Below are 57,671 nucleotides of genomic sequence, written 5' to 3' on the forward strand. Positions count from 1 at the left end.
ACTTATACAAATTAAGTGTAATTCATTTAAGTAAGTGGGCTTAATTAAATATAAAACCCTAAAACCTGCGGCGCACGCTGCGCGTACGCCGCAGGTTTTAGATGTGGATTTTAATTATGCTGAGGTACTTAGCAATCCTCAATGACAATCCTCAATGACAATCCTTAATCATTTGAGAGCAGACTCCGCTCACTAGAACTGAATCCTATTGATACCACATCCGTTCTGCCTTAAGATGCGTAGGTATTGTAATGATGCGTATCAACTTTCTCCATGAAACTCTCTGAGCAAACTGATATGGAAATACTTCAAGCTTGGCGAGCGGGTAGCAGTCAGGCTTTTGGCATTTTTTACGATCGCTATGGTGAATTAGTTTACCGCCTATCATTAAGGATTTTGGGCAGTCAGCAGGAGGCTGAGGACTTAACCCAAGAAATTTTCATCTTGCTCAGCCGTAGTTCTTCTTACGATAGTAAGCGAGGATCGATCGCCGCTTTTTTGACCGTGTTAACCCGATCGCGTGCTATTGACCGCATTCGTAAAACGCGATCGCAACAGCAACATTTGCAAAAATGGGAACAAAATATTTCCTTAGAATATGACACCAGAAATTCATCACTTATGGAAACTTTGTCATTGGCAGAACGCTCGGAAAAGGTAAAAGTAGCTTTAGCAAATTTGCCCGATAAGCATCGCCAAGTCTTAGAAATGGCATATTTTGATGGACTTAGCCAAACGGAAATTGCCAATGCGCTGGATACACCTTTGGGAACTGTCAAGTCATGGGCGCGGAATGGGCTGATTCGGTTGAGAGAAAGCTTGAAGGGTACGCTAGAGTGAGACTGAATTGATATGACACAACAAAACTATCCCAAAAATCATGCCAACAATTATCCTCCCCAATGGGAAGAGTTATTAGCGGGTTATGTCTTAGGCGATTTGGAGCCTGAGGAGGTGACAGAGATGCATGATCTGATTGCTACATATCCCGAACTCATTGCCGAAATTGATGGCTTACAAGAAGCGCTAGCGCTTCTTCCTCTCGGTCTAAGTGAAAGTAAGCCAGCGGTTAGTCTGCGCGATCGCATTGCGGCGACTGCGGTTCCGCAAGTAGAGCAGGCTTTAGCCGAAAATTTAGCCGAATCTTTAAACGAACCTCGCATCGAAGATCTATTGAGAGAAGAGTCCATCATCGCTACGGGAATTACGCGATCGTCAAGTCAACGAAATTTGTGGAAATTAGCGGTGGTGGGTTTAGGGAGTATCAGTGCGATCGCCTTAGCTACTTTGGGCTTTGATAATTACCAAATGCGTCAGCAAATTGCTACCCACCAAATAGAATTACAAAAATACCGTCAGGCGATCGCCATGCTCCAAAGTGCCGACAATCGCATGATTTCTCTCAAAGGTATGGGCGCAATTCCTACGGCTTCGGGCAGTGTGACGATCGCGCCCAATGAAAAGGCGGCGATGATTAGCATTCAGAATCTCATGCCCATTTCTCAGGAAAATAGCTATCGACTTTGGGCGATCGTGGATGGTAAAAAAGTAGACTGCGCTCAATTTCGTCCTGACGATCAGGGCAAGGTTTTTGTAAAGGTTCCCCTAGCTAATGCTCTCAAACAATCCACGACGGTAATTATTACGATCGAACCCAACAAAGATATGCCCGAACCAACTGGGGCAATGGTAATGAAGGGAGAAGTATAGGAGCGGTTGTTCCATAGTTTTGCTTACGAAAAGATGAGTGGCGACGCTTCGCGTCGCCACTCATCTTTTGGCTTTTTAGCCAATTCACGAAAGTGTGACAACTCCATTAAGGTTTTGCAAAGCTGAAAATAGCGTAGCTATTTTTAGCTTTGGTATAGCTACAGTCATTTGAATTAGGACAGAATTGACTGGCGGCGCGAAGCGCCGCCAGTCAATTCTTGGGGTTTACATTTGGCGATAGCTATATTATTGCTTGCGATATTTCTTCATCCGATTTGCTCAGTCAATCGTATATCAAATAAGTGAACCCCGATGGGTTCCGCCATATTGATTTTTTGCAAAGAGAGATGAAAACAATGAACTATAGAATCCTTGGACTTATTGCTGGGCTGACTCTTACTGCTGGAGTTGTTTCCTGTACTGCGACATCTACCGAACAATCAACTCCCGCGCAATCCGCACCATCGGCAAAGCCTGCTGACGCGATGAAGAGCGATGCGATGAAGGATAAGACTGGCGATGCAATGAAGAGCGATGCCATGAAAGATAGCAAGCCTAATGATTCTATGAAGAGTGATGCCATGAAGAGCGATGCCATGAAAGATAAGACTGGCGATGCGATGAAGAGCGATGCCATGAAAGATGGCAAGCCTATTGATTCTACGAAGAGCGATGCGATGAAGAGTGATGCGATGAAGAGCGATGCGATGAAGAGTGATGCGATGAAGAGCGATGCCATGAAAGATAGTAAGCCTGCTAATGCAAAGCCTTAATCTCTCAAAACTTGGTTAAATATGCCAGTTAAATATGCCAGTTATTCCAATTCCCAAAATGGCAACGCCATTTTGGGAATCGCAAAACCTGACTGGGTTTGTTTTTTAATTCGCTGAAGTGAGCCAACACTTTAGTGACTTGGTATTAAATTGGAGGAAAGTTTACAATGAGTAAAAACTTACTGTATCGTCGTCGCTTTTTCACCTATATAGGATTGGGAACATTAGGAATTGGCAGTGCTGCCTGTGCTGCTCAATTTAGCTCTAGCAATTCTTCTCAAGCAATCAATTCTAAGGATTTGGCAAGCACTGCGCCTAAACCAGATGTCAGCCAATCAACCAATAATTCTGAAGTTACTACCGTGGCTGTAAATAATACTTCGGGTCAAAAATTACAAGAATTTCAAGGCATCTCTCAATGGCTAAATACTAATCCTTTGTCAATTCAAGACTTAAAGGGAAATATTGTCTTGATTCAGTTCTGGACTTTTAGCTGTATTAACTGCCAACGGACATTACCCTATGTCACGGGATGGCACGATCGCTATGCCGCTAAAGGATTAAAGGTTATTGGTATCCATACCCCAGAATTTGCCTTTGAGCGGGATGTCAATAATATCAAGGATGCCATGCAGAAACATGGCATTAACTATCCCGTTCCCATTGATAACGAGTTTAAAACTTGGAATGCCTACGGAAACGAGTACTGGCCGCATATTTATTTAGCTGATCGCCAAGGCAATATTGTCTACGATCGCATTGGCGAAGGTTCATACAACCTTACTGAGCAAACCATCAAACAACTATTAGGATAGGAGATCAGGGCATGACGCTCTCTCTTTCGCTGTTATCTATCGGATTAGCGCTCTTGGGTGGTTTGTTAACGGCTCTTTCCCCATGTATTTTGCCAATTTTGCCGATTATTGTGGGCAGATCGCTACAGACCCATCGCTATGCTCCCCTTACTTTAGTGGGCGGATTAATTAGTGGATTTGCGGTGGCGGGAAGTCTGCTAGGTATCGCCAGTAATTGGCTGACAGGATTCAGTAATTTTGCGAGAATTATCGCGATCGCTTTTTTGCTTGGGCTAGGACTGTTATCAATTTTTCCTCGGTGGAATTACCTTTTAGTCAGTAAGATATCCAGTAAATTTCCTGTTTTTAAGGTAAAAGAATCAACTGAAGTTAACTTATTTGCCGAATTTTGGTTGGGAACGCAATTGGGGCTGTTATGGACTCCTTGCGCTGGTTCTGTATTAGGAAGCATTCTGATTTTAGCGGCGGCGAAACACGAGATTCTAACTGCGCTAATTTTGCTGCTCGTTTATGGTTTGGGAACGGGCATACCAATATTATTACTTGCCTATGCCAGTCGGTATTTTAGCAATTCATTTCTAAAACTGCGATCGCACAGTCAATTTTTGCAAAAGCTTGGCGGTGTGTTGATATCTATTACCGCGATCGCCATTATTCTCGGATGGGATGTTAAATTACAAATTTGGTTAGCCCCATTCTTTCCAGTATGGCAACTATGAATTCGATTACAAGCCAGATTAAGCAGCTATGCATAATTTAAAAAAAAACAAAACCAGAGAGCGTACCGCCCGCTAAGCGGGCGGTACGCTCTTCTAGGTTTTAAGTTTACTTATGCCTAGCTACTTAATCAAGCCAGATTATTCCCTCACTCCCCTAAATCTATGAGTCCAAAATCTGCAAATCCAAAATCTGCAAATCCAAAATCTGCAAATCCAAAATCTGCAAATCCAAAATCTGCCCCTGCCCCCAAGCAGGCGATTTTTGTCAAAGCTTTTCATTCTATTAATATCTTGGCGCTAATCTTTATGACTGCGAGCGGACTGCAAATTTATAACGCCAATCCAGTATTTGGCGGACGCGCGGGATGGCGTTTCCCTAAGGAAATCCTCTTGGGTGGATGGCTGGGAGCAGGAAGGAACTGGCACTTTGCCTCAATGTGGGTATTTTCCATGAGTTTGCTCATTTATGGAATCTATATTTTTATTACTCGCCGCTGGAAACATAGATTTGCCTCGGACAAAGATATTCAGGCATTACAAGCCAAAAATCCTAAACGTAAGAACTATGCTTGGCATCGTTTTGCCTACACAGCGATCGTTCCCATTCTTATCCTCGCGATTCTCTCTGGTTTGTGCATGTATAAGCCTGTACAGTTTGCATGGGTTTCTGGCTTATTTGGAAGTTGGCAAAATCTTCGCATTGCCCATTTTTTGACGATTCCCATCGTTTTGATTTTTACTATCGCCCATATTTTTCTTTCCTTTAGGGTGGGTGGTTTGAAAATGATTCGCTCGATGTTTATTTAGTTATAGCGGTAACCAGTTATGTTAGGACAAACCCAAAACCCAAAATAGAGTTGCGGCGCTTCGCGCCGCAACTCTATTTTGGGTTTTAGGTCTTAACCACAATGGCTGTAGCTATAACGCTAAGCAATATAAAACATTAGGAAATTCCTTCAGGTTATCAAATATGCAATTCGATCGATATCCCCAACGCCGATTTTCGCGCCGTCAATTAATGCAGTATGCTGGTCTTTCGGGCATGGGATTGTTCTTAGGAAGTTGTGGTGCTTCTAATTCCACTTCTGTTTTTAAACCACTCCATCCGCAGACAGCAAATGTAAGGGCTTTATTCGAGCCGCTCAATCAAGGTATTGAAGAGTTGATTTTTCAAGCCAAAAATCCCGCACCAGAATATCCCGTCAGTGCGATCGAGCCTAATGCTTTGCTAATTAATTCCTTCGATACGACTCCCATGATCGATCTGAATTCTTTTAAATTAGTAATCGATGGAGCTGTGAATAATCCCCTACAATTGAACATGAATGATGTGCGATCGCTACCCTTAATTTCGATGGTAATTCGTCATGTTTGCGTGGAGGGCTGGGCGGCGATCGTGCAGTGGGGAGGGGTGCGCCTGTACGATCTCGCCAAGCTAGTACAGCCCAAGGCGGGGGCGCGTTATGTCTATTTTGAATCGGCGGATAGTTACTATGAAAGCTGGGATATTGCCTCAGCTTTGCACCCTCAAACGATCCTTGCCTATCAGAAAAATGGTAGCGATATTCCCGTTGAAAATGGTGCGCCTCTCCGTTTAGCTTCCCCGATCAAACTCGGTTATAAGCAATCAAAATGGGTAACGCGAGTTACTTTTACCAATGAACTTCGCCAACGTCGGGGTTATTGGGTAGATGAAGGTTATGAGTGGTTTGCAGGGCTATAAGTTTGAGAAGATATTACAATTGGGACGCATCCGATCGTAATTTATCAAATTCATCGCTTAGCGGCAGGTAAAATAAGACTATGCTAGAAATCTTTAATGTATCTAGACATCACACCAATAGCGCGATCGCCAAAGCTGTAAAATCTTTGAGTCAATACGGAATTAGTTCGGTAGTGCAGGAGCGCTTTATTGATTTTTTGCAAAATCAAGACGAGCGTTTTCTCTTTCATGTCAATCCGCACCTAATTGCCGATCGGTTGCAACTTTCAGAACGTGAAGCTTTAAATCTTTTAGTAGTCGCCTTAAAGGAGGGAATAGTTTCTCTTAATTGGGATATTCAATGTCCACAATGTCTGAGAGTTGATTTAGCCCTAGGGAAACTGGGTGATATTAGGACCACACATACCTGTCCCTGTCTCGACTGCCGCCATACCCATGAATCGGATGCAGATCGACAGGTGCGAGTTGCTTTTAGTATTGACAACCGATTGCGATCGCTTTCACCAGAAGCGAACGATCCCACATTTCGCGATCGAATCGATGCCCATTATGGAGTTGTCTCAGGACACCGTCTCTTAACCTTACAGATGTTTCGCGAACTATTTCCCCGCGAGACTATTCCCCCTAATGAGAGTTTATTGATTCGGCAGGTTACCATTCTATTTACCGATCTGGCTGGTTCTACTGCTCTCTATAATGAAAAGGGCGATCCCCAAGCCTATAGTCTCGTCCGTCAGCATTTTAACTTTCTCTTTACCATCGTTGACGAACATAATGGAGCGGTAATTAAAACTATTGGCGATGCCATTATGGCGACATTTACTTCCTCCGATGATGGACTTAAAGCGGCGATCGCCATGCAAGCCAAAATGAGGGATTTCAATCGCAGCTTTGAATCTGAAAATCAACAGTTAATTCTGAAAGTGGGCGTACATACGGGACCTTGTATCTGTGTTAACCTCAACGATCGCTCGGATTACTTTGGGACGACAGTAAACACTGCGGCAAGGGTTCAAGGGTTGAGCAAAGGAAATGATATTGTTTTGACCGTATCTTCGCGAAGTCAGTCTTTTGCGATCGAGGACATAGATGGTTATTTTTACGAAGAGAGTTCAGTTATTTTAAAAGGACTGAGCGAGCCGATATCAGTTTTGCGGATGAGTGCTAAGTAGCTAAAAGCCTGTGCTGCCCTCTATAAGGGCAGCACAGACCTTTTATACATTAACTTTCTGGTTCGCTATTAATTTCGATATCGAGGGTGTCTTCGTCAATTTCAATATACAAAATATTGGGCTGACAGCAAACTTGACAATCTTCGACATACGACTGTTGCATTCCTCCACTAAAATCAACAAATGTCGTATTAGTCTCTCCACAAAAAGCGCAGATGTATTCAGCAGTATCTTGCATAGTTCAAAATTTGATTCTATTGTAAGCGATTTACTGCATAGTTTACATATTTCTCAAAGTCCCCCAGAGCGATCGCCCCTAATCAAAATCAGCAAGCGATCGCCCATTCAGATCCCCCATAAAATAAGGCGATCTTCTTACTTATTAACTTGAGATAGCAAATCAAGATGGCTCAATAGGTGTTTCGTCCTCCTGTTCCTGCGGCTGGAATCAAGTCTTTTATCAGTTCCCACTGGTTATCGGTTAAGTCTGTGGGGTATGATTTCTTTGTTGCTTCCATAAGGCTGTCTTTGTTTTTGTATATTGACAGGCTATACCTTTGGGAGCTTTTTTTATTTCCAAAAACTTCTCAAACACGCTCTAATATGTCAGTGAACTATGCCCGAATTATTGCCAAAAAAGAGTTTTTTAAGGATTGGACTTCTGCTTCTCAGAACCCACGAGTTAAATATGTTCTGGAATTTCCTTATGATTATCTACTTGCAGATTATTATGACGAAGTGTTTGAGATTACACATAGTAGTGATGACGAAATCAGAAAATTGATTAAAATCGATACTTTAGTCAGAAAAAAGATAGAATCAAGCATATTAGACGAGAAAGAATTGCTTGCCCCCCTCTATTCTCATCCAAAAGCCAAATCTATATTAAGCTCAAATATTGCACTTTCTATATGGACAAAGATGAAAAGATATCATGTTTACGAACTAGGAAATCCAAACACAATAAATCTAAGTTGCTGGGATGTCAGTTGTAATACATCTAAAATACAAATGTCGGCAAAATTAAAAAAAGGAAATAGTGCAAACTATAATCTTGTTGAAAAAGTAATAGCAGATTGGTATGAATGGGCAGATGGACTTAATGTGATAAATTTTGCTAGCGAGACATCCTTTATACGAGAGATTGTAGAACTAGAAATCTATTTCAATGACAATAATTTTGCTGACTATCTTGCAGCGTTAGCTGTAATGCTTTACGACACTCACAAGAAGACTTCTCTAAAATCAGTTGTTTTTTCAGACTTGCAAACAAATATTTTATAGTTAAGACGATCTATGCCGATAACATAGCTACGATAACGACGACAAGTCTACTCTTCAAGGAAATCATTTTCCAGAACGATCGCACCAATAGCCGCATATATGCTGCTAATCACTGCGATCACTTTTTTAGGATGAGTATGCGATCAGTGCTTTTTGGATTTAGTTGTCATCGCTTTTTGGGTTTTGTCATTGTAAAGGCGATCGCAGACTTTGAGGTGATGTTTTAGGCGAATAGAACCATTTATTTCTTTAGATGAATTCAGTACCATACAGTTGCAATCGCATACTTATTACCCAAGGAATTCATATTTTATAGTGACTCTGTGACTGCGTTTGAAGTACCTGAATCCTTACGTATTTAGAGGGATTAGATACCGATCTAAGTAATTGCCTGATATGTGACCTGATAGATTACATCAGTGCTGATGCGATCGCAGATATCAGAATGATAGAAGTTTAACTATAAATGAAAAAATGAAGGTGAATTGCCCGTGAAATGGGGGAAATGCATTAAGAAATTCTAATTTATCTTTGATTATTAAAGTTTCATGGCTAAGGAAGCAGTCGCACTTTTATTCCTTAATCCTTTAATAATCATAGAAATATCTCTATGAATTTAATTGTCTTTGACTTACTATTAAGGTTTGAAAATTATTGATAAAACTGGAGTTTAGACTAAGTTGATTTGGGGAATAGGAAATAGACAAGAAAAAATAGACTGAGAAAATCCAAGTGAGCAAATCCAAGAGAATGAAATGGAAGACCCGCAACATAGTTAGCCTGTTGTTTTTAACATTCTTTACCTTAATTGCAGGGTTAGCAGCCAGTATTAGCTATCGAATTGTACGCGAGATTATTCTCTCTAATATCAAGCAAGCAACTCTGCTTTCCGTGGAGCATGGGGTGGATGATGTTGATCGTTGGCTTCTTACTTGTAAAACTGAGATTGCAACCCTTGCTAATACTCCTATCCTGAAAACGATGGACTGGTCAAACATCCAGCCCTATCTCCAGTCTGAAGCTAAGCGACTGCCAGATTTCTTTCTCTTTTTGGTAGCGGAACCCGATGGCTCTTACTACTCCACCCAATTGGGACGAACCAAATTTAATGTCAAGGATCGCGATTGGTTTACTCAGGCAATACAGGGGAAGGCGATCGTTGCTGACCCAGTAATTTCTCACTCTACAGGACTCCCCCAGATTAATGTTAGCGCCCCCATTATCCAAACTCAAAGCCCTATTCCAGTGGGAGCACTGAGTGGAAATATCAAGGTCGATAAAGTGGTGCAAGTAGTGAAAAGATTACAGATGGGGTCAGGCAGCTATGCCTTTATGTTGAACTCGAAAGGAGTTCCGATCGCTCATCCTAACTCAGCCTTGATTGGAACCCAAGAACGTCCTGCCCTGAGCTTTTTAGAATCAGCCAACCCTAATCTGGCTCAGATCGCGCAGCAGATGACGCATCGGGCTAAAGGGATTGCTTTAATCCAAATGGACGGAATGGAACAATATGTTGCCTATGTACCTTTACAAGAGACAAATTGGTCGATCGCCTTGGTCATTCCCCGCTCTAATATTGAATCCCAACTAGATGCTTTAAATCTGTTGGCGATGGTTTTGGGTAGTTTATTATTAATTGCCATTGCTGGGGCTTGGCGGCAGATGCAATTGATCGAGCAAGTTCGCGATCGGGCAGAACGGGAAACCCAGCAGGTCAAACTACTGAACGAGACGATGGAAGAATTACACCAAGCCCAATTACAAATGATCCAGAGTGAGAAAATGTCAGGGCTAGGGCAATTAGTAGCAGGGGTGGCTCATGAGATCAACAATCCGATTAATTTCATCCATGGCAATTTGCACCATGCTACAGTTTATATTCAAAATCTCTTGGCATTAATCAAACTCTATCAGACCCATTATCCCCATCCCGATGAAATTATCCAGACAGAACTCGTTGCACTAGATTTAGAGTTTATGCTTCAGGATTTACCGAAATTACTCACTTCGATGGCAATCGGTACCCAAAGAATTAAGGAGATTACCCGCTCCTTACGAGTATTTTCTCAATTGGATGAGGCTGAAGTCAAAGAAGTCTCTATTCACGATGGCATCGATAGTACTTTGATGATTCTGCAAAGTCGAACTCAGCCAACGCCTGAGCGACTAGGGATCGAAATCATTAAGAACTATGGCTCGATTCCACCAGTGGAATGCTACGCTGGGCAAGTCAACCAAGTGTTTATGAATATTCTCAGTAATGCGATCGATGCCCTTGAAAGTATGGGTAATGGAAAAAGTGTGGGGAGTACATCTGCGTTAATTCGAGATACCGTTATCACTGCTCCCAAGATTTGGATAGCGACGGAAGTCAAGTCGGAGATGGTGGTGATTCGCATCAAAGACAATGGGCTGGGGATTCCTACGGAGATTCAATCGCGGATCTTCGATCCGTTTTTTACTACCAAGCCAATTGGTAAGGGTACTGGGATGGGGCTAGCTATCAGCTACCAAATCGTCACAAAAACCCATCAGGGTAGATTGCAATGTCACTCTGCTCATGGACAGGGAACAGAGTTTGAGATTGAGATTCCGATTAATCCACCAAAACTTCCTAGGAGTTGAGTCTACGATCGCTATGACACCCATAGCGATCGCCGCTCCAATTATTCCAAAAGGTTAGCTAGTTCGGGAACTTGTTCGAGCGACCAGTATATTTGCATGATTTTTCTGACTTTGTTGAGGGGCGATCGCTTTTACAAAAAATGGGGTGATATTGCGATCGCCATGCCTCAATCTATCACTAAACTTCCTTTGGATATAGCTTCATCAAGGCTTGCACCTGCTCAGCATGATAGGAACTGCGCGTAAGCGGCGAAGAAACCACTTGCAAAAATCCCATTTCTTCACCAGCAATGCGCCATGTTTCAAACTGCTCAGGTGTGACAAACTCATGCAAAGTCAAATGCTTAGCGGAAGGTTGGAGATATTGACCGATGGTGATGATGTCGCAATCTACTACTCGCAAATCGCGCATTACTTCTCTTACTTCCTCATCGGTTTCGCCCATACCTACCATAATTCCTGACTTGGTATAGACCCAAGGCGCTATTTCACGGGCGCGGCGTAGGAGTTCCAAACTGCGCTGGTAGTCTCCCTGTGGACGAACACGGCGATAAAGTCTTGGCACAGTTTCCGTATTATGATTCAGCACATGGGGACGAGCGGAAAGAATCGTTTCTAATGCTTCCCAATTGGCACAGAGATCGGGGATGAGAAGCTCGATCGTGGTCTGTGGCATCAATTTGCGAATCTCTTCGATACAGCGTACAAATTGCGAAGCGCCACCATCGGGCAAATCATCACGATTAACGGAAGTTACCACGACATGCTTTAAATTCATCCGCCGTACTGCTTCTCCGAGGTTAATCGGTTCCATCGGATCGAGGGCTTGGGGCTTCTTTTCAAAATCAATATCGCAGTAGGGACAGGCTCGGGTGCAAGCGGGTCCCATAATTAAAAATGTGGCAGTACCTTGGTTAAAGCATTCGCCAATATTTGGGCAAGATGCTTCTTCGCACACAGTATTTAGCCCCAAGTCGCGCAGGACTTCTTTAACATTGCCAACGCGCTCCCACTGTGGGGCTTTTACTCGCAACCAATCTGGTTTGACCACCATAAATTTATCTAAATTTAACTTTTATTTATTGTTGATGCAATTTTTGTCACATTTTATATTCTAACATTACTAGATATAGCGTTGAGCAATTCGCACGCGAGGAGAATCGCATATGAAGCTAAGAATATTGACACTTTTCTTTATTTCAGCTTTTGCTACATTCTTTGCTGCGATCGCCCATGCCCAAAATATCGATTTACGTCTACCTACTAAACGATTACATTCTCTAGATGAGCTACCCAAAATATTTGAGAATAAGTATGAACTCACTAACTATCTAGAAGATTTAAGTGGTATAACCAAGTTTGATGACTTAGGAACAAATTTATCACTTGGTCTGACCAGTAAAGATATTGCTCGGATGATTGCGCCTCATGAAGATGCAGAACTTGCGATCGCTGTTAGTACTAAAGCATTTCCTCATCGATTAAACAGCTATATTGTTATTGCCTGTTTTGCTCGAACAAAAAGTGAATACAATCGTGTGAAAGCAGTTACACGCAGAACGTGTAGAAAAAAAGACTACGGACGAGATGATGTTGTATACCTAGGATTAATAGAATACGATCCCATAAAATCCAAATCAAATTTAATTGCTAAATCACTTGAAAATCAGATAAATTGGGATTTCACAACCTACAAACAATTTAGATCTCTCGACCGACTAAATATAGACCATCTGCCGCGTGGAGATTACGAACATTTCGATTTTGCTCCGTTTAAAATAAGCGATGCTCAGACTGCTTTTGGTTTGCGTGTAACTCACTCAGAAATCTATTCTGGTGGTCATGGTTATTTTGAAGATCTTGCGCTTTTCATAGTCGATAACAATCGGATAGTTAATATATTCTCTGAACCTATGTACTTTAATAAAAATATAGCAGGGGCATGGAACAAAAATGGAACTCGGCAGCATTCTCTTTATGAAGATGAGAACGTTCTGGTAGTTTTACCAAGTCAAACAGATGGCTACTACGATCTGCAAATAAAATCGCTACATAGCGATTGGCAGAGAGCTTTTTTCTGGAATGCTTCCCAAAAGCGTTACCTACCCTTTGAATGAAATAAATTTATCTATCTTTTACAAGTTGTTCAAGTTTCGTAGCATCTTATATTCTAACATTACTAGATATAGCGTTGAGCAATTCGCAACTGAGGAGAATCAACTATGAAGCTAAGAATATTGACGCTTTTCTTTATTTCAGTTTTTGCTACATTCTTTGCTGCGATCAGTTTTGCTGAAAATACTGAACAGAGCCCATCACCGAAACCTGCACAATCTCTCAATCAGGTATCAAGACTGTTTGAGAATAAGAATGGACTCACTAATTTTCATGAGGAGTTAGATGGCATTCCCGAAGTTGATAAATTGGGAATGAAACTACCCTCTGGTCTAAATGCTAAAGATCTTATTAGGCTACTTGCTCCTAATCAGAATCCTAACCTTGCGATCGTGGTTGGCGCTAAAGCTTTTCCCTATAGGTCAAATAGCTATGTTGTCATTACTTGTTTTGCCCGAACCCAAAATGAATACGAAGGTCGAATATCATCTTTCGATCGTAATTCATGTGAAAAGGAAAATCGCGATAGAGACGACGTTGTTTATGTGGGATTAATAGAATACGACCCAGTAGAGTCTAAGCCAAAGTTAATTGCTAAATCACTTGAAATTCGGGTTGGATGGCTTTTTATAATAACCGAACAATTCAGATCGGATAGCCTTGAGAAAAAATTTCTTCTGCCGAAAGGAAGATATAAAGAGTTTGACCTTGCTCCTTATCGGGTAAGCGATACTCAGACAGCCTTTGGTATAAGAATTGGGACAAATGATGGGTATGCTGGTGGCTTTGGCTATTTTGAAGTTCTGACACTTTTTATGATTGATAATAATCAAATTGTTAACATTCTATCTGAGCCAATATACTTTTATCAAAATATAGCGGGATCATGGAATAAAGATGGAACTCGTCAGCACTCGCTCTATGAAGGTGAGAATGTAATTGTAGTTCTCCCAAAAAAGACAGATGGGTATTACGATCTGCAAATAAAAGCACTGGATAACGACTGGCAAAAAACTTTTTCGTGGGATGCTTCCCTAAAGCGTTACTTGCCAAGCGATCGCACTGCAATACTGAATCGAGTGCTAGCCGAAACCTTAAATTTGAGAGTAGACTGAACTACTTTTAGAAGCAACATGAATCAATAAGTAGTTCAGCATAATTAAAACCGAGAAGAGTATATCGCCCACTAAGCGGGCGGTATACTCTTCTCGCTTAGCTACTTAACACTAAATAAATTTAGCCATTAACAGCAAAATCATGAAAGTTATAACTATTAGAAAGGTGATCATTCCGTTATTCACGGGCTTAAGTGCGATCGCTTCGCTAGTATAGTATCTCTAACTTCGCGCCCCTCTCCAGTTTATGTTTCCTGTGCTTCCACCAAAGATCTAAACTACTTTTTTAGTCTGTTTCCATTTCCAAATAATGCCCGATAGAGAATTAGTAAGCACATGGGCAACGATCGCTGATAAAAGGTTCCCTGTATACATGGTGACGGCTCCAAGCATCATCCCCACAGCGATCGCCCAAACGGTATAGGAGAGATGCTTCGCACTTGCCATATGCAAAGCTCCAAAGACAACACTGGTAATAATTAAAGCAATCCCATTCATCCCAAGCGCAGGCAAAGCCACGCCCCGAAAGAGCATTTCTTCACTCAGTCCTGGCAACAAGCCCAACCAAATCAGATCGATCGGTTCTAAGGGTTTAAGCACCATTTCTAAATATTCTTGAGCGGCAATGCGATAGTTTTCCCATATTTCATAAATTAGGCTGCTCAAGAGGGCTACTCCAATACCGATCCCTGCCCCGATCGCAGCATGTTCGGGTTGCCAACGCAGGGGCATCATCGGTATACCCGTTAAGTAAACCCAAACCTTAGAAATCCCCAAAAAAATAATCGCTGTCACTGCCATCGCAATTAAAACTTGCGATCGCGATAAAGCGCGATCTTTTTTATCAGGATTGGATTGAGGATCTATGGAAAATAGGGACATGGCGGCGGTCTTATAGATTAATAGCGAATTGAGGATTGAAAATTGTTATCCCTTTAAGGAAGAGATATTTAGATGTGGTTTAACCCATAGTTTCCAAAATGGCGATCAGATGCTCGATATCAGAAATAGAGGTAAGGTAATGCACTGAAGCTCTTAGACAATCAGGATCGGGGAGCGCACGGATGAAGACTTGATGATCTGATTCTAATTGTTTGGCGATTAGAGAATGGGGCTTTTGGGCGATCGCACCTTTGGCTAGCTCTCTATTCACTTTAAAGGAAATTAGTCCCGATTCTGGCGGCAATTGCCGCATACAATCAATGTAAGGCAGTGCATCTAGTCGCCTCCATAAAATTTCACTTAACTGACAGATCCGTTCGTAACGTTGTTGCTGCGTTCCCCAGCCATCAGCCTCAGCGAGGGCTATCCGCAGCGCTTCGTAAAGAGCGTAGGTTGAGCTCGCTACTTCAAACTTAGCACCATCCTGCCGCCACTGGGGAATCGGTGTTTTGCCAGTTAGTCCCCGCCATCCCACAAATACAGGTTCGATCGCGCCAAAAATCTCTGGACGTATGTATAGGGCTCCTAATCCCAGCGGCGCACACCACCATTTATGGGTTGTAAAGGCATAAAAATCTGCGGCAATATCGGCAAGATTGAGGGGCAATACACCTACAGACTGAGCCGCATCCACGGCAACCAGCACTTGGCGATCATGACAAGCCTGAGCGATCGCCTTCAATGGTAAAACCTGTCCCGTATTCCAACAAATATGACTCAGCATCACCATCCGCGTTTGGGGCTGCAAATGCTGCACCAGTAATTCCACTACCTCTATGCTGTCTTGCCCCTCCGCACTAGCATTACGGGTATTGGATAGGGGGAAATAATCAATCGCTATGCCAAAGCGCTTTTGGATTTGGACAGCACTAGCAACAATCCCAGGATGTTCGCAATCTGATAGTAATAGGCGATCCCCCTGCTGCCAATCCACAGCCCAGAGTGCAATATTGCAGCCAACCGTAGTGTTTTCCGTAAGCGTAATCGTCGTGGGGCTGACTTGAAATTCTCGTGCGATCGCCGCTTTGGTAGCATCGTATTCCCCCATCATCCATTCCCCTGCGGCATTAGAGAAACAGCCTAACGCCTCAATATGCTGAAAGTTTTTGGCGATTGACTCTAGGGATTTCCCACACATGACTCCCTGTCCGCCATAGTTAAAGTAAAAGCGGTTTGCCACCCCCAAAGCAGGAAAATGCGATCGATGAGCAAACAAATCCTTCTCGCGATCGCGCCCCAAATTGTCAGCATCTAAACTATCAGAACATACTGCTGAAGAAATCAAAATCTACTCCTGCAAAAAATTCAGTTACAGCCTATTCTATAGCGACTGACAACGATGTAAGCAGCTAAGTTGACATCTACCCCGCGCTGAAGCGACGGGGATTCCTAAGACTCACGACTTAGGTTTCTGCTTCATAGCACCAGCCTTCCGAGATTTACTCTCTTCAGGTCTTACAGTCGCTCCACAGACTGACACGGCAAGTCCTGCCGCCAAAATATTTTTTGCCGCATTCACATCTCTATCGTGATGTGTACCGCACTTAGGGCAATCCCACTCTCTGATATTTAAAGGCAACTTATCCACAACATAACCGCAATGTCCACACCTTTTAGAGCTAGGAAACCAACGATCAATTTTGACAAAAGTGCGTCCATACCAATCGCACTTATATTCTAGTTGCCTAACGATTTCACCCCAACTAGCATCACTAATCGAGAGCGCGAGTTTATGGTTTTTGACCATATTCTTTACGGACAAATCTTCGACTGCAATCACTTGGTTTTCACGAACCAGTCGAGTTGTCAATTTGTGAAGAAAATCATGACGAGCATCGCTAATTTCTGCATGAACTTTAGCGACTTTCAATCTTGCTTTGTGACGATTGTTAGAGCCTTTTTTCTTCCTGCTAAGAGCTTTCTGAGCTTTACGCAATTTACGACGTTTAGCCTTGAAGGTTTTAGGATTAGCAATCTTTTCGCCATTACTCAAAGCCATCAGGCTAGTAATGCCCAGATCCAAACCAATTGACTCTTGAGATTCAGGCAATGGTGCAATTACAACATCTACCAACATTGAGACTGTCCACCGTCCAGAGGGCGAGAGCTTCACCGTAATGGTTGATGGCTCTGCACTTTCAGGAAGTTGACGACTCCATCGAACATCCAAAGGTTGAGAGCATTTTGCTAAAAATACTTTGCTATCCTTCCATCTGAAAGCAGCCTTAGTAAACTCAGTGCTTCCGCCATGATGCTTTTTCTTGAAGTTAGGATATTTAGCCCTTCCTCCAAAGAAGTTCGTAAAAGCGGATTGTAAATGTCTTAGCCCTTGCTGTAATGGCACACTGCTAACCTCATTAAGAAACTGCAAATCTTCTTGCTTTTTCCAATTAGTTAGCATCGCGGAAGTTTCAACGTATCCAACTCGCTCTTGACGTTCATACCATGCTTCTGTCCTTGCGGCTAAAGCGCGGTTGTAAACTAATCGAGCGCAACCCATCGTTCTTCTAAGCAAGGTTTCTTGCTCAGGAGTTGGGTAGAATCGATACTTGAATGCTTTTTGCGCCATGCTCACATTATGTCAGATATTATGTAAGATGCCTGAATTAATATAAAGCCTTGCTAGAAGCACGGGGTTTTAAACCCAGTTTTCCGATAAGTCAACTTCAAACAGAGAAGGTACTGCCCATGTATTGGGCAGTACCTTCTCTGTTTGAAGACAAATCAAACATTGCTATAAATATTGCCAAGTAAATGAGCATAATTAAATATAAAACCCTAAACCTGTAGCGCACGCCCAACGTGCGCTACAGGTTTAAAGGTTGGGTTTTAATTGTGCCTAGATACTTAAATATAGACAGGTTATGCATTAACTTCTCAAACATGTTCTTAACGTTAGTTCTGGTTAAGCTGGCAAATTTAAAAAGCCCCAAAATAAAAGCCTTGCGTAGCAGGGCTTTTATTTTGGGGCTTTGAGAAAGGGGTTGCGTAGCAACCCCTTTCTCAAAGCTCGTTTCAAATTATCCCCAACTCACGTACTCTTAGCCATTTAGAACTACCCAACAACCACAACCAATGAAATTAGCCGTCAACCCTAAATCGTCAACCCTAAATTAAAGGTGAAATAATCTACGTTGATCTCTGTTGTTTGATTTAAATTTAATTTAAACAATTAAAAAAGAGTCACAAGCTACAGCAATCGCCATAATATGTAGAAGATTATCATTAGTAAATTTGCAATAGTAAATTTGCAATAAACTTGCATAAATCTGTGGAGATCGAAATAAATGTCTAAAGACCTCGGGCTTTTTAGCTCCAAGCAATTAGTCAAAAAACTGAGGTTTCTACCCTTTGCCCTTGTGGGGATCGCTGTATTTACGTTGAATGTCAATCCTGACACCAACCCCTACCTACAAATTTACATAACTCTACTTGAAGCCAAAGTTGGGGTAGTCTTAGTGTATTTTTTAACCAAAAAGCTGGGAAACATGGGTAAAGATAAGCAATCGATATAACCTTATCCGAATGCAATTACATTATCTAATCTGGTCATGATCTATATGTCTTTATGCTTAAGTGGTTGACATTCATTCGGTAATCAATAAACTTGTAACAAGTACAGTGCTTAGCTCTAAAGTGTAAGTATCGCGAAATTTCAAATCAAACAACACAAACTAGGGAAAAAGGCTATGAAGACGAAGAATACTACAGTTCTTTTATGTTTCTTTCTGGGAGCGTTTGGAGGACATAAATTTTATCTCGGACAATCGGGCTGGGGGGTGCTTTATTTGTTATTTTGCTGGACAGGTATCCCGTCAATTGCCGCCTTCGTTGAGTTCATCATGTTTTTGGTAATGTCTGAAGATGAATTCAATCGCAAGTACAATGGTGGTTCAAATCCAGCAACAGCATCAGTTAAGGACTCGACTTCAGCCCTCAGCGATCTCAAAAAACTCTATGACGATGGTGTGATCACTGTTGAAGAATACGAAGAAAAACGCAAAAAAATGCTTAAAAATATTTAAAAACTCCGACAAACATCTGAAAAATAGTTAAGATTATGTCACAGCCTTCATGGTTCGATCAAACACCAGCATGGGTTTGGTGGTCTTGTTTCCCCGCATTTGGTGGTGGTGCGATCGCCTATGCAGGCGTAAAATCTGGCTCAAATATTTGGATTGGTGTTGGTGCAGGATTTGTTGCCGCAGCAATTATCGTGCCTTCAATACCAATTGTTTCTAACCTTCAGGGCTTAGTTTGGGTAGCTCAAATTTCCACAGCTTTCATTCTTAAACGTGAATATCTAGTAAAGACCTATCCTAAAGATCTCCCGCTTCCTGAAGATCCTCAGTTATTTAAAGCAATAGCTGCTACCCGTCCTAAAATAGACATCAATAGCTGCTCTAAGAATGATTTAGTTAATGTTTTGGGTTTACCGATTATCTATGCCAATGATATCGATTCCTTAAAGTCAGAGGGCTATATCTTTACTGCTCTAGAAGAACTACATGACATTCTGGAAATTCCTAATGCTACGCTCAAAAAAATTGAGCCAATGTTAGTTTTTAGCTATGATTACCGCCATGAGGCTTCTTATTCGTGGAAACGGGTGAACTCCATGAGTTCCGATGACTTGATTATGCTTGGTATAGATCCTACAGTCGCCACAGCGATCGCTACTGAACGCCAACTTCGAGGTGAATTCAAATCAATCATGGATATCAAGAAACGCACAGGCGTTCCTTTTAGTGCTTATCGACAACTCGCCTAAAATGCCTTTAAAAAGGTGCAGACTAAAAATAGGAGTAGCGCAAAGCGCTACTCCTATTTTTGTATTAAAAACCAGCAATAGTGTTATACCAATTCACAAAAGTGTGACAACACTTTTGTGAATTAATACCAAGTTAAGAAATGGCGCAGCCATTTCTTAACTTGGTATAACGTGAGTTCGGGATAATTTGAAACGGTTTTTAAGAAAGGGTTTACGTCGCAAATCCTTTCTTAAAAAAACAAAGTAAAAGCCTTGCTTAGCAAGGCTTTTACTTTGGGCTTTGAAAATTTGTCAGCTTAAACCGAACTGACATTATTTAAAAATATTTTCAAATATTTAGAGATATTTAAAAATATTTAAAAATAATATTTATATATAATATTTCTATATCTTTCGAGAAAAGAGACTGAGCCTATGTCTATTTTTAGAGGATTTCTAAAGGATAATTTAGCCAAGCACCAATTATGGCTAGAGAGTCATGGAGCAAAGGGGCAAAGATTTAGCATGGCAGGGGCTAACCTGAAGAGAGCTGATCTCCATGGGGTAAACCTTCACAAAGCAAATCTCAGCGGTGCAAATCTGAGTGAAATCAATCTCAGCGGTGCAAATCTGAGTGAAGCAACCTTGTTTGGGGCAAAGCTAAGGGGAGCAAACCTCAACTCGGCAAATCTAAGCAACGCATCTCTAAGTGGTACGGAGCTTCAGGATGCTTCTCTCCAGAATGCCATTTTGATTGAGACGCTCCTCTGTGAAGCAGATCTGACGGGGGCAAACCTCTACAATGCTAATTTGCATAAGGCTAACCTCAGCCCAGCTATTCCAGAATTTGTCAAAGCAAAAAATATTCAGTCAATCCTCACTGATATTCACATTCCCTTTATTAACGTCAATCAAACCAATCTCAAAGCTGTAAATCTTAGTGGAGCCGATCTCAGTGAAGCTAATCTAGATTTTGCAAATCTTGTTGAAGCGAATCTCAGTGATGCAAATCTAAGTAAGGCAAAATTATTTAACGCTAACCTCTCTCACGCCAACCTCACGAGTGCCAATCTTAAGGGTGCGGATCTATTTCGATCGCAAGCTCTCGGCACCAATTTTAGCTCGGCAAATCTCACCAATGCCTGCATTGAGGGATGGACGATCGATCGCCATACTCTCTTTGATGGGGTAATTTGTGATGCAATCTATTTAAGGCATGTGCTTAGAAGTCTGCCAGATTTTATCCTTAGAAAATATTGCGATCGCCGCCCCTTTAATCCGAAAGCAGAATTTGCTCAAGGCGACTTTGTGAAACTGCTGGGTAAAGAAAATGTGACCCTAGAATTGGAGAATCACGGTTCAGAATTTCTTCAAGAGCAAATTCTAATGGAGGAGTTAGAACAAATTTTTGAGCAATTGTCCGACCAATATTCACTGCGCTATGCCGAGTCTTCAGTTAGCGATCTTCAGACCATTCTCAAACTAGAGATCCGCTATCATACTAAGGATAATTTTGCCTTTAGAGAACGCTTGGTAGATGCGCTTAAGTCTCGGAGTCAGGTCTTGCAGGAACGCCTCCAAAACAATCTCTTTGTAAACGTATCTCCTCAAGAAATGGAAAATTTCCTGTATAGCAATGCTTGATTTATACCAAGTTAAGAAATGGCGTAGCCATTTCTTAACTTGCAGCAATTGCTGATTAAATGAACCACAAGGGAATTTTTAAAAGCGTTGCAAAACAACGCTTTTAAAAATTCTCTTGGTTTGGGTTTTAGCGCAAAGCGCTGTAAAAAGATGATTGGTGGCGCGAAGCGCCACCAATCATCTTTTTTACCTATTCTACGCGATAGCCAAGATCGGATAGTTGAAATCGAGACGATCGCCATTTAGGTTGAACTTTGACAAAGATTTCTAAGTGAACTGAACCCATAATCAGTTTTTGCATTTGTTCTCTTGCCTTTGTGCCAATCTCCTTTAACATCTGTCCCTTCTTCCCAATTAAAATTCCTTTTTGGGAATCTCTTTCCACATGGACGGTTGCCATAACTCTTGTAATTTTGGGCTGTTCGTCCACTAGATCGATACTTACGGCAACAGAATGGGGAATTTCTTCGCGCGTGAGTAAGAGAATCTGTTCGCGAATTAACTCGCCCATAATAAAACGTTCGGGTTGGTCGGTGACGAGATCGGGAGGATAATAGTAAGGACCAAGGGGCAGGCGATCGCACATCATGGTTTGTAAAGCTTCTAAACCTTCGCCCGTAACCGATGAGAACTTCGCAACTTGCCAGCCATTTTCAGCAGCAAATCCTTCATAACTGCTAACTGTATCGATGCTTTCATCTAACCGATCGATTTTATTAATGCCGAGAATTGTAGGCACGCGACTCTGCAAGATGGTATCGGCAACAAAGCGATCGCCTGTTCCCATGCGATCGCTACCATCGACAACTAAAACAGTGGTATCAACGGAAGAGATTGCGCCGATCGCATTTTTGACGATGGTCTGACCGAGTAAATGATGGGGCTTATGGATTCCAGGAGTATCGACAAGAACGATCTGGGCTTCGGCTAAGGTTAAAATTCCGCGCAGGCGATTGCGAGTAGTTTGGGCTACGGGCGAAGTGATCGCAATTTTTTGACCAATGAGGGCATTGAGCAAGGTGGACTTGCCGACATTAGGTCGTCCCACTAAAGCCACAAAGCCCGACTTAAACCCTTCACCCGATTCTGGAATCATAATTATTTGCGATATTATTTGCGATCGCTGTATTGAGATAGGCAACAATTATACCCTGTCATCTCTAAGGGGGAGGGCGATGCTTTGCGCCGCCTCTCTCTGGGGTAAGGATGGGCGGTGTAAAGCGCCCCGTCCATCCTTACCTATTTAGCAGCACTACCATTTATACCAAATCACAAAATGGCGTAGCCATTTTGTGATTTGGTATAAAATGGCTAAGTTTCTGACATTTTGGGCTTGATATGCTAAAAACTCTCGGTATTATTCGCCAAACTGTAATTGTGACCCTTTGTTCGTTTACGTTAACTGCTGGCGAGCTAGTACAAGCTCAATCTGAATCAGACCCCATACTTAAAATAGGGATCGTACAGCGCTTTGGGGAAAGACCTCAGGATCACCTTACCATCAAAGCCCCATCGGGTAGCACCCTCACCCTCTCCTTCCCTTCAGCAGATGGCAAAAGTACGCAAACCATTAAGAGCGATCGCCTAGTTATTGAAGTCGCATCACAGCAATTAACTCAACCAATTCTCGATGAGAAGCTAGTTTTAAGTAACCACCGCAGCTTTGAGAATGCCACAGCAAGTGCTTTTCATTGGAATCAAAAGGGGATTCAAACCGAAATTGCTCAGCCGAGACGCTGGCAAGTTTGGGCAAAGCGCGACTTGTATGACTCGATGTTATTGCGCTATTTGGCTTTTTATACCCTGCGATCGCAGGGCAATTTCACGGTTCAGCTCGATCGACGCATTCGGCCGCAAAAAGAGATCGCTTCATTTATCGTGGGCGATTTTCGCTACAATCGCGATCGCATTGATATTAGTAGCAGTTCGGGACTGGTGGAAGTCAGCTACCAAAAGGAAAATAAAGCCGAAATTAGTAATCGCCCCTATGCTGGCACTTTAAGATTACAACCCAACGCGCACCAGAGCTTTACCCTCGTTAACAACGTTCCCTTAGAAACCTACGTGCGGGGAGTCGTGCCCCATGAAATTGGCTATAACGCTCCCTATGCAGCTGTCCAAGCCCAAGCAATTCTGGCGAGAACCTATGCATTAGCAAGTTTGCACCGCTTCAAAGCCGATGACTATCAACTTTGTGCCGATACTCAGTGCCAAGTTTATCGAGGCTTAGAAAACACGACTGAAGTTGCCGATCGAGCGGTGGCGGATACTAGAAGTCTGGTATTAACCTATAACAATCGTGTGATCGATGCCCTTTACTCTTCTACGACGGGAGGTCTTACTGCCAACTATAACGATCTGTGGGATGGAACGGCTCGCCCCTACCTACAATCAGTGCTAGATCTTCCTAATCGTCCTGAAAATCAGCGATCGGCAGATATTTCTGATGACAAAAACTTAAAAGCTTTCCTCGATCGGCAAGAAGGTTTTAATGAGGTGGGTTGGCGCACGCTACGATGGAGTAAAAGTGGCTCTCTCGAAGAATTACAAATATCCTTGAAAAAATTTCTACGTTTTTCGGGAGACAACATCACGACCTTTAATGCTATTAAACAATTGCGCGTATCAAAGCGATCGCCTTCTGGACGTGTTCTGGAAATGGAAGTCACTACGGATAATGGCAAAATCACGGTCAAAAAAGATGAGATCATTGACGCTTTCGATCCCCCTGACAGTACATTCTTTCGCCTAGAACCCATTTATCAAAATAAAGTATTGACTGGCTATAGATTTATCGGTGGGGGCTTAGGACATGGCGTAGGCATGAGCCAAACAGGTTCCTACAATCTGGCGCGGTTGGGATGGTCGAGCGATCGCATTTTGAACTTCTATTACACTAATACGCAATTACAAAAATTACGCCCAGAACATTATCAGTAAGAAGGAAAGGATGGGCGAGCCCATCCTTTCCTTTTTACTGATTTTTTAATTTTGAATTAACGAGTTGCGAGGAAATATATAGAGGCACTTTCAACGGGATTCAGATCGTAGTCGAGAAAGATCACGCTACTAAAGCCGATTCTAGTCAATAAAATCCTCAATTCTTCGGGTGTATAATATCGGATTCGCATCATCGTTAAATCGGCATAGGAACGCTCTGCCTGAACTTTCCAAGTGCCATCCATCCAAGCGTCAAGCTCGGCAGGACGAGTTAGATCGGGAAATTGGATGAAGGCTTTACCACCTGGTTTCAAAATGCGATAGAACTCATGAAAAAAAGTAACAGCATGAACTTTCTCAATATGTTGGATACATTCAATGGAATAAACAAAGGTGAGCGAGTTATCAGCGATCGGTTTCAGATCTAGTCCCGAAACTTGAACGTAGGTAACATTTTTAACATTACGGTTTAGTTCCTCCGCAACCCTAACGATCGCTTTGCTGACATCAACGCCGATCGCTCGTTTACAAAAGCCCGCCACTGCACCGACAATCAATCCATGTCCGCAACCAAACTCTAGTACTTCATCCTCACTATTGACCAATTTCGCAATCACATTATTGGCAATATCAGCGCGAGAAGTCCTTAAAGTGTCAAGGCGCTCTTCATATTCTCCGGGCAAAAAATAAAGCTTGTTGGTCGGATAGAGGTAATGGGGAGAGCTAGTTAAAAACTTTTTGGTTAGAAAGGCACGGGTCGAGTTACCACCTACTCTCCAAAGTAAATCGATCAAACCATTCCATCGCAGATAGTCGTAGTTGGCTTGTTCAGTCTTTAGCGGTCTGAAAATGAGGTTATATAAATTAAGAAATAATTTAATAGAACGTAATTTCTTGATATCAGCTAACTGCATTTTTCAGTTCCCTCAATACTGTAGGTGTTTTTAATTTTCAAAAAACAGATTGCTAGATTTTTAGCACCGATGGCGCTAAAAATCTAGCAATTTATTTTTTGAATAAGTAAGTGGGCTTAATTAAATACAAAACCCTAAAACCTGTGGCGCACGCGCAGCGTTCGCTACAGGTTTTAATTCTGGGTTTTAATTATGCTCAGCTACTTAGATATATAACAACGTAAGACTTATTTAGTACATAAAATCCCAAATATGAGTGGTGGCGCGAAGCGCCACCACTCATATTTGGGATTTTGATTTGTCTTCGCTATCTCTTACGTTGAGTGCCCTAATACCAATTCACAAAAGTGTTGTCACACTTTTGTGAATTAAAAACTAAATCTAGTAAGGGTTTTCAATTTATAGCTGTCGCCAATTGTACTAGGACATAAACCCCAAGAATTGACTGGCGGCGCGAAGCGCCGCCAGTCAATTCTTGGGGTTTGATTTTTCCTAAGTCAAGTGATTGTAGTTATAAGAAATGGCGTAGCCATTTCTTATATTGGTATAAGCAAGCCACTGGGATAGCTATAGATAAAAAAGGTCAACGCATTGCGTTGACCTTTTTTATCTATTCTTTATCTATGCCCTGAATACACTTGTAACAAGATGCAAATATAGATTCAGGGTAAATTCAGAAAAATAAACTTAGAAAGGGAAGGTGAGAGTATCTGGGAATAAGCGGTTAGCTTCGATCAATACACCAGCAGTGATGCTAATCCATACCGCAGCTAATACAGGAGCAGATGATAAGAAACCTTTCAATGGAGTTCTCCTTATAAATAATTTTGAGGACTCTCCACAGTATGAAAATACTCTGGAGAATTTAGTATAGATAAATTTTTAAAAGCTTAACTTAAGTAAAACTTTTAAAACTTATTTGCGGTCTAGCGAGGTGATACGGTAACTTCGTTTTCAGGAGCTACTAGTTCGCCAGTACCAAATTCCTTGAGAGCTGCAAGAGGCCATGCAAAGCCTGTCAACATGAACTTAACAGCAAGAGGAAGATCGATGAGGATTTCCTTTTGAGCTGCGGTTGCAGAATCCTTACGGATCGCGATGAGATAAGCACGACCAACCCAGCCAATCCAGCCAGCGATATACAGGAATAGCAAAGCAGGAATTGTGAATTCACCAGCGCGATCCCAACGACCATCGCTGATCAAGTGAGGCAGCCCTTCTTCACCGCAAAGTAAACCAGCATTGGCATACTTAGCAAAGCGAGCTTCGGTTTGGGCAATTTTGCCTTTGAGATATTCAGCAGGACCGCTACCAGCCTTGAATTTCTCTAGACGTGCGGTGTAACCATCAACTTCTGCTTGCAAGCGATCTTGGTAAGCTGAAGAAGTTGCACAGGGGGTCAAGGCATTGAAGGAGAATTCTGCATAGGCGGCAGGGGTTGAGGCAAGGCTAAAGCCAAACCACAGGCTAATAACGAGAATGAGAGCAAAAAGTCTTTTCATGGACTGACCTTAATTTACCTTTGTTTAAGATAGGCAAAAATAACGATATTTTAGTTTGAGAACTTAGCCTCAGATCCTATATCAGCGATCGCGCCTTGGTAAAGCAATCTTCACAACCTGTAAAGTAAGTTATTAATTCGGGGGCTTTTAGCGTTCAGCTAGCAGCATTAATTTGGGCGATTTTGAGTGAATTTGCTCAAAAAATTTAAGATGGGTAAGCATTTCGCTATCATAAATCAGTTACCCCCCAAGCCAAAAGCCAAAAGCTAATCGCCAAAAGCTAATCGCCAAAAGCTAATCGCCAAAAGCTAATCGCCAAAAGCTAATCGCCAAAAGCTAATCGCCAAGAGCTAATCGCCAAAAGCTAAAAGCTAAAAGCCAACTATGCCCACTATCCTCGCGATCGAATCCAGTTGTGATGAAACGGCGGCCGCAGTAGTATGCGATCGCCAAATCCTCAGTAGTGTCGTTTCCTCCCAAATTAAAACCCATGCTCTCTATGGTGGTGTTGTGCCCGAGATTGCGGCGCGGCAACATGTGGAGACAATTAATCCTGCGATCGCCCAAGCCTATGGCGAATCAGGTAAAACATGGGCTGAAATCGACGGGATTGCCGTGACTACCGCGCCAGGATTGATCGGTTCTCTGATGATTGGGGTTACAGCCGCAAAAACCTTGGCAATGCTCCATCGCAAGCCGCTCATAGCCGTACATCACCTTGAGGGGCATATTTGCTCAGCATTACTCGCCGATCCGACCTTAGAGCCACCTTTCCTATGCTTATTAGTTTCTGGTGGCCATAGCAGCATTATTTTAGTGAAAGACTATACTGACTATCGGGTAATGGGAAAAACCCGCGATGACGCGGCGGGGGAAGCCTTTGATAAGGTAGCGCGATTGTTAGGTTTAGGTTATCCCGGCGGGCCTGCGATCGACCAGATTGCCAAGATGGGGGATGCCAAAGCCTACAAATTACCTCAGGGTAGAATTCCTGACTTTCCCTACGACTCTAGCTTTAGCGGGCTAAAGACTGCCGTTCTGCGCCTCACTCAAAAGTTAAGTCCCAATGGCGAGGCTTTACCGATCGCTGATATTGCGGCGAGTTTCCAAGAGACGGTGGCGATCGCCCTTGCCAATCGCACAATTAAATGCGCGATCGAGCATCATCTTTCAACGATTGTCGCAGTCGGTGGGGTTGCGGCAAATAGTGCTTTGCGATCGCGTCTACTCGCAAGTGCTGAAGAACATCACATTCGGGCAATTTTTCCACCCTTGAGTCTATGTACCGATAATGCCGCCATGATTGGCTGTGCGGGCGCGATTCATTTTGCCCGTGGGGAAACTTCGTCCATGAGTATTGCCACGCGATCGCGGCTCAATCTTGAAGATTGCCAGAGCTTATATATCTAAAAGAGTTGCGCCGCTTTGGGGCGCAACTCTTTTGTAAATAAAATAGCGGCAAGTCGCTATTCTCTTCTTGTTTTTTGATTTTGTCCTAATGCAAATGGCGATAGTTATAGAGCCAGTAAATTTTTTGAAAGTCCTGCTTTGCGGGACTTTCAAAAAATTTACTGTGGTTCGTTCGTTCGGAAATCACTGTAAATTTAAATGACTGATGGAATGATTAGATTTTTCAAGGAGTTCTGGATCTCCTCAGTAAGTTTGCGCGTGCATTCCTTGGCAGCCACGCGACTGGATTGATATTCCTCTAGACGCTCGGAAACAGATAGTGGTGGGGCAACAGAAATAATCAATTTGCGATCGCCAAAATTGGGATCTTTTTTGAAAATCGACTCTGGATTGCGATCGGTGATCCGCTTCAAGACGCTCCACATTAATTTCAAAACCTCGACATAGCGTGTAGGGCTGGGATGTTGCCGCACGTAATTACTCGTTACCCCAATGATGCTTTCGGCAATGCGCATATGCCAGTTACTGTAGCTCGCTTCGAGGGCTAGTTGATCCGCAAAGCCCCGTTCGACCTCAGACAAATTTTGGATATTCTCGATGTCATTGCGAAAAATCCGATCCCACCCTGCTTGCTCAAGACGACGACAGCGATCAACGGTTGTACCTTTGGCTTTGATCCCAAAATTCATCTCGGCAACACTGAGAATGCGATCGGCTAGATCCTGTAAATTGCTTGCCAAGTCATCGGTATTTGGGGTTGCCTCGGATTTGAAGTAATTACCATAAAAGGCTTTGTAATAATCACTGACCCATTGCACGAGGTAACCACCCAAGTCATAGAGCCTTTGATAGCGGTTATCCTCAGTAATCGCGGGTTTGCTGATCCCACATTCTTTTTCAATCATGGCAATGGTTTGATCGATCTTGCCCCAAGCATCAGCGGCATATTCGTATTGAATGCCCACGGGAATAATTAACATTTCCTCCGTACGCCCTGCTTTAACTAAGTCCTCAGTTGCCCAAAAGCCGATCTGCGCAATGCCAGGCTCTAGTTCGGCAACGGCTTCACTTTTGCCATTTGTCCCACCTTCAGGAGCCATAGACAGAGGGGACTCGCCATTGGTGATTTGCTGGCGCATTAGGTTTAAGGCAGGGCGATCCAATTTACCGCGAAAGATGGAAATACCCCCTAGCGCGGGAAACAGCCAGTTAATATAGTCCCCTGCCCATAGAGAAATGCCGCGATCGTAGACAAATCCGCTATGGGGTTTGGTGGTTAATTTGATGCCCATTTCTCGCGCCTGCTCTGGCACTGCATAGGCAAGTAAATACAACATCGCAAAGGGATCGTCTGTGGTCGGATGCCTAAAGGCAAGCATGTACCTTGCCTTCCCATTCTGAAATTTTTCGGTAGCTTCCACAAGGCGATCGATATAGCGGGTTTCAATCTGCTTGATCCCGCATTGCCAACGTAACCAGAAAGGTGTTAAAAGCCTGATGATTTTCAATATAAATTGATTGGCTTTCGGTGGATAAACTTTAAGGGGGGGTTGGACACGAGTCAGGTCTACTGCCATGATTTCCGATGTTTTGGTAGGAATATCGAATTATAGCTATAAGTAGCTGGGCATAATTAAAAAACAAATTCAAAACCTGTAATGCTTGCTGGGTATACGCTACAGGTTTTGTGTGAAGATCAGAACTCTAGCTGTTGGAGTTGTTGCGATTGTTCTTCTAGATGGATAGATAGGCGATCGCAAACTATTTCACAGAGCTTAAATAATACAAATTCCCAAAATGGCAACGCCATTTTGGGAATCTCAAAACCTTACTGGGTTTAGCGTTTAATTCACAAAAGTGTTGTCACACTTTCGTGAATTGGGATAACGTGAGTTCGGGACAATTTGCAACGGGCTTTGAGGAAGGGTTTGCTACGCAAACCCTTCCTCAAAGCCCAACGGTAAAAGCCTTGCTATGCAAAGCTTTTACCGTTGGGCTTTGAAAATTTGCCAGCTTAACCCGAACTATGGCTTACCCTTCATCCCCTAAATAAGCCTCGATCACAGCGGGATCGTTTTTGACCACTTCAGGTTGCCCGATCGCAATTAATTGTCCAAAATCCAAAACTGCAATGCGATCGCATAGCCCCATCACCAGCGGTACGTGATGCTCGATCAGTAAAATTGTTAATTCAAAGCGATCGCGCAGACTGCGGATAAAATCACTCAATTCTCCTTTCTCCTTGGGGTTCATCCCTGCGGCTGGTTCGTCTAGCAATAATAATTTGGGTTCGAGGGCGAGGGCGCGAGCGATCTCAAGGCGACGCTGATCGCCATAGGAGAAATTTTTGGCTTTAAAATCAGTGCGATCGCTTAGTCCCACTAGCTCCAATAATTCTAGGGCGCGATCGTAGGTTTGGCACTCTTCCCTTTGCGTTGGTGGCAAACCTAGAATGCCTTTAAATATACCCGTAGTACCGCTGAGATGACGCGCGATCGCCACATTCTCTAAGGCTGAAAGCTCACCAAATAGGCGAATATTCTGAAAAGTTCGAGCAATCCCAAATTTGGCAATCTGGTGCGGACGGAGATTGGTAAGTTCTTGCCCATTGTAACGAATCTTGCCACTGGTAGGCGCAATTAATCCTGTAATTGTATTAAACAGGGTCGTCTTACCTGCTCCATTGGGACCAATTACGCCGAAGATTTCATGTTCTCGCACATCAAAGGACACCTCGTTCACCGCCACTAAGCCCCCAAAGCGGCGAGTTACTTGTTGAATGGCTAAGGTGGGGCTATTTACATCCATAACAATTTTTTAATGCGGGTTTTTGATTTGTTTATGAGGGCTAAGTTTGACTTTATATAGCTATAGTAGAGTCACTTTTGAAATTGAAATATACAAATTGAATTCTCTAAGTAGCTAAGTACAGTTAAATATAAAACCCCAAAATCTATAGCGCATGCTGCGCGTGCGCTACAGGTTTTGATTCTGGGTTTTAATTATGCCCAGCTACTTATCTAACTTTATTTAATGCAGAAAATACAGAAACAGAAAAAACAAGTTTTTTGTCAAATGTTAAACTACCATGTTTGGAGCTGTCCTAATGAATGCAAGCACTGGTGTCAAGTTAAATTTTGCCGTGGTTGCGGGACTAGCGATCGCCGCAATCATGCCGATCCAAATCTCTGATGCTTCACCGCAATCAATCCCAACTAATTCATTTCCCCCTTCACCAGCATTCAAATTAGCAAAACTAAATAATCCATGGATCGCTTTTCAAAATGCGACCTTGCTAAGAGCGGTGATGTCAGCAGATCTTGCTTCATCAAAAGTGGCTTTATTGCGTGGAGCTAACCCCAATGCCAAAGATAAATATGGTGCAACCGTTTTAGTGATCGCCGCTAGCAAAAGTTATCTCGACATTGTCCAGCTTTTACTAGAGCACAATGCCGATATTAACGGTCGAGATCCTTTTGAGCGTAATGATTATTATCTGACTCCTCTTATGGCGGCAGTGAGAGAGCATCATATCGAAATGATAAATCTCTTTCTTGCTAAAGGAGCCGAAGTTAACGCATCCCCTGACGAGGGAGTTGCGTCTCTAGATATAGCAATAGAGAAAAATCATGCCGATGTAGTTAAAATCTTGTTACAAGCGGGTGCAAATCCTAACCACTATGCAATGGGGGCAACCCCAATCTATAGTGCTGCGAGGAAGGGATATACCGCAATTGTCAGCCTTTTAATAGAGTATGGGGCAGATATTAACGCTAAGGCTTATGGCAGCAGAGACACACCCTTGGAGATTGCGACATTGAACAAGCATCTTGCGGTGGTCAAGCTGCTAAAGCAGGCAGGCGCAAAACAGTAAGGCTTTAATGCAAAATTTCGATCGCCGTACCGCGTTGCAACAAGGGATAAATTTCATCGACATCTTTATTTTTGAGAGAAATACAACCCAGAGTCCAGTTAATCCTGCGATCGATCAACCAATCCTGTCCTTTCTCCACTCCATGAATACCAATCTCTCCCCCAATATCATCGAAGCCTTTCACTTCACCTCTAGCCTTAGCCAATGAAAACTTGCGCCAAGAATCAGGGGTGGGATAGTCCAACAAAATAAATTTTGACCATTCCGAATGATAGTAGAGATCTTTTACCTGAAACATCCCCTCTGGCGTGCGTTTATCCCCTTGTTTCACCTTGTCATCCTTGGGGTTACCTCCAAGCACGATCGCATAGGCTTTAATTGGCTTTTTTTGGTAGTAAACAGTTAGCTTGTATTTTGATTTTTCCACCACGATCGCGATCGCTTTTTTATCAAATTTTTTTAGATCGATGAAATTAGTAATCGACCGATTTTTGTTAAGCAATTCCTCACAATTTCCAAGGCAGGGGATCGCCTGAACAAACATCTCAGGATTAGCGATCGCACAGATACCCACGAAGCTTGCAAGCAGTGCCGTACAACTGAAAATTTTTAGCGATCGACGATCCATAGGCTGCATCTTAATTACTTTCCAAAGAATGATTAATGGAATTTAGTCAAGCCATCCCCCAATTTATCTTATACCAAAGCTCAAAATTCCATTAATCATTGTGGCGTAGCCATTTTGAGCTTTGAAAACCCTTATACCAAATCACAAAATGGCGTAGCCATTTTGTGATTTTAAAACCCTTAATTGGTTTGGTTTTTAATTCACGAAAGTATTGGCTCATTTCAGTGAATTGGGATAAATCCCAAAAGAGGGTTGCTGTACTCCGTGCGGCAAATCTCTTTGGGGCTATTTTGGCGATCGAGCGAACTGCTTGACTAATTTTTGCGGGATTTGCTTAACCCAACCTAAAAACTCTGGCGTAACGATCCCCTGAGGATAAAAGATCGTACCGATCACGATCAAAACGCCAAAAATGATTAATCGTCCATCCTTAAGAAATTGCGCTAACCATGGCGGCACATTAGAAATCCCCGCAACTCCACGTAAAGCTTCAGGCAAAGCCGTCAGCACAATACCACCGACCACAGGACCCCAAAACGTACGCGATCCCCCAATGAGGACAAAAGCTAAGAAAATAATACTGGCATCAAAGGTTCCCTGTCTTGCATTCCATGTATTCAAAAAATGAGCGCTGACCGCTCCCACCATCCCCGCTAGGCTTGCCGCTAAAGTAAAGGCTAAAACCTTGTAATAGGTAGGATTGATCCCCATCGAATCAGCAGCTAGTTCATCTTCACGAATAGCAATCAAAGCTCGACCTACCCGAATTTTTTCGAGCCGATACATAAAAGCCATACTTAATCCCAATAGGGGCAGGGCAATCCAGAGGTATTCTAAGGGTGACTGAAACGGTTGCGGAATGCCAAAAATGCCGACTGCACCGCCCGTAATATCGAGATTTAGGGCAACCACTCGCAAAATCTCGACAAAGGCAATTGTAGCGATCGCCAAATAAATCCCCCGAAGACGCAACACAGGAATGCCCAACATAACCGCGAGGAGCCCCGATATCAAACCTGCCGCCAGCATTTCCAGCAATACCCATACCACTGATAACGAGCCTGTCGTTGTTAAAATTTTGGTAGAAGCGATCGCCGCAATATAGCCTCCTAAAGCATAGAATCCTGGAGTCGCGAGGGACAATTGCCCAGCCATTAGGGGTAAATAAACAGAAATTCCTAAAATTGCGCCAAAAACTGCCGATACAAGCAAAAAGCCATAGGTATTTAGAAATTCAGTCATCATTCAGATTTGAATTGTTTTAAAGGCTAGTTTGAGCAATATATCCGATCAGGCGATTTCTTTAGTAAGCAGATTTTTGACAAACTTGATGTTCGCGACAACCTTTGCCCAACTTTGCCCAAAAATCTGTCAAAAAAATTACCTTAAATTTAAACCCTTGCCTTAATTAGCTATCATTAGTCAATAAGCAGCAAGGTCTTAAGATATCATTAAGAATTTTTGCCAATCAATTGGGTTTTAAGTAGCAAGCATCCTGCGATCGCTACTTAGAGTACAGAGGTTTTGACAATGGTTTCGACCAATCGAAAGACCTCAAAGACAATCTCACTCAAGGTTTTGCAGTTTTAATTTGTCATGAATCTATAAATGGCGAATCAAAACTGCTATAGCAACGCACAAATATCAACCCTTAGCGTTAATCTTCAAATTAAGATTTTTACGCAACCCCTTTTCATTATCAATTCTAGAGAGTACAAACAGTGGACATTCAAATTGGGCGCGGTAAAACTGCACGCAGAGCCTATGGCATCGACGAAATTGCATTAGTGCCAGGAGGTAAAACCCTCGATCCCAACGTTGCCGATACATTTTGGGAAATTGGGGGAATTCGCCGCGAAATTCCAATCATTGCCAGTGCAATGGATGGCGTTGTCGATGTCGATATGGCAGTAAAACTTTCAGAGTTAGGTGCATTGGGAGTTATCAACCTTGATGGCATCCAAACCCGCTATGACGATCCCACACCAATCTTGGAAAAAATCGCTTCAGTAGGTGTCACTGAGTTTGTCTCACTTATGCAAGAACTCTATGCTGAACCCGTCAAACCTGAACTGATTCAAAAACGCATCCGCGAAGTTAAAGAAAAAGGTGGTATCGCCTGCGCTAGCAGTATTCCTGTCAATGCTTTTAAGTATGGAGCGATCGCCGCTGAAGCAGGATGCGATCTCTTTTTCTTGCAATCCACCGTAGTTTCTACAACTCACATTGCTGCCGAAGGTCTAGTTTCCCTCGATCTCGCTAAATTCTGTAAAGAGATGCCCATACCCGTACTCATGGGTAACTGCGTTACCTACGATGTCACCCTAGAACTCTTACATGCAGGGGCTGCGGGTGTACTTGTCGGTATTGGACCGGGAGCTGCTTGCACTTCCAGAGGCGTACTCGGTGTAGGCATTCCCCAAGCGACAGCCGTAGCAGACTGTGCTGCGGCGCGGGAAGACTTTTTTAAGGAGACAGGTAAATATGTACCCATCATTGCTGACGGAGGCTTGATTACAGGTGGTGACATCTGTAAATCGATCGCCTGTGGAGCCGATGCTGTGATGATCGGATCTCCTTTTGCTAGAGCCAAAGAAGCTCCTGGACGAGGCTTTCACTGGGGCATGGCAACACCTAGCCCTGTCTTACCACGCGGAACCAGAATTCGGGTGGGCACTACAGGCTCCCTAGAGCAAATTTTGCGGGGACCAGCAGGACTAGACGATGGTACTCACAACCTTCTCGGCGCACTCAAAACCAGCATGGGAACTTTAGGCGCAGCAACTATCCGTGAAATGCAGCAAGTTGAGGTGGTCATTGCTCCTTCGCTCCTAACTGAAGGCAAGGTCTACCAAAAAGCTCAACAGCTTGGCATGGGTAAATAACGCTAAAGTTAAATAGGCAAGGCTCGCAATGCAAGCCTTGTTTATTTAATTTGATTTGATTTGATTTATAGCTATAGTCACTTGAATGAGGACAGATCAAACTCCAAGAATTGACTGGCGGCGCGAAGCGCCGCCAGTCAATTCTTGGAGTTTATGTCCTAGTACATTTGGCGATCGCTATAGTACCAATTCCCAAAAGTGTGGCTACACTTTTGGGAATTGCAAACCAAACCCAGCAAGGTTATACCAAATCACAAAATGGCGTAGCCATTTTGTGATTTGGTATAACCTTGTATAAGTACCTCGTATAAGTACCTCAGCATAATTAAAATCCAAATCTAAAACCTGCGGTGCAGGTTTTAGGGTTTTATATTTAATTAAGCCCCTTTACTTATTTAATTTTAGTTATTTAACCTTGTTTGGCTTATTTAACTTTAGTTTGGAAGAAAGTCCACCAACAGCAGAATTACGTTAAAAATGGCTTTTATAATAGTGTTTTCTGAGCTTAATAAGTACCCAGCATAATTAAAATCCAGATCTAAAATCTGCGGTGCAGGTTTTAGGGTTTTATATTTAATTAAGCCCCTTACTTATGCGAATCATCTCCTGAGAATATTGACTGCAAAAAATAATTGGGCAATACTTAAAGTCATATGCCAAAGATACTTCTGGTAGAAGATAATGAAATGAATCGCGATATGCTGTCGCGAAGATTGACGCGCCGAGGCTTTGAAGTGATAGTTGCAGTTGATGGTGCGTCTGGTGTCAAGATTGCCGAATCAGAACTGCCAGATCTAATCGTTATGGACATGAGCCTGCCCATTTTAGATGGGTGGGAAGCCACAAAGCGCTTAAGGCAAATACCCACAACTCAAAATATTCCGATTATCGGATGTTCGGCTCATGCAATGGTTGGCGATCGTGAAAGGGGGATTGAAGCTGGATGCGATGATTACGATACGAAACCTATTGAATTTTCACGGCTATTGGGGAAAATTGAAAGCTTGTTAAAAGAATATGCCAGACCTTAATGAATCTAAGTTGCTAATTATTGATGATGAACAAATGAATCGGGAGATTCTCTATCGCCATTTAAGGAATTTAGGATACCCCAACATTACAATGGCAGAGAGCGGCAAAAAGGGCTTAGAAATAGTTGCTAACCAACCAGTTGACCTGATATTACTAGATATGATGATGCCCATGCTTAATGGGCTAGAGGTACTGACCTATCTAAAAGAAAACCCTGATTGGCGCGTAATTCCCGTAATAATCATTTCTGCATTAGATGAGAAAGAAATGATGTTAGCCTGCATTCAAAAGGGGGCGGAGGATTATTTAATTAAACCCTACGATCGCGTTCTGCTTAGAGCTAGGGTAAGTGCCTGTATTGAGAAGAAAACCCTCCATGACCGAGAGGTCTTAAACAAGCAAAAACTAGAAGCTGCTTACCAAGAACTAGCTGCGGCATATCATGAATTAGAAGTTGCGAAAATTGAGTTAGAAGCATTATCCCATCGCGATGGATTGACGGGTATTGCCAATCGTCGTTACTTTGATACAGTCCTAGAAAAAGAATGGAGTGCGGCCTATAGGGAAAAGAAATGTCTATCACTCATCTTATTTGATATAGACTATTTTAAGAAATATAATGATACCTATGGACATTTAGCAGGGGATGACTGTCTTCGTCAGATTGCGACTGCGGCTGCGCAGGTAATTAGGCGACCGAGAGATACATTGGCAAGGTATGGCGGAGAGGAATTTGCGGTCATCTTGCCCGACACTAACTCATCGGGTGCAGAGTTTTGCGCCACAAAAATTCTTACAGCCATTGAAAGTCTGGATATCAGCCATACTTCTTCGCCAATCTATCCCTATGTTACGGCTAGTTTGGGAATATCCACTATCAGCCCGCATCTGCAAGCTTTTACATCGCAGCAATTAATTAAAGAAGCTGACTTAGCACTATATGAAGCAAAACGAGAGGGGCGAAATCGCGCTAGAGTCTGGTCGGCAAAAGCATAGTAAATATAGTAAACATAATGGTTAATAAACATGGAAGTGCAAAATTTTCAAGTATTAATTGTTGATGACAATGAAATAAATCGCGATATGTTAGCAAGACGCTTGCATCGCCGAGATTTTCAGATATCAATGGCAGTAAATGGGCGCGAAGCCATAGAAATGGCTCAAAAAAATCTCTACGATTTAGTTCTGCTGGACATTATGATGCCTGAGTTGGATGGATATGCGGTTCTCACCTATTTAAAAAAAGACTCAAGATTGCGGGATATCCCTGTAATTATGATTTCTGCGATCGAAGAAATGGGAAGCGTAATGAAATGTATGGAGATAGGAGCTGACGACTATTTGACTAAGCCCTTTGATCCAGAAATGTTAAAAGCGGCGATTAATCGTTGCTTACCCGATCGCAGCAAGACACCAACCACGCCGATAATTCCAGAACGCCCAATTTCAAAATTGCCTAATTCTAATTTCGTTGAGTCCAATACCCAAATCTCTGAACTGAAATTACCAGAAGATACTACCAATGGAAAATTAAATAACGTCCTTAGTCTTGACGAAGTCGTGCATCGGATTATGCAGACTGGGACAATTAGTCGCAAAGGGTATCTCTACTTTAGCAAAGCAATTTTTAATACCTTATTTGAGAATTCAGGTTTAACTGACCAAGAGGTATACCAAATTCGCTCTGTTTTTGAAGCAATTCAATCAAGACAGGTCAAGGTCGTTGATTTTTCTAGCAATAAAATTTGATTGAGAACCTGACATAAGTACGGTATTGCAATAAATCAAAATCTAAAAGAATAGTAATAATCCTTTGTGTCATTACTACTCTTTTAGATTTTATGCCCCAATCAAAACTTACATTGCTACAAAAGTAACAATATTGCTACGCAATATTGGAAAATTATTGGAAAATATTATTTAAAAATATTATTTAAAAATGTTTGTTATTGCGAATTATGCCCCACCAACAAAACGGACATTGATCGACGCTAGTTAAGAATTTAATATGAATTCTTGGTAAGTAGCAAAAGCATTTATAAAATAAAAAAGATATAAACAAATAAAATGCGAATAAAAAAATCCTTCATCCACTATCAAAATTATTAAGAAATGTATTTCAAGAAATTCAACTGATAAGTATAAATACTTATACTCTTGGAACTAAAACTTAAGTGTAAAGAAATGATTAAGCGATCCCCAAAATGGCAAAATTTCTTGCAAAATAATATTATTCAAACGGAACCAGCTTATATATAGGTTCTGAATTTAAATAACAACTTAATAAAAAGCAAAAAATAAGCGATCCCAGATGAGTAAGTGCTAGCTTCACTACTCTCTGAATGATCGCTTATTTTTTTATTTGTTGATAGTTTGGCTTGAAAAATATGAGGTGGAGATTGCTTTAAATGGTTAGCCCTATTGGGTCTCAGCAAAAGCGATCGCCATAATTCCCGACGGTTGACAATAAGTATTTAGACTCAGATTAAACTTTTCAAACAGATTATAAAGAAAATATTAAGCGATCCCAATTTTTGCACTCTATCTAAGAGAATATACTCATTCAAACGGAATCGGCTTATTTAAAGATTCTGAATTTCAATACCAATTTAAGAACAATTTACACAAACAAGCGGTTTGTTCCCTATAGGTAATTTTACCTTCGCGGAGCAAACCGTTTGTTTTATCGAGTTTATTACAGGATGGGCAGGAGCCTAACCTGATTTTTAACAGTAGGTCAGTAAGGATTTACCAATAATTAAATTTTATATAAAAATCTTGTTTAAGTTTTTTATATAAAAAAGTAGCTAAAGTATATTCATCGTAAAAGTTAATTTCAAAGGGAAATTTTTGTCTGACATCATCAAGCTTTATTCCCAAAGGATGAGTGGTGGCGCGAAGCGCCACCACTCATCCTTTGGGAGTTTGATTTGTCTTGGCTATCTCATACCAAAGCTAAAAATGGCGTAGTCATTTTTAGCTTTAAAAATTCTTACTGGATCTGGTTTTTAATTCACAAAAGTGTTGTCACACTTTCGTGAATTGGTATAAACCCCAAAGAGACTGTGGCGCACGCGCAGCGTGCGCCACAGTCTCTTTGGGGTTTTATATTTAATTGTGCCTAGCTATATAGCAGTAGCAATATATATGATGTAGAGACTGTAACTAAGATAAGTATTTGATTAGTTAGCTGCTCATTGAGTAGCTGGGCATAATTAAAAACCAGAGTCAAAACCTGTAGCGCAGCCTGCGCCATAGGTTTGGGGATTTTATATTTAATTGTGCCAAGCTACTTACATTACCAAACTATCTACTTGCGAGTTGGAAATCTATTCGTGGAAAGATTTAATATCCGCACTGTTATTGAAGGATATACTCAAGGCTATTTTTTGATGTCAGAGGGTGATGGTCAACCGATTGAGTGGTACTACACCAACAGTCGTACCCTGATCCCCCTCGATCAGCGCTTTCGTTATCCTAAGTCTTTGCAACGTGTACTTAACCAAAATCGGTTTGAGGTGAGGATCGATACAGCCTTTGAGCAGGTGGTTGATGGCTGTGCCGATCGCGAAACTACTTGGATCTCAACGGAATTACGATCGCTATATAGCAATTTGCATCAGGCTGGCTGGGCGCATAGTTTTGAGACATGGCAGGGCGATCGCTTGGCGGGAGGCATTTTGGGCATCGCGATTCGAGGAGTATTTATTGGCGAATCGATGTTTTTTAAGATTCCTGATGGCTCCAAAGTGGCAATGGTAAAATTGGTAGAACATCTGCGATCGCAGGGGTATGGTTTATTTGATGCCCAGTTGATGAATCCCCACCTCGAACGCTTTGGAGCCTTTGAAACTAACGACGAAACTTATCAAAAATTACTACAGGCTGCTTTGCAAAGGGCTTGTAACTTTAGGGTTTGAAATAAGATATTAAGTGTAGCTAAAGCCTAAAAGCCCTGCCGTCCACTGTGCAGATAGTAGAAGCTTTAGGTAATTTACTGAAACTAACAGCTAAGGGTAGTACGAAACAATGCCAATTCTTACCTGCTGGGCAATACCTGAAATGTGAGGTGAAAAAAGTTTGTGCCAGAACTACATCAAGTTGGGGAGATCGTCCGATTGCGTTATTGTATTACGGACATCCTAGGGCAGGGTGGCATGGGCGTTACTTATGCGGCGATCGACGAGCAAACAGGCGATCGCGTAGCCCTCAAAGCCCTATCATTTCGACGGATCAATGACTGGAAAGTGTTGGAACTATTTGAACGGGAAGCGAGGGTACTCGCTCAACTCGATCATCCTGCCATTCCCCGCTATTTGGACTATTTTCAGGTTGATAGTGAGCGAGATCGCGATTTTTATATCGTGCAGCAGTTGGTGGAGGGGAGATCCTTAGCACAGGCGATCGCTGAGGGATGGCATGGGAGTGAGGAGGATATTCTGCAAATTAGCAAGCAAATTTTGGAGGTGTTGATCTACCTCCATGAACTCAAACCGCCAGTTATTCATCGGGATATCAAGCCGCAAAATATTATCCTTCAGGCTGACCGCAAGATTGCGCTAGTGGATTTTGGGGCAGTGCAAGATACCTATCGCAACACACAACTGGCGGGCAGTACTATCGTCGGTACCTATGGCTATATGCCGCCCGAACAGTTTCGGGGCAAAGCCGTTCCCGCTACCGATCTATACGCTCTCGGCGCAACGGTTTTATTTTTATTGACAGGGCGATCGCCTGCCGATTTACCTGAAATTAGATTCAAAATTAATTTCCGTGATGCCGTAAATATTTCCCCCCTCTTTGCCGATTGGCTCGACCGAATGATCGAACCTGCGATCGAAGATCGCTTTAGTAGCGCAAGACAGGCTCTTAAGTTTTTAAATAAGGATGATATGTCATCATCCTTAGCTTCATCCCTTAATGATATGTCGTCATCCCTAGCCGCATCCCTTAATGATATGTCGTCATCCCTAGCTTCATCCCTCGAAAATCGGATTAAGGCTATTGAGACGAAGCAATTACTCCATCATGATCGCGCTGATCGGGGCTATCAATATCCCAAACCCCTCGGCAGTCGCATTAATTTGAAGAAGACCGATAGTATTTTAGAGATTGATATTCCTCCTGCGGGTTGGCATGGAGAGGGGATCAGCATCTTAATATTTGCAATTTTTTGGAATGGATTTATTCTTTTCTGGACATCCATGGCGCTTAAGCTTAGGACTGAATTGTTTGCCCTATTCTCCATTCCATTTTGGATTATTGGTCTTGGCATGACCTATGCAGGCTTATCGTTTTTGTTTGGTAAGGTGCGATTAGTCATTGGCGATCGCAATTTTAGGATTGATTGGGACATGCTAGGAATCAAGCGTCACGTCCAAGGCAAAACCCAAGATCTGCGACAGATCGAGCTAAAAAGTTCCTATGAAATAAACAACCAACCAGTAATGGAGTTACGCATCAATCAAGGTATCTATACGCATAAATTTGGTTCGGGGCTGAGTCGTCCAGAGAAAGAGTGGCTGCTACAGGAAATTAATGGTTTCTTAGAAACATGGCGATCACGACATTAACCCTAACTAATACCAAGTTAAGAAATGGCGTAGCCATTTCTTATAGCTATAGCTGTCGCCAAGTGTATTAGGACATAAACCCCAAGAATTGAGATGCGGCGCGAAGCGCCGCATCTCTAAACCCAATAGAGAGATGCGGCGCGAAGCGCCGCATCTCTCTATGTTTTTACGTGGAGTTATACTGACGGTAGCCCCACCTTGCAAAGAATATGTCAGATCCCTCCAGCCCCCCACTAACAACTCGCGATCGCTACAATATTTTCGTTGATCGCATCATTATCAATATCGAAAATGGCAAGCTACTATCCAAAGAACATGTCTATCGCATTCTCAGTGAGAGTTTAGAGGCGGGAACTGGGGAAATATTTGAACGGGCTTTAGAAGAACATGCCAATCTATTACAGGCAAATTTTGACGCTCAAAGCGATGAAGTAAAACAGGCAAAAGCAAAACAAAAGCTACGCGCCATGCAGATTCTCCAAGATGCATGGGAACAGTGGCAAAAAAACTATCAAATTCAGGATGCCTGCGCGAGAGGGATAGACAATATTCTCAAGGTCGAGCCACAGGAGCGTCTTGCCGCTTTAATCCAAGTTCTCGATCCTAACCAGATACCTGTTTTTGAACGCCCACATATTCAATATCTTGCGCAATTGTTGCAAAAAAAAGCGGAAACCCTAGCCGATGATGCGGAAGCATTCGCTCTGCGGCAATTTGCGATCGGGCTTAATCGAGGATTGGAATCCTTTGACCGTTTGGAGGGATACCTCATTAGTTGGTTATACGAGTCCCAGAAGCAGGTGGGATTTGAACGAACTAAGGCGATTAGTCCATGGCATAGTTGGGCGTTACAAACTGCTAGTCCCCTGCCTCGCGATCTCTTTTCGGGACAGGCGAGTAACCAATCAGCGGCTGAGATCGCCAAAGCTCAACGGAGCCTCGATCTCAGTGCATGGGTCGAATTAGCAATTCTGCTTCAGTATTTGCAAAATGGGTTGGTGCATTGGTTCGATCGACAACCCTACGATGCTCAAGCAGGGATGCATATGACGGGAATTACCTTTATTTCCTTTGCGATGATCTGGGGTGAACTTAGTAGTGGTTTTCAAAATTCGGCTCTAGCGGAGAGCGATCGGCAATCTCTAGCCAAGATCTGCTTTCGTATGAGTTTACAAACCCTCCGAACCTTTGCCCAAAGGGAAAACTTCCCCCTCTATGGAGGAGTATTTGCTTCCTTTGCTGGGGAGAGTTTTCGCGAAACCATTAGCTATCTCGATCAGCCCTTAAAAGAAGCCAAAAATACCGAGGAAAAGGCAAGAATTCTCACGGTTTTAGGTTATTCACAATTTTGGATGGGGCATCAGCAGCAGGCGATCGCCCTTCACCAAGAAGCATTAACCCTAGCCCGTCAAGTTGACGATCGCCGCTGTGAAATTGCTAATCTCAATCACCTCAGTCGGATTAGCTTGATCCAAAAAGATTTTCATACCAGTGAAGCCCAAGCGCAGCGGGCGGTAATTTTGGCGAGGCAAAATGGCGATCGGCAAGGAGAAGCTAATGCTCTAGCTAATTTGGGCTATAGCGAAGTCATGCTTGCGAGGCAGCAGGAGGTAATTACACCCGCCGATCTAGAAACACCGATCGCCCATCTAGAAAGAGGACAGCATCTATCGGAGAAGTTGAACGATCTCCAAAATCAGTCGCTTTGTTGGGTCGGGCTAGGTAGTGCCTATGTGGCGATCGAGCAACCCAGCCAAGCGCAGATCGCCTTAGAGAAGAGCTTAACCCTAACGCAAAGGATCGGCGATCGCGATTTACAAGCCCTGAGCCATGCCTATCTCGGTGAAACCTACTATCAACTCCATCAATTAGAATCGGCAACCTATCACGCCTGTTTAGGAATGTATTTGCTGGAGCAACGCCATAGCAAAGCATGGCAACAATCGGCGGCTTTGGTGATAATTTTGCAGGGCAAGTTGGGGGAGGCTAGTTTCACTAATATATTGCAGCAGCAGCGATCGCATCTAATTAGTCAAATCGGCGTTGATGGGTTCGATCATTTGCCTAATTTAATCGAGCGCTATCGAAAGGGAGAATAACCAAAGCCCCAAAGATTAAGGACGGCGCTTCGCGCCGCCCTTAATATAGCATCCCAAAGATGAGTGGCGGCGCGAAGCGCCTCCACTCATCTTTGGGATTTTAATTTTTCTAGACTAACAGTAGCTTCATCCAATATAAATCGAGCTGCGTAAACCCTATAGAACGAGTTAATGGAAATAGTCATGTCAAAGCGAAGTTTTTATGTGTGTTGTTTTGGCTTCGGGAGTCTCGCGATCGCTGCTTTTTTTCTTAACTCTATTTCTAATGTCACGGCGATCGGGTCTGAACCGAGAACAAGTTTAGTTTCTACTGATGTTTCTAGCGATCGCGAGCAGGGGAAAATGACAGCCGTATTTGCGGGTGGATGCTTCTGGGGAATGGAAGCGGTATTCGAGCATTTGCAAGGGGTTTCTAACGTGGTTTCTGGCTATTCAGGTGGAACCGCCCAAACCGCAAATTACGAAACCGTTGGTTCGGGTCAAACTGGACATGCGGAATCAATAAAAGTTACCTACGATCCATCTCAAATTTCCTACGAAAAACTGCTTCAGATCTACTTTTATGTGGCTCACGACCCCACCCAGCTCAATCGGCAAGGTCCTGATAGTGGCTCACAATATCGCTCGGCAATATTTTTTGCCAATGAGAAACAGAAACAAATTGCTCAAGCCTATATAGATAATCTCAATAAAAACAAAGCCTTCTCCAAACCGATTGTGACAAAGTTAGAGCCTTTACAGGGCTTTTATGCGGCGGAGGACTACCATCAAGACTTTATCGCCCACAATCCCAACTATCCCTATGTGGTCATTAACGACCTCCCCAAAGTCGCCCAGCTCAAAAAGCAATTTCCTGAAATGTATAAGTAATACCAAATCCCAAAAGTAAAAGCCTTGCTACGCAAGGCTTTTACTTTTGGGATTTGAGAAAGGGTTGGCGGAGCAAACCCTTTCTCAAATCTCACGTTAATACCAATTCCCAAAATGGCAACGCCATTTTGGGAATCTCAAAACCTTACTGGGTTTGGTGTTTAATTCACAAAAGTGTTGTCACACTTTCGTGAATTGGTATAAAAAAGGTGGGTGGCGGCGCTTCGCGCCGCCACCCACCTAATATCTACAAATCCCGATGGGTAAAAGCCTTAGCATTTGCCCCTGCATAGGTTGCGACGATATGCCCGTCGCCCACCAGCCGATACTTATAGGTAACTAGTCCCTCTAATCCCACGGGGCCGCGAGGTGGCATTTTATTGGTACTAATGCCGACTTCTGCGCCAAAGCCATAGCGGAAACCATCCGCAAATCTGGTAGAGCAGTTGTGGTAAACCCCCGCAGCATCAATATCGCTCGTAAAGATATCAGCGATCGCCAAATCCTCGGTCACGATCGCTTCGGTATGTTTTGAGCCATAGGTGGTAATGTGGGCGATCGCTTCTTCTAGGGAATCGATAATCTTAATGGATAGAATCAAATCACAATATTCCGTTGACCAGTCGGACTCAGTAGCAGGACTGACATCGATTATGGTTCGGGTGCGATCGCAACCTAGAAGTTTCACGCCACGCTCCTGCAAGGCAGAGGAAGCAAGGGGCAGAAACTTAGAGGCGATCGCCTGATTTACCAATAAAGTTTCGATCGCATTGCAGGCGGCAGGATATTGGGTTTTGCTATCTACAGCGATCGCTACGGCTTTGTCCAGATCGGCGGCGGCATCCACATACAAATGACAGACTCCATCGGCATGACCGAGTACGGGAATATGGGTATTCTCTTGGATATAGCGAACAAATTGATTGGAACCTCTGGGAATAATCAGATCGATTAATTTATCCATCTTTAAGATGGCAAGGGTTTCGGCACGGGTGGTCAATAGTTGCACCACTTGGGGCGATACTCCGCCTTGTTTGGCAAATAATTCGGCTAAGGCTTGATGCATCACCGTAGCGATCGCTTCACAGGAATGTACTGCTTCGCTCCCACCTTTGAGAATTACGCCATTGCCCGACTTAATGCCTAGAGCTGCAATTTGGGTAACCGCATCGGGACGCGCCTCAAAAATTACGCCAATTACGCCCAAAGGACAGGACAATCGTTCTAAAATCAGCCCTTTATCCAGTTCGCGATGAATTTGGCGATCGCCAATGGGATCGGCAAGTCTAATCACATCGCGCACCCCTGCAATCATCCCTCGAATCTTGTTTGCATCTAACTTGAGACGGGCTATCAAGGCGCTCGGTAATTGGTTGGCAGCGGCGGCGGCAAGATCCTTTTGGTTGGCTGCCAAAATTGTTTCGGCATGTTGTTCTAAGGCTAAGGCGATCGCTTCTAAGGCATCATTTTTAGAAGCTGTTGGCAATTTAGCTAGGGCGATCGCTGCCTTGCGAGTGCTTTGGATTGCCCCTGCAAGATCCTTGAACAGATCTTTTGACAAATCTATAGATACATTCCCAGACACGTTAATCTCTATTGCTTTTGTAGATTATTACTTTTCGTAGATTGAGGTTTTGGCTTAGAGCTTTGCTAAATCGAGACTAAGCAAACTACTGAAGACCATCCTCCTATCCTATCTCAGTTTGCAAATGAACGAATATCTCCTTCAATGCGACTCATCAAATCACCATAAATGAAAGCCCTCTAGCGAGGTTCCTTTTGTGATTGGGAAAATGAAAAAGCGATCGCTCCTAAATCTAAAAAAATATTGATCGCCTACATGTTTTTAAAACACCGATAGCTTGGTCGTTGGGTTTGAGCTTTTCTATGATCAACAGGCTCGGCATGAAGCGCAGTAGATCACGAAACTGAAGCGTTTAATCGCTATCCAAGAACACAATGAAAATGATCGTATCCTACTAATTTTAGAATTCCTCATTAGGGTTATAATAAAAACTGAAAGGTCTTCCATTTCTCGTATCTCTAAGCGATTGAGAGAAGTCATCTGCGATGATGTCAGCATTATGTTGAAGCCAGATTTGCTCAAACTCATCGCAAAACTCATGAACACCGACTTCATCACCACCTGCTTCATAAAACTCCACCAAAGTCATTATCATTTTTGTGAGGCTACTATAGGTTATTAAAGCTTCTTCAGGAAGTGATTGGATATGCATATACACTATTGGGCAAGTCTCATTCTCTCGGATATCAACCAGAAGGTAGCTATCACCATCTCGATAAAAAACAGGAAACCATGAGTATTTAAAACAAGTGTAAGGATTAGAAAAATCATAGCCGTGTAGATCAAAACTATATTTTTCTATAGCATCCTCAAGAGGCAGGAAAACTCTACAGTCAAAAATCTCCAGATCGATGTCATAGCCAAAGCCTTTAGAATTAATGATTTTCATCGCTCCTTTTGAACCATATTTTTGTCCATTTCGCCATTGATAAAGTTCATATAACTCTTCGGGAAATTGAAAAGGAAGTGACTTTATCTTTTCTGTTATCTGATCGCGAGTAAGACCATTATTTAGAAGGATGATTCCATCTGGATATTTACTTTGAATCCATACACTAAGTCTATTAAGAAATTGCGTTAGTAGTGTCATATCTTATTTACAGATGTTTGTTTATGTAAGGAATCAGATGAAGCTTGATTTTACTCAAAAAATTCATTTACTAAATATAACTAAATATAAGGGACTCAGTTGCCCTTTTTAACTAACTTCACCTACTTAACCATATGAGCGAATATTTTACTTGGTTTAATTAGCAGACCTGTTGAGAAACAAAATCAATGTTTAGAGGTGATTTTACTCTTTCCATCTGTTTTTAAGAAGCGTCACCTATCCCCTATCTTTAGTCTTTTTTATTCCTCTTTTCCAAGAATCTTCTAGTCTGGGTGGAGAAATTAAATATTCTTTCACATTTTCTAGAATGTCATTTGTAGTTCGCCCACTCAGCCAAGCTCTCAGCGCTGCTCCAGCTACCTTAAAGCAGTTTACTAAAGCTGAAAACAGAATGTCGCCACCCTCGAGCAACAGGAACTCCCACCGATTCTTTCGTCCCCTTTGAAGAATATAACCTGAGCGCGATTCAGAATTAGCACCATAATCATCTAGCCCGTGAACTGCTCGGTAAGATTCAAACCCATCTGAGTATACATCTTGCAGAAAATCGAGCTTCTCGGCTTGCTCAGGTATTTGTCTTTCCTCCTCACTGACTGGAAATGGCCAAAATTGATAATCATTTGTACTAGTCACATTCAATCTCCAATTCTCGTCGCTAAGATATTCCAACTTGATCTTAAACCTTATCTCAAAATATGCGATCGCCTACTCATGACTAGAAAGCGATCGCTATCAATCGGACATTCCTGATCGCCTAAAACATCATCTCAAAATCTGCGATCGCCTTTACAATCACAAAACCCAACAAGCGATCGCCCTCAAACGATAAACTCCTGATCGCCTAAAACATCATCTCAAAATTCCTGATAGTTCTCAAATGGTAATGGACAGTTAAAGAGTGATCAACATATTTGAGTCTTTTTTGTAGGCATGAAATGAGCATTTCAACACCTATCCCCGCTTAGCTGACTAATGCCTCTTAAAATATCTTCAAAATAGCCATACCCATCTAAGAGTGAATGTATTTCTTCCAATGTGTTATAACTTTCTCCCTCTTCATGTAGTTTCTTTCTTACTTCTTTAAATAATACCCCTTCCCAAATCCTATTATCTGCATTTGTCGCAGGCTTCCAAGATTGATCTGGTAAATATATAGCCATCGTGGAACCAAATACATTAGCAATTGTAGAGATGATATTTTTCCATACTGAAGAAACTTGCTTATTAGTTAGAAATGTATGCCACCTTATAGGGGAAGTTAGTGAAATAGTATCATTGAAGAATGAAATCGTTAATACTTCTGATATTGTAATTCCTGCACCTAAAGAATCTATCCATTCTGCGAAGGAAATTCCTTCAAATATGGGATCATAGTCCCACTTCCAAATTGCATCTTCGGGTAAGATAATAAGCTCAGAGAGTAAGGGAAATACTATTGAGTTAAGATTCTCAATCTTTTCTTTCAGGCTTATCCTATCTTTCAAATTAGAATCCATAATTGTTAGAACATCTGTTCCCATAAATTTTCTCTCTTCATTAACGTCGATTAAGTGGACTTATACTTTGAGCTGCTCTAGAAGTGTCTGAGTACAATCTAGAGTTACCAGATTCATCCTGAAATATTACTATTACTCTTTGTTTGCTATTGGTATTTGTAAAAACATTTTTAACTGCACTTGCAATTTCAGAAGCGCTGAACTGATTCGGACGAAGAATGATTGCTACATTAGGTGCTTGTGCTTTCTTGATCTTTTGAGAAAGTTGTTTAATGCTTTTAGAATCAATAGCTTGTTTAAGTTCTAACTTCTTCCCTAAATATTCTATTGTGTAGTCAGGAGTCCGAACACCCTGAGTTCTATTTCCCGACATACTTCCTACATCTTTACGTCTTACGATGTCTACACCATAAGTCTTAGCTACTGCTCCGTAGGCTGCACTCTTTAAATCTCCAGTGTATGCGTAATTATAGGTAAAACCAGACAGTGCTCCAACTACAGATGAAATTGCACTAACTTCAAGAAGGCTAAATTCACCACTCGGATCGATCGCATTGACAGGATTACCATGAGTATAGCCATAGCGATTGAGAGAAAGCGGATTATTCATAACGCCTTCAAACCTATCCCTCTGAGTAAAGCGCCCGATATCCGTACTGTAATATCTATCCCTTAGATAATAATCACCGAGATTCTTATCAAACTGCTCACCCGCATAGAGATAACTATTGACCGTCGTACCCGTCGAACTAGATAGATTCCCATAGGCATCATAATTATAGGTATCCGTCACCATTCCACTCGCATCCGTCAACGCCCTCGTACTGCCCAAACCATCGTAAACATAGAACGACTTCGTACCATTCCTATCCTGAGAAATCAGATCGCTACCAAACACATAGGAAACTTGCACAGTACCACTAGGCGCATACTCCGCTAACACCTGAGCATAATTGCGATTCTTATCCACCAAGAACCTCGTCTCCACACCATTCACCGTCTGCGATACGCGGATACCAGAATAGTCATAATCATAGATAGTACTCGTACCACCACCCTCAGTCGCTTTTAACCGATTCTCTGCATCCCAAGTATAGGTAGTCGTCACACCATCCAATGATGAAGGAATCTGTCATCACTTTTAAGATTATCGGTACAGTTTTATCGGTTTGATAATTAGGCTTTTGGCGATCGCTTTGTTTTTGATGATTTTGGTGGTTGAGCTTTTTTGGCTGAAAGTTTTTGTAGCTTTTGGATTTGTTTGAGAGTTAGTCCTGTAAATTGGGCAATTAATTCTACAGAAATGTTGGAACTCATCATGTTTAGCGCTATCTGATTCGCTGTTTCAGCTATACCTTCAGCCTTGCCTTCAGCTTTGCCTTCTAGTAGAATTTCTTGATAAATAACTGATTCTTTCATGATTTCGCTCCTTAAAAGTCTTTGGATGATCTCTTTATTTAGGGCTATACCCGATATTATAGCTGTCGATGCGGCGACGTTGCTTTGTACTTGTTTATCGGTAATATTTTCGATTTGTTTGGCAACTTGTCTTAGGGTTTCTGTGGGATTTTCGGTTTTTGTTAGTACAGCGAAGGGAAAGAGTCCTTGGTATTGCTGAAATATTTCTGTGGGCTGTTCCCATAGTCTGATGACGTTAAATTCATGGTTTAGCGCTCCAATACTAAAGGTCGTTTCATGGACTAGGGGAGATTGACTGGGGGTGAGGTAGATAACGACTTGATGTATTTGTCTTTCTGGGAATTTACGATATAGTCGTAGTCGATAGTCAGCCATGCGGAAGGGGATATTTTGATTTGCTTCGGTCTGAAATTCGATATGCAGAATAATTTTGGTCGATTCGAGAAATATCACGGAGTCGGCGCGAATTGGTTCGACTGAGAGTTCCGAGGGTTCGATTTTGGTTAGGGCGATCGCTTCGCCCAATATCCAACTGGCGAAGTCTCTGGAAAAGCTTTCGGCTAAGAATTTGCAAATATTATCGATCATTTTGGGATTCTATCATTTACCGATCGCCTGCTCATGGATAGAAAGCGATCGCCTTTACAATGACAAAAACCAACAAGCGATCGCCTAAAACATCATCTCAAAATTCCTGATCGCTATCAAATGAAAAAAACGATCGCTTTTTTAGGATGAAAAAGCGATCGCAGTGATTAGCAGCATAAGTGGAGCTATTGGTACGATATTCAACAAGTCTAAAACACTACCCAGAAATTTGCTGCATTACGGGAATTACATTTGAGGTGAGCGCTCAACTCAGAAATAATTGACACTATTAATCCACGATTTCACTACAAACATATGGAATTCTCAAAAATGCATCGCATTAGGAATCTCTCGTATCACTAGATTGTAGCCATATATAATCACCCTTAGTATTAATATATCCTAGTTTTGAGCCAATTTTTACTTGGGCAATTCCTCCATAAAAATTGCCAGCAAAATCAAATATTGGATTAATAACCATTTTCCCTGCTCTATCAATATACCCAAATTTACCATTGCTTCTTGCAACAGCAATTCCTTCAGAAAAATAAACTGGTTCGCTAGATGGGGATTTTGCAATAATTCTTCCACTCTTATCGATGATGTACAATTGTTCATCTATTCGTACCGTAGCAATTCCTTCAGAGAATGAATACGCTTCATCGAATTGTGGCTTGATAACCATCTGCCCATTTGTATTTATATATCCATAGGATTTTTTCCCAAAGAAGTAATCAGGTACAGCTGCTAGTCCATCAGAAAAATCAGGGAGAAACTCATAAGAGTCAAAAGGGAAAGCTTGCTTTCCATTGTGATTAATATAAAAATATCGGAAGAGAAAGTTATAATAAAAGAAACCTCTTTCTCTAACACTCACTGGAGTTAGTCCATTCTGAAAAGATCCAGTTTCACTAAACTTAAATCCAATTACTACATTACCTTTCTGGTCAATAAATCCTCTACCCTCATTCTCTCGGTTAATACTACTTGCTGAGGCTAAACCTTCAGAAAAATTATCTATATCCCTAAACTTTTCTAGCCCAATGAGATGTTCGCCATCAGCGTCAATATACATCCACACATGTTTAATTCTTACTTTTGTAAAATCACTATAAAAACTTAAGACTTCGTCAAATTTTGGCTCAATTATAATTTCACCATCAGGATTAATAAATCCCCAAAAATCCCCAATTTTGACTGCTGCCCTATTCCTCTTGAATTCCTCAGCTTTCGCAAATATGGGTCTAATTTTAATTTCTCCAAATTTGTTGATATAACCCCATTTCCCATTTGACTCGATAGGATAGAGGTATTGAAAAATTATTGGGATTTCTTCTGTTTTGACTAGTGGATTTACATTGATAATCGAAGGTTCTATTTTATTAAAAATATTACAACTAATCAATAAGAATAAAATCATTACTGTAAGAATAAATTTTTTTGCCATCTCTTTTTTGTCATTTCTTAGTATGCTCTCACTACTATGCTTAGCACTGGTCAGATAATAGGGGGTGGATTCTGAAATGCCCATTTCATGCCAACAAAAAAGGCGCAAATATGTCGATCACGCTTTAGCTGACTAGTATCCGCGATGACTTAAAACAGTATTAATAGCTTGCTCTCCAATTTCTGCATTGTACTTTAACCAAACTTGTTGATATGCTTCTGAAAATCTCCTCACTCCCTCAATATCTTCACCTGATTCATAAAATTCTGCATGAGTCCGCATCATATTTGTCAAACTAGAATATACAGCAAATGTACTTGATACTTCAAGATGTGAAGAAGGATCGAAATATAGTAAATAGCCATTAGATGTATTTAGTACAAGATACTCTTCATCTTCATAAGTAAAAAGTATTAACCAATTACTATCAAAATTTGCACATTTTCTTGCAACAGCGCTTTGAAGAGGTAAAAATGATTTTCCATCAAAGATATTAAGCTCCTCATTTTCATGTTCAGGTGTTGCAATTAAATCCCCTTGCCAAAACATATTTGGATAAAATTTCTGTCCATTATTTAACTGGTAAAGTTCTTGCAGATCATTCGGCAGATCAAATGTTAATCTAGACGAAATGCTTTTTATTTCTTGTAATGTTAAGCTTGGTAAAAAAGCATTTTGAGATTCAGGAAAGTTTAATGTAGTCCATCGTAATATCTGTAAATACGCTTCTATTAAAGTTAACATGATAGGCTCCTAATTTAATATTTTGTCAATTCAAGTAGGAACAAAAGTATCAGTATAAAGATAAATTTTTGTCCTAAGTTTTTATTAATTGAGTAAACCATTTCTATTTTTATTGTAAATAAGGCTTTGAATAGAAATAACTATTGACTGTCGTATCCGTCGAACTAGATAAACCGCCATAGACCCCATAATTAGAAATACTTACATTAGACATACTTGCATTTGTTAATTTGGTTTCGATTTGCGGCATAACCTATGCCAATGCGTCCAGATGATCACCATTGCCATGGTATCGAGGCGGCAATATTGATAGAGTAATTCTTTCCATTGCGATCGCATAGCTTGATTGTCTCGACTCAGATCCCGATTTTCGCCATACATTAGATCTTGATAGGCAAGCATAGCTCCAGCCCCTTCATTCACCACCTGAATGCGATCGCCGATTTGCAACTGGGGCAAAACATCGTAAGGACTGAGCACCTCGCCATTTATCTCTTGATAGTATTCCTGAAAGTAAGGTATTTCGTGGAGATAGGCATTAGTCTTCCACACCGCAGGCAAGACACATTTCAACGAAGTTCTTCCCTTCATTAATGGATGGAAGTAATGCTTGAGCGTGAGTGCATTCATGTCAACTAAATGGGATGTTCCCCTTGGGCCTAGTTTAGCGGTATTTGCCAGCCAAGCTTTGAGTTGGGGATTCTGATAGTCGTAGGCTTGCATTTGGTAGTAGATATCACGCAGCACGCTATTTTCATGGGTCGCCCATGTCAAAATCGTACCGCGATCGCCCAAGCATTCCATCAGAGATTCCGCAAATTGAAAATTGGGAAAATTATGTTCTAGATCGAGCCATTCGGTTTGAATCGGTGGTGCATCGGGTGCAGCGATCGTGTGGCAACTCCACTGGAAAGCAACCTGCTCGTAAGTTTGCATCCCTGCATGATAGGGAATTGCCATACGGGAGGTTTCAAAATCAATAAAATGAATGGGATATTCTACCTTTTGTAAGAAACTGGGAAGCTCATCGGAAATCCATTCTTTATTCTTTTGGGTATATTCGATCTGAATGAGCTGTCGTTCACTATAGGTTTCGTCATTGAGTTCTTCAAGGGGCACATCAAACATGCTGACCTGCTTTTGCTCGATCATTTCGTTGACCAGAGGCGTTTCATTGCCCCCAATTCTTCCCATTTGATAAAGTTCCAAGACGTGATGTTCTACTTCAGCAAGATCTCCCCAACATTCCTTAAAGCCATCGCGGGGATCTTGAGCGCTTGCCCGATATTCGCATCCCTTGCAGCTTTTACTAATCGGTGCAAAAATTTCTGGCGATCGCTCGATGAGGTAGCCGATATATTTTTGGGCTATCGAAATGGTGGGCTCGACTAATTCCGCAACCTCAGACTCAATACTGACCTTAGTCAGAAATTGATCCTGCCATAATTCTTGTATATCCCCAGAAAAGTTGATAGTAACCCCATTGAGTTTAGAAAAGGAATTGCGGGGACTAGATACACGTTGAATTTGGAAATAGGACGCGAGGTTATCGATCGCCGTGGTTTTAGTGCGGTCAGGCACGATCAGATAGGGTGCAATCTCAACTTGAAGTTGCGGTAAATGCTCAGCTAGCATTTCTTGTAAAATGCCGACTTGGTAAGCAACCTCTTCGATAATATGCCGCCATTCCCCACCCACCTTACCAGTACGTTTATTGCGAAAAAGGGAGAGATGGCGATTTTTGATTAATTCATCATGGGCTTTACTATCAAATCCCTTGACCCGAATTTCTATAATTTCAATGCGATCGCCCTGCTTGACGAGAATATCGGCACGCGCTAATTTATGATCGGCATAGAGCACTGGCTCAAAGAGTGTCACATTCTCTTTTTGTAATTGCGCGATCGTTTCCTGCACCGCTGCGGCAATATGCTCATCGGAATTGAGATTTGCCGATATATAAATCCCTTCAGGATATAGAAGATGGGCGATCTTGCTAATAATAAAATTCCCATCCGCTAATATTCTGGTATAAGGATCTACGCGATCGACAGTAGGGTAGCCTAATTTTTTGTAATAAAGTTTTGTCGAGCAACTGCGGGCAGTCTTGAGATCGGATTTCGTCAGATAAATAGGATGGGGCATACTGCCTAAATACTTAAATAGGGGGATTGCAGCTAAAATTTTGATTTAGGATGGGCGGCGCTAAGCGCCGCCCATCCTAAATCAAAATTTTTGAACTATTACAAATCTAGCCTTAAAATTTGCAAGTTAGAAATATAAATTCCACAAAATTCAACGAAATTTGCTATTTCATGGTTTTGGCGATTGCTATCAATCATCGAAACCAGATAGTCTGCAACTACTATTAAACTTTTGGGAGAGATAAACATGTCAGAACTTTGGCTAGAGACTGCTTTGTTCTTAGTCAGCCTGAAGAAGAGTTTTAAATTTTTATCTAGTCCCAAATTTATTGGTTATGCTTTGATTGGCTCGATTGCAACTTTGAGTGCGATCGCCACTAGCATGGAACTCAAGGCAGTCCAAAGCCTAGAAAGACAAACCCAGTCAGCATTTTTTAACTGGCGCGGGACGGTAGCCCCTCCCAAAAATATTGTAATTTTAGCGATCGACGATCTTTCCCTACGGCAAGGGGAATTTTACGACCCGAAAAAGCGCCCCTTTTTAGAACCCTTTCGGACGACCACATGGAAACGTGTCGTCTATGCCCAAGTGCTAGAAAAACTAGTTAAGGCGGGGGCAAAGGTAGTAGCCTTTGATATTTTGTTTGTGACTCCAGGGGATCATGGTGCGGATGACGACAAAAAATTTCAAGGCGCAATTACGAAGTATGGCGATAAAGCTGTATTTGCCGCTAGTTACGAACTCTCTCAAATGGGAGAAGCAAGTATTATGCAGCTTGCCACGCCAGAATCCGTTTTCCAAATAAAACCCAATACCTTAGGGCTGATTAATTTTCAACCAGAAGTGACGGGTAATATTCACCGTTTAGGCGTACAGCCTCCCGCCGAGAGTGGCTTGCCCCCTGTCCCGACCTTTGCAGCTTCAGCACTGAACGTTGCCAAGATTAGTTATCCTAAACCCAAAGGGGATGGCATCTATTTCTATGGGGGATTTGATACTTGGTCAAACGCTCAGCAATTAATTCCATTCTATTATGTGGTCGATCCTGATAATTGGAATAGCGAGCAACTTCAAGGCGGTAAATTTTTTCAGGATAAGATCGTTCTCATTGGCGCAACGGCAGCCTCTAAACAAGATATCCAAAATTCGGCAGTGGGCAGAATGTCAGGGATCGAGATCCATGCCAATGCGATCGCGACCCTCATGGAAAATAAGAGTATGGCAGGATTATTTGCCAGCCCTTTTCAACAAGGTATCTTTACTTTCTTTCTGGTAGGGATCTCTGGCGGCATTCTCTGTCTGCTTAAACGTCCAACTATGCAGATCCTGACTGCCTTTGGTATTGCGATCGCTTGGTTTGGCATTGGTTATGTTTGCTTCATTTACACCAGCACGATCTTACCCGTGGCGATTCCCACGATCGCGATCGGGCTAAATGGGATTGCGCTCTTAACTACAGGTTCCATTGCCGCCCAGATTGATAAAATTCTACTCCGCCGCACCTTAGAGCGTTACGTCGCCGCACCGATCGTCGAAGAAATCGTCAATCAACCCGATAATTTTCGCGATCTGTTAGAAGGGCGGACGATCAAAGCTGCCGTACTCTTTTCCGATATTCGTGGCTTTACCACCCTCTCTAGTCGCCTTCCTGCCAAACTGCTGATCCAACAATTGAATACCTATTTAGGAGGGATGGTAGATGCGATTTTAGAATACCAAGGCACGATTGATAAATTTATTGGCGATGCGATCATGGCTGAATTTGGTTCGCCCGTATCGCGGGGTGAGAAGGATGATGCCATGAATGCAATCCATGCTGCTTTAAATATGCGATCGGTATTAATGGAACTTCGGAAACTCTGGCAGGCTGAAAACAAAATCCCTTTCTCCAATGGAATCGGAATTAACTATGGAGAAGTAACTGTTGGGAATATCGGTTCGTCCCGTCGCCTTGAGTATGCGGTAATTGGTGATACAGTTAATGTTGCCAGTCGAGTTGAGGGTATGACCAAGGATCTGGGA

51 protein-coding genes (1 of these 51 running past the window's edge) are annotated in these 57,671 nt (G+C 42.2%); 29 read left to right on the forward strand and 22 right to left on the reverse strand.

Annotated elements, in window-relative coordinates:
* Positions 1–273 precede the first annotated feature (273 nt).
* The 8 genes from PseudUWO310_RS10370 to PseudUWO310_RS10405 all read left to right on the forward strand — a co-directional run bounded on the left by PseudUWO310_RS10370 (position 274) and on the right by PseudUWO310_RS10405 (position 6,912).
* The gene (locus PseudUWO310_RS10370; protein ID WP_142600807.1) at positions 274–840 is read left to right on the forward strand and encodes a sigma-70 family RNA polymerase sigma factor; all 567 of its coding nucleotides are present in this window, start codon (positions 274–276) and stop codon (positions 838–840) included.
* Between the two features lie 12 nt (positions 841–852).
* Positions 853–1,710 carry an anti-sigma factor domain-containing protein gene (locus PseudUWO310_RS10375; RefSeq protein WP_142600810.1) on the forward strand — a complete coding sequence of 286 codons (858 nt, stop codon included), beginning with the start codon at positions 853–855 and terminating at the stop codon, positions 1,708–1,710.
* A gap of 356 nt (positions 1,711–2,066) precedes the next feature.
* Entirely contained in the window at positions 2,067–2,483 is a 417-nt protein-coding gene (locus PseudUWO310_RS10380; RefSeq protein ID WP_142600813.1) for a pentapeptide MXKDX repeat protein, read from the forward strand.
* 167 nt (positions 2,484–2,650) lie between these two features.
* Positions 2,651–3,298, forward strand: coding sequence for a thioredoxin family protein (locus tag PseudUWO310_RS10385; protein ID WP_142600816.1), 648 nt, complete (start codon positions 2,651–2,653; stop codon positions 3,296–3,298).
* An 11-nt stretch (positions 3,299–3,309) separates the two neighbouring features.
* On the forward strand, positions 3,310–4,017 hold the full coding sequence (locus tag PseudUWO310_RS10390) for a cytochrome c biogenesis CcdA family protein (RefSeq protein WP_142600818.1): 708 nt from the start codon (positions 3,310–3,312) through the stop codon (positions 4,015–4,017).
* Between the two features lie 162 nt (positions 4,018–4,179).
* Positions 4,180–4,824, forward strand: a complete 645-nt coding sequence (locus PseudUWO310_RS10395; protein WP_142600820.1) for a cytochrome b/b6 domain-containing protein — start codon at positions 4,180–4,182, stop codon at positions 4,822–4,824.
* 163 nt (positions 4,825–4,987) lie between these two features.
* Positions 4,988–5,740, forward strand: a complete 753-nt coding sequence (locus tag PseudUWO310_RS10400; protein WP_142600822.1) for a molybdopterin-dependent oxidoreductase — start codon at positions 4,988–4,990, stop codon at positions 5,738–5,740.
* An 80-nt stretch (positions 5,741–5,820) separates the two neighbouring features.
* A complete protein-coding gene (locus PseudUWO310_RS10405; protein WP_142600825.1) occupies positions 5,821–6,912 on the forward strand; it encodes an adenylate/guanylate cyclase domain-containing protein in 1,092 nt (363 codons plus the stop codon).
* Positions 6,913–6,961: 49 nt separating this feature from the next.
* On the opposite strand, the gene PseudUWO310_RS10410 is transcribed toward PseudUWO310_RS10405, so the two are convergent.
* Positions 6,962–7,150 (reverse strand): CPXCG motif-containing cysteine-rich protein, encoded by a 189-nt coding sequence (locus PseudUWO310_RS10410; protein WP_142600827.1) that lies wholly within the window; start codon positions 7,148–7,150, stop codon positions 6,962–6,964.
* A gap of 179 nt (positions 7,151–7,329) precedes the next feature.
* On the opposite strand from PseudUWO310_RS10410, the gene PseudUWO310_RS10415 reads away from it, so the two are divergent.
* Both PseudUWO310_RS10415 and PseudUWO310_RS10420 read left to right on the forward strand, forming a co-directional pair.
* Entirely contained in the window at positions 7,330–8,196 is an 867-nt protein-coding gene (locus PseudUWO310_RS10415) for a hypothetical protein (protein WP_142600829.1), read from the forward strand.
* 750 nt (positions 8,197–8,946) lie between these two features.
* Positions 8,947–10,821, forward strand: coding sequence for an ATP-binding protein (locus PseudUWO310_RS10420; protein WP_142600831.1), 1,875 nt, complete (start codon positions 8,947–8,949; stop codon positions 10,819–10,821).
* 178 nt (positions 10,822–10,999) lie between these two features.
* On the opposite strand, the gene lipA is transcribed toward PseudUWO310_RS10420, so the two are convergent.
* Positions 11,000–11,875 carry a lipoyl synthase gene (gene lipA, locus PseudUWO310_RS10425; protein WP_142600834.1) on the reverse strand — a complete coding sequence of 292 codons (876 nt, stop codon included), beginning with the start codon at positions 11,873–11,875 and terminating at the stop codon, positions 11,000–11,002.
* Positions 11,876–11,987: 112 nt separating this feature from the next.
* Here lipA and PseudUWO310_RS10430 point away from each other — a divergent pair, with 112 nt between their 5' ends.
* Both PseudUWO310_RS10430 and PseudUWO310_RS10435 read left to right on the forward strand, forming a co-directional pair.
* Entirely contained in the window at positions 11,988–12,938 is a 951-nt protein-coding gene (locus PseudUWO310_RS10430) for a hypothetical protein (protein ID WP_142600836.1), read from the forward strand.
* A 105-nt stretch (positions 12,939–13,043) separates the two neighbouring features.
* Positions 13,044–14,051 (forward strand): hypothetical protein, encoded by a 1,008-nt coding sequence (locus PseudUWO310_RS10435; RefSeq protein ID WP_142600839.1) that lies wholly within the window; start codon positions 13,044–13,046, stop codon positions 14,049–14,051.
* 273 nt (positions 14,052–14,324) lie between these two features.
* Here PseudUWO310_RS10435 and PseudUWO310_RS10440 read toward each other — a convergent pair whose 3' ends face one another.
* The 3 genes from PseudUWO310_RS10440 to PseudUWO310_RS10450 form a co-directional block, all read right to left on the reverse strand.
* Positions 14,325–14,933 carry a CPBP family intramembrane glutamic endopeptidase gene (locus tag PseudUWO310_RS10440; RefSeq protein ID WP_055075523.1) on the reverse strand — a complete coding sequence of 203 codons (609 nt, stop codon included), beginning with the start codon at positions 14,931–14,933 and terminating at the stop codon, positions 14,325–14,327.
* A 79-nt stretch (positions 14,934–15,012) separates the two neighbouring features.
* Positions 15,013–16,278 carry an aminotransferase class V-fold PLP-dependent enzyme gene (locus PseudUWO310_RS10445; RefSeq protein ID WP_223805613.1) on the reverse strand — a complete coding sequence of 422 codons (1,266 nt, stop codon included), beginning with the start codon at positions 16,276–16,278 and terminating at the stop codon, positions 15,013–15,015.
* A gap of 111 nt (positions 16,279–16,389) precedes the next feature.
* On the reverse strand, positions 16,390–17,562 hold the full coding sequence (locus PseudUWO310_RS10450; RefSeq protein ID WP_142600841.1) for an RNA-guided endonuclease InsQ/TnpB family protein: 1,173 nt from the start codon (positions 17,560–17,562) through the stop codon (positions 16,390–16,392).
* Between the two features lie 718 nt (positions 17,563–18,280).
* On the opposite strand from PseudUWO310_RS10450, the gene PseudUWO310_RS10455 reads away from it, so the two are divergent.
* The 4 genes from PseudUWO310_RS10455 (at position 18,281) to PseudUWO310_RS10470 (ending at position 21,387) form a co-directional block, all read left to right on the forward strand.
* Positions 18,281–18,508 (forward strand): sugar ABC transporter substrate-binding protein, encoded by a 228-nt coding sequence (locus PseudUWO310_RS10455; protein WP_142600844.1) that lies wholly within the window; start codon positions 18,281–18,283, stop codon positions 18,506–18,508.
* 174 nt (positions 18,509–18,682) lie between these two features.
* Positions 18,683–19,018 (forward strand): NINE protein, encoded by a 336-nt coding sequence (locus tag PseudUWO310_RS10460; protein WP_009628835.1) that lies wholly within the window; start codon positions 18,683–18,685, stop codon positions 19,016–19,018.
* A gap of 35 nt (positions 19,019–19,053) precedes the next feature.
* Positions 19,054–19,764, forward strand: a complete 711-nt coding sequence (locus PseudUWO310_RS10465; RefSeq protein ID WP_142600846.1) for a helix-hairpin-helix domain-containing protein — start codon at positions 19,054–19,056, stop codon at positions 19,762–19,764.
* A 414-nt stretch (positions 19,765–20,178) separates the two neighbouring features.
* On the forward strand, positions 20,179–21,387 hold the full coding sequence (locus tag PseudUWO310_RS10470; protein WP_142600848.1) for a pentapeptide repeat-containing protein: 1,209 nt from the start codon (positions 20,179–20,181) through the stop codon (positions 21,385–21,387).
* Between the two features lie 190 nt (positions 21,388–21,577).
* On the opposite strand, the gene era is transcribed toward PseudUWO310_RS10470, so the two are convergent.
* Positions 21,578–22,483: a GTPase Era gene (era, locus tag PseudUWO310_RS10475; RefSeq protein ID WP_190315976.1), complete on the reverse strand. Its 906-nt coding sequence runs from the start codon at positions 22,481–22,483 to the stop codon at positions 21,578–21,580.
* Between the two features lie 242 nt (positions 22,484–22,725).
* On the opposite strand from era, the gene PseudUWO310_RS10480 reads away from it, so the two are divergent.
* A complete protein-coding gene (locus tag PseudUWO310_RS10480) occupies positions 22,726–24,327 on the forward strand; it encodes a SpoIID/LytB domain-containing protein (protein WP_142600853.1) in 1,602 nt (533 codons plus the stop codon).
* A 56-nt stretch (positions 24,328–24,383) separates the two neighbouring features.
* Here the strand turns inward: PseudUWO310_RS10480 and PseudUWO310_RS10485 are convergent, their stop codons facing one another.
* The 3 genes from PseudUWO310_RS10485 to PseudUWO310_RS10495 form a co-directional block, all read right to left on the reverse strand.
* Entirely contained in the window at positions 24,384–25,241 is an 858-nt protein-coding gene (locus PseudUWO310_RS10485) for a class I SAM-dependent methyltransferase (RefSeq protein ID WP_142600855.1), read from the reverse strand.
* A gap of 687 nt (positions 25,242–25,928) precedes the next feature.
* Positions 25,929–26,045 carry a Photosystem I reaction center subunit IX gene (locus PseudUWO310_RS10490; RefSeq protein ID WP_142600857.1) on the reverse strand — a complete coding sequence of 39 codons (117 nt, stop codon included), beginning with the start codon at positions 26,043–26,045 and terminating at the stop codon, positions 25,929–25,931.
* A 122-nt stretch (positions 26,046–26,167) separates the two neighbouring features.
* Entirely contained in the window at positions 26,168–26,743 is a 576-nt protein-coding gene (locus tag PseudUWO310_RS10495; RefSeq protein ID WP_142600860.1) for a Photosystem I reaction center subunit III, read from the reverse strand.
* A 384-nt stretch (positions 26,744–27,127) separates the two neighbouring features.
* Between PseudUWO310_RS10495 and tsaD the strand changes: the two genes are divergently transcribed.
* Positions 27,128–28,153, forward strand: coding sequence for a tRNA (adenosine(37)-N6)-threonylcarbamoyltransferase complex transferase subunit TsaD (gene tsaD / locus PseudUWO310_RS10500; protein WP_142600862.1), 1,026 nt, complete (start codon positions 27,128–27,130; stop codon positions 28,151–28,153).
* A gap of 194 nt (positions 28,154–28,347) precedes the next feature.
* On the opposite strand, the gene PseudUWO310_RS10505 is transcribed toward tsaD, so the two are convergent.
* The gene (locus PseudUWO310_RS10505; RefSeq protein WP_142600864.1) at positions 28,348–29,730 is read right to left on the reverse strand and encodes a 1-acyl-sn-glycerol-3-phosphate acyltransferase; all 1,383 of its coding nucleotides are present in this window, start codon (positions 29,728–29,730) and stop codon (positions 28,348–28,350) included.
* A gap of 296 nt (positions 29,731–30,026) precedes the next feature.
* Here PseudUWO310_RS10505 and PseudUWO310_RS23605 point away from each other — a divergent pair, with 296 nt between their 5' ends.
* Positions 30,027–30,155 (forward strand): hypothetical protein, encoded by a 129-nt coding sequence (locus PseudUWO310_RS23605; RefSeq protein ID WP_263363418.1) that lies wholly within the window; start codon positions 30,027–30,029, stop codon positions 30,153–30,155.
* A 29-nt stretch (positions 30,156–30,184) separates the two neighbouring features.
* Here the strand turns inward: PseudUWO310_RS23605 and PseudUWO310_RS10515 are convergent, their stop codons facing one another.
* Positions 30,185–30,961, reverse strand: coding sequence for an ABC transporter ATP-binding protein (locus PseudUWO310_RS10515; RefSeq protein ID WP_142600866.1), 777 nt, complete (start codon positions 30,959–30,961; stop codon positions 30,185–30,187).
* A 298-nt stretch (positions 30,962–31,259) separates the two neighbouring features.
* Here PseudUWO310_RS10515 and PseudUWO310_RS10520 point away from each other — a divergent pair, with 298 nt between their 5' ends.
* Positions 31,260–32,027 carry an ankyrin repeat domain-containing protein gene (locus PseudUWO310_RS10520; RefSeq protein WP_190315977.1) on the forward strand — a complete coding sequence of 256 codons (768 nt, stop codon included), beginning with the start codon at positions 31,260–31,262 and terminating at the stop codon, positions 32,025–32,027.
* A 4-nt stretch (positions 32,028–32,031) separates the two neighbouring features.
* Here the strand turns inward: PseudUWO310_RS10520 and PseudUWO310_RS10525 are convergent, their stop codons facing one another.
* Both PseudUWO310_RS10525 and PseudUWO310_RS10530 read right to left on the reverse strand, forming a co-directional pair.
* Positions 32,032–32,655 carry a murein L,D-transpeptidase family protein gene (locus PseudUWO310_RS10525; RefSeq protein ID WP_223805614.1) on the reverse strand — a complete coding sequence of 208 codons (624 nt, stop codon included), beginning with the start codon at positions 32,653–32,655 and terminating at the stop codon, positions 32,032–32,034.
* Between the two features lie 285 nt (positions 32,656–32,940).
* Positions 32,941–33,897, reverse strand: a complete 957-nt coding sequence (locus PseudUWO310_RS10530) for a branched-chain amino acid ABC transporter permease (RefSeq protein ID WP_142600942.1) — start codon at positions 33,895–33,897, stop codon at positions 32,941–32,943.
* Positions 33,898–34,376: 479 nt separating this feature from the next.
* Between PseudUWO310_RS10530 and PseudUWO310_RS10535 the strand changes: the two genes are divergently transcribed.
* The 8 genes from PseudUWO310_RS10535 (at position 34,377) to msrA (ending at position 45,114) form a co-directional block, all read left to right on the forward strand.
* On the forward strand, positions 34,377–35,540 hold the full coding sequence (locus PseudUWO310_RS10535) for a GuaB3 family IMP dehydrogenase-related protein (protein WP_055077373.1): 1,164 nt from the start codon (positions 34,377–34,379) through the stop codon (positions 35,538–35,540).
* A gap of 653 nt (positions 35,541–36,193) precedes the next feature.
* Positions 36,194–36,571: a response regulator gene (locus PseudUWO310_RS10540; protein WP_009629522.1), complete on the forward strand. Its 378-nt coding sequence runs from the start codon at positions 36,194–36,196 to the stop codon at positions 36,569–36,571.
* On the forward strand, positions 36,558–37,568 hold the full coding sequence (locus tag PseudUWO310_RS10545; protein WP_142600873.1) for a diguanylate cyclase domain-containing protein: 1,011 nt from the start codon (positions 36,558–36,560) through the stop codon (positions 37,566–37,568). The genes PseudUWO310_RS10540 and PseudUWO310_RS10545 overlap by 14 nt, the downstream gene beginning before the upstream one ends.
* Before the next feature lie 30 nt (positions 37,569–37,598).
* Entirely contained in the window at positions 37,599–38,321 is a 723-nt protein-coding gene (locus tag PseudUWO310_RS10550; protein ID WP_142600876.1) for a PleD family two-component system response regulator, read from the forward strand.
* 1,586 nt (positions 38,322–39,907) lie between these two features.
* A complete protein-coding gene (gene aat / locus PseudUWO310_RS10555) occupies positions 39,908–40,492 on the forward strand; it encodes a leucyl/phenylalanyl-tRNA--protein transferase (protein WP_142600879.1) in 585 nt (194 codons plus the stop codon).
* Between the two features lie 162 nt (positions 40,493–40,654).
* Entirely contained in the window at positions 40,655–42,145 is a 1,491-nt protein-coding gene (locus tag PseudUWO310_RS10560) for a serine/threonine protein kinase (RefSeq protein ID WP_142600881.1), read from the forward strand.
* A gap of 209 nt (positions 42,146–42,354) precedes the next feature.
* Complete coding sequence (locus PseudUWO310_RS10565; RefSeq protein WP_142600884.1) at positions 42,355–44,244, forward strand: tetratricopeptide repeat protein; 1,890 nt, start codon at positions 42,355–42,357, stop codon at positions 44,242–44,244.
* 183 nt (positions 44,245–44,427) lie between these two features.
* The gene (gene msrA, locus PseudUWO310_RS10570; protein ID WP_142600886.1) at positions 44,428–45,114 is read left to right on the forward strand and encodes a peptide-methionine (S)-S-oxide reductase MsrA; all 687 of its coding nucleotides are present in this window, start codon (positions 44,428–44,430) and stop codon (positions 45,112–45,114) included.
* Between the two features lie 247 nt (positions 45,115–45,361).
* On the opposite strand, the gene PseudUWO310_RS10575 is transcribed toward msrA, so the two are convergent.
* The 9 genes from PseudUWO310_RS10575 to PseudUWO310_RS10615 form a co-directional block, all read right to left on the reverse strand.
* On the reverse strand, positions 45,362–46,699 hold the full coding sequence (locus PseudUWO310_RS10575) for a glutamate-5-semialdehyde dehydrogenase (RefSeq protein ID WP_142600889.1): 1,338 nt from the start codon (positions 46,697–46,699) through the stop codon (positions 45,362–45,364).
* Positions 46,700–47,099: 400 nt separating this feature from the next.
* Positions 47,100–47,789, reverse strand: a complete 690-nt coding sequence (locus tag PseudUWO310_RS10580) for an SMI1/KNR4 family protein (protein ID WP_142600892.1) — start codon at positions 47,787–47,789, stop codon at positions 47,100–47,102.
* 237 nt (positions 47,790–48,026) lie between these two features.
* Positions 48,027–48,443: a hypothetical protein gene (locus PseudUWO310_RS10585; RefSeq protein WP_142600894.1), complete on the reverse strand. Its 417-nt coding sequence runs from the start codon at positions 48,441–48,443 to the stop codon at positions 48,027–48,029.
* A 311-nt stretch (positions 48,444–48,754) separates the two neighbouring features.
* Positions 48,755–49,330: a hypothetical protein gene (locus PseudUWO310_RS10590; RefSeq protein ID WP_142600897.1), complete on the reverse strand. Its 576-nt coding sequence runs from the start codon at positions 49,328–49,330 to the stop codon at positions 48,755–48,757.
* A gap of 16 nt (positions 49,331–49,346) precedes the next feature.
* Positions 49,347–50,414: an RHS repeat-associated core domain-containing protein gene (locus PseudUWO310_RS23280; RefSeq protein ID WP_223805615.1), complete on the reverse strand. Its 1,068-nt coding sequence runs from the start codon at positions 50,412–50,414 to the stop codon at positions 49,347–49,349.
* A 68-nt stretch (positions 50,415–50,482) separates the two neighbouring features.
* Positions 50,483–51,313: an Rpn family recombination-promoting nuclease/putative transposase gene (locus PseudUWO310_RS10600; protein WP_142600902.1), complete on the reverse strand. Its 831-nt coding sequence runs from the start codon at positions 51,311–51,313 to the stop codon at positions 50,483–50,485.
* Between the two features lie 340 nt (positions 51,314–51,653).
* Positions 51,654–52,844, reverse strand: coding sequence for a WG repeat-containing protein (locus PseudUWO310_RS10605; protein ID WP_142600905.1), 1,191 nt, complete (start codon positions 52,842–52,844; stop codon positions 51,654–51,656).
* 48 nt (positions 52,845–52,892) lie between these two features.
* On the reverse strand, positions 52,893–53,504 hold the full coding sequence (locus PseudUWO310_RS10610; protein WP_142600908.1) for an SMI1/KNR4 family protein: 612 nt from the start codon (positions 53,502–53,504) through the stop codon (positions 52,893–52,895).
* Between the two features lie 225 nt (positions 53,505–53,729).
* Entirely contained in the window at positions 53,730–55,649 is a 1,920-nt protein-coding gene (locus PseudUWO310_RS10615) for a DUF2779 domain-containing protein (protein WP_142600910.1), read from the reverse strand.
* Positions 55,650–55,895: 246 nt separating this feature from the next.
* Between PseudUWO310_RS10615 and PseudUWO310_RS10620 the strand changes: the two genes are divergently transcribed.
* Positions 55,896–57,671, forward strand: the 5' portion of a protein-coding gene (locus PseudUWO310_RS10620; RefSeq protein WP_142600913.1) for an adenylate/guanylate cyclase domain-containing protein. 234 nt of this gene lie beyond the right edge of the window; only the first 1,776 of its 2,010 coding nucleotides appear in the window; its start codon is at positions 55,896–55,898; its stop codon lies off the right edge, out of view.

Origin of the sequence: Pseudanabaena sp. UWO310 (assembly GCF_006861605.1) — a bacterium.
Lineage (GTDB): Bacteria > Cyanobacteriota > Cyanobacteriia > Pseudanabaenales > Pseudanabaenaceae > Pseudanabaena.

What these genes read in the sequence shown, in the direction of transcription:
- PseudUWO310_RS10580 (WP_142600892.1), bottom strand. Translation starts at nt 47,789, where the DNA reads ATGACACTACTAACGCAATTTCTTAATAGACTTAGTGTATGGATTCAA.
- PseudUWO310_RS10405 (WP_142600825.1), top strand. Translation starts at nt 5,821, where the DNA reads ATGCTAGAAATCTTTAATGTATCTAGACATCACACCAATAGCGCGATC.
- PseudUWO310_RS10370 (WP_142600807.1), top strand. Translation starts at nt 274, where the DNA reads ATGAAACTCTCTGAGCAAACTGATATGGAAATACTTCAAGCTTGGCGA.
- PseudUWO310_RS10455 (WP_142600844.1), top strand. Translation starts at nt 18,281, where the DNA reads ATGTCTAAAGACCTCGGGCTTTTTAGCTCCAAGCAATTAGTCAAAAAA.
- PseudUWO310_RS10420 (WP_142600831.1), top strand. Translation starts at nt 8,947, where the DNA reads ATGAAATGGAAGACCCGCAACATAGTTAGCCTGTTGTTTTTAACATTC.
- PseudUWO310_RS10450 (WP_142600841.1), bottom strand. Translation starts at nt 17,562, where the DNA reads ATGGCGCAAAAAGCATTCAAGTATCGATTCTACCCAACTCCTGAGCAA.
- PseudUWO310_RS10615 (WP_142600910.1), bottom strand. Translation starts at nt 55,649, where the DNA reads ATGCCCCATCCTATTTATCTGACGAAATCCGATCTCAAGACTGCCCGC.
- PseudUWO310_RS10610 (WP_142600908.1), bottom strand. Translation starts at nt 53,504, where the DNA reads ATGTTAACTTTAATAGAAGCGTATTTACAGATATTACGATGGACTACA.
- PseudUWO310_RS10460 (WP_009628835.1), top strand. Translation starts at nt 18,683, where the DNA reads ATGAAGACGAAGAATACTACAGTTCTTTTATGTTTCTTTCTGGGAGCG.
- PseudUWO310_RS10495 (WP_142600860.1), bottom strand. Translation starts at nt 26,743, where the DNA reads ATGAAAAGACTTTTTGCTCTCATTCTCGTTATTAGCCTGTGGTTTGGC.
- PseudUWO310_RS10530 (WP_142600942.1), bottom strand. Translation starts at nt 33,897, where the DNA reads ATGACTGAATTTCTAAATACCTATGGCTTTTTGCTTGTATCGGCAGTT.
- PseudUWO310_RS10385 (WP_142600816.1), top strand. Translation starts at nt 2,651, where the DNA reads ATGAGTAAAAACTTACTGTATCGTCGTCGCTTTTTCACCTATATAGGA.
- PseudUWO310_RS10480 (WP_142600853.1), top strand. Translation starts at nt 22,726, where the DNA reads ATGCTAAAAACTCTCGGTATTATTCGCCAAACTGTAATTGTGACCCTT.
- PseudUWO310_RS10590 (WP_142600897.1), bottom strand. Translation starts at nt 49,330, where the DNA reads ATGGGAACAGATGTTCTAACAATTATGGATTCTAATTTGAAAGATAGG.
- PseudUWO310_RS10525 (WP_223805614.1), bottom strand. Translation starts at nt 32,655, where the DNA reads ATGGATCGTCGATCGCTAAAAATTTTCAGTTGTACGGCACTGCTTGCA.
- PseudUWO310_RS10470 (WP_142600848.1), top strand. Translation starts at nt 20,179, where the DNA reads ATGTCTATTTTTAGAGGATTTCTAAAGGATAATTTAGCCAAGCACCAA.
- PseudUWO310_RS10505 (WP_142600864.1), bottom strand. Translation starts at nt 29,730, where the DNA reads ATGGCAGTAGACCTGACTCGTGTCCAACCCCCCCTTAAAGTTTATCCA.
- PseudUWO310_RS10375 (WP_142600810.1), top strand. Translation starts at nt 853, where the DNA reads ATGACACAACAAAACTATCCCAAAAATCATGCCAACAATTATCCTCCC.
- PseudUWO310_RS10430 (WP_142600836.1), top strand. Translation starts at nt 11,988, where the DNA reads ATGAAGCTAAGAATATTGACACTTTTCTTTATTTCAGCTTTTGCTACA.
- PseudUWO310_RS10520 (WP_190315977.1), top strand. Translation starts at nt 31,260, where the DNA reads ATGAATGCAAGCACTGGTGTCAAGTTAAATTTTGCCGTGGTTGCGGGA.
- PseudUWO310_RS10515 (WP_142600866.1), bottom strand. Translation starts at nt 30,961, where the DNA reads ATGGATGTAAATAGCCCCACCTTAGCCATTCAACAAGTAACTCGCCGC.
- PseudUWO310_RS10380 (WP_142600813.1), top strand. Translation starts at nt 2,067, where the DNA reads ATGAACTATAGAATCCTTGGACTTATTGCTGGGCTGACTCTTACTGCT.
- lipA (WP_142600834.1), bottom strand. Translation starts at nt 11,875, where the DNA reads ATGGTGGTCAAACCAGATTGGTTGCGAGTAAAAGCCCCACAGTGGGAG.
- PseudUWO310_RS10605 (WP_142600905.1), bottom strand. Translation starts at nt 52,844, where the DNA reads ATGGGCATTTCAGAATCCACCCCCTATTATCTGACCAGTGCTAAGCAT.
- PseudUWO310_RS10540 (WP_009629522.1), top strand. Translation starts at nt 36,194, where the DNA reads ATGCCAAAGATACTTCTGGTAGAAGATAATGAAATGAATCGCGATATG.
- PseudUWO310_RS10440 (WP_055075523.1), bottom strand. Translation starts at nt 14,933, where the DNA reads ATGTCCCTATTTTCCATAGATCCTCAATCCAATCCTGATAAAAAAGAT.
- PseudUWO310_RS10465 (WP_142600846.1), top strand. Translation starts at nt 19,054, where the DNA reads ATGTCACAGCCTTCATGGTTCGATCAAACACCAGCATGGGTTTGGTGG.
- PseudUWO310_RS10565 (WP_142600884.1), top strand. Translation starts at nt 42,355, where the DNA reads ATGTCAGATCCCTCCAGCCCCCCACTAACAACTCGCGATCGCTACAAT.
- PseudUWO310_RS10435 (WP_142600839.1), top strand. Translation starts at nt 13,044, where the DNA reads ATGAAGCTAAGAATATTGACGCTTTTCTTTATTTCAGTTTTTGCTACA.
- era (WP_190315976.1), bottom strand. Translation starts at nt 22,483, where the DNA reads ATGATTCCAGAATCGGGTGAAGGGTTTAAGTCGGGCTTTGTGGCTTTA.
- PseudUWO310_RS10600 (WP_142600902.1), bottom strand. Translation starts at nt 51,313, where the DNA reads ATGATCGATAATATTTGCAAATTCTTAGCCGAAAGCTTTTCCAGAGAC.
- PseudUWO310_RS10545 (WP_142600873.1), top strand. Translation starts at nt 36,558, where the DNA reads ATGCCAGACCTTAATGAATCTAAGTTGCTAATTATTGATGATGAACAA.
- PseudUWO310_RS10390 (WP_142600818.1), top strand. Translation starts at nt 3,310, where the DNA reads ATGACGCTCTCTCTTTCGCTGTTATCTATCGGATTAGCGCTCTTGGGT.
- PseudUWO310_RS10410 (WP_142600827.1), bottom strand. Translation starts at nt 7,150, where the DNA reads ATGCAAGATACTGCTGAATACATCTGCGCTTTTTGTGGAGAGACTAAT.
- msrA (WP_142600886.1), top strand. Translation starts at nt 44,428, where the DNA reads ATGTCAAAGCGAAGTTTTTATGTGTGTTGTTTTGGCTTCGGGAGTCTC.
- PseudUWO310_RS10550 (WP_142600876.1), top strand. Translation starts at nt 37,599, where the DNA reads ATGGAAGTGCAAAATTTTCAAGTATTAATTGTTGATGACAATGAAATA.
- tsaD (WP_142600862.1), top strand. Translation starts at nt 27,128, where the DNA reads ATGCCCACTATCCTCGCGATCGAATCCAGTTGTGATGAAACGGCGGCC.
- PseudUWO310_RS10395 (WP_142600820.1), top strand. Translation starts at nt 4,180, where the DNA reads ATGAGTCCAAAATCTGCAAATCCAAAATCTGCAAATCCAAAATCTGCA.
- PseudUWO310_RS10485 (WP_142600855.1), bottom strand. Translation starts at nt 25,241, where the DNA reads ATGCAGTTAGCTGATATCAAGAAATTACGTTCTATTAAATTATTTCTT.
- PseudUWO310_RS10400 (WP_142600822.1), top strand. Translation starts at nt 4,988, where the DNA reads ATGCAATTCGATCGATATCCCCAACGCCGATTTTCGCGCCGTCAATTA.